This is a genomic window from Psychrobacillus sp. INOP01 (genome assembly GCF_018140925.1).
GTDB lineage: Bacteria > Bacillota > Bacilli > Bacillales_A > Planococcaceae > Psychrobacillus.
The window spans coordinates 3,286,501-3,344,171 of sequence record NZ_CP073315.1 but is presented as its reverse complement, the minus strand read 5'-3'; the positions used below and the strand labels follow the sequence as shown (position 1 = coordinate 3,344,171).

Annotated in this window: 46 protein-coding genes and 2 pseudogenes (1 of these 48 running past the window's edge); 9 read left to right on the top strand and 39 right to left on the bottom strand. The window is 38.0% G+C overall.

What is annotated here, in order from left to right:
- A protein-coding gene (locus KD050_RS16350; RefSeq protein ID WP_211893393.1) for a DUF2929 family protein crosses the window boundary here: on the top strand, positions 1 to 37 show its end. The gene continues 152 nt to the left of window position 1, outside the view; only the last 37 of its 189 coding nucleotides appear in the window; the start codon falls outside the window, past its left edge; the stop codon is at positions 35 to 37.
- A 403-nt stretch (positions 38 to 440) separates the two neighbouring features.
- Here the strand turns inward: KD050_RS16350 and KD050_RS16345 are convergent, their stop codons facing one another.
- Complete coding sequence (locus tag KD050_RS16345; RefSeq protein ID WP_211893392.1) at positions 441 to 2,576, bottom strand: ATP-dependent Clp protease ATP-binding subunit; 2,136 nt, start codon at positions 2,574 to 2,576, stop codon at positions 441 to 443.
- A gap of 185 nt (positions 2,577 to 2,761) precedes the next feature.
- On the opposite strand from KD050_RS16345, the gene KD050_RS16340 reads away from it, so the two are divergent.
- Positions 2,762 to 3,457 (top strand): Crp/Fnr family transcriptional regulator, encoded by a 696-nt coding sequence (locus tag KD050_RS16340; RefSeq protein WP_211893391.1) that lies wholly within the window; start codon positions 2,762 to 2,764, stop codon positions 3,455 to 3,457.
- An 87-nt stretch (positions 3,458 to 3,544) separates the two neighbouring features.
- On the opposite strand, the gene KD050_RS16335 is transcribed toward KD050_RS16340, so the two are convergent.
- Both KD050_RS16335 and KD050_RS16330 read right to left on the bottom strand, forming a co-directional pair.
- Positions 3,545 to 3,865, bottom strand: a complete 321-nt coding sequence (locus tag KD050_RS16335) for a metal-sulfur cluster assembly factor (RefSeq protein ID WP_211893390.1) — start codon at positions 3,863 to 3,865, stop codon at positions 3,545 to 3,547.
- A gap of 202 nt (positions 3,866 to 4,067) precedes the next feature.
- The gene (locus KD050_RS16330; protein WP_211893389.1) at positions 4,068 to 4,826 is read right to left on the bottom strand and encodes a prolyl oligopeptidase family serine peptidase; all 759 of its coding nucleotides are present in this window, start codon (positions 4,824 to 4,826) and stop codon (positions 4,068 to 4,070) included.
- Between the two features lie 305 nt (positions 4,827 to 5,131).
- On the opposite strand from KD050_RS16330, the gene KD050_RS16325 reads away from it, so the two are divergent.
- Positions 5,132 to 5,944, top strand: a complete 813-nt coding sequence (locus KD050_RS16325) for a Cof-type HAD-IIB family hydrolase (protein ID WP_211893388.1) — start codon at positions 5,132 to 5,134, stop codon at positions 5,942 to 5,944.
- Positions 5,945 to 5,966: 22 nt separating this feature from the next.
- A complete protein-coding gene (locus KD050_RS16320; RefSeq protein WP_211893387.1) occupies positions 5,967 to 6,818 on the top strand; it encodes a DegV family protein in 852 nt (283 codons plus the stop codon).
- A 680-nt stretch (positions 6,819 to 7,498) separates the two neighbouring features.
- Here KD050_RS16320 and KD050_RS16315 read toward each other — a convergent pair.
- The gene (locus KD050_RS16315; RefSeq protein ID WP_211893386.1) at positions 7,499 to 8,233 is read right to left on the bottom strand and encodes a YqcI/YcgG family protein; all 735 of its coding nucleotides are present in this window, start codon (positions 8,231 to 8,233) and stop codon (positions 7,499 to 7,501) included.
- A 170-nt stretch (positions 8,234 to 8,403) separates the two neighbouring features.
- Here KD050_RS16315 and KD050_RS16310 point away from each other — a divergent pair, with 170 nt between their 5' ends.
- Positions 8,404 to 9,258, top strand: coding sequence for a dimethylarginine dimethylaminohydrolase family protein (locus tag KD050_RS16310; protein WP_211893385.1), 855 nt, complete (start codon positions 8,404 to 8,406; stop codon positions 9,256 to 9,258).
- Positions 9,259 to 9,296: 38 nt separating this feature from the next.
- Here KD050_RS16310 and KD050_RS16305 read toward each other — a convergent pair whose 3' ends face one another.
- The 9 genes from KD050_RS16305 to KD050_RS16265 all read right to left on the bottom strand — a co-directional run bounded on the left by KD050_RS16305 (position 9,297) and on the right by KD050_RS16265 (position 23,232).
- Positions 9,297 to 10,748: an alpha-amylase family glycosyl hydrolase gene (locus tag KD050_RS16305; RefSeq protein ID WP_211893384.1), complete on the bottom strand. Its 1,452-nt coding sequence runs from the start codon at positions 10,746 to 10,748 to the stop codon at positions 9,297 to 9,299.
- Positions 10,749 to 11,042: 294 nt separating this feature from the next.
- A complete protein-coding gene (locus KD050_RS16300) occupies positions 11,043 to 11,204 on the bottom strand; it encodes a hypothetical protein (RefSeq protein ID WP_211893383.1) in 162 nt (53 codons plus the stop codon).
- A 90-nt stretch (positions 11,205 to 11,294) separates the two neighbouring features.
- Entirely contained in the window at positions 11,295 to 11,657 is a 363-nt protein-coding gene (locus tag KD050_RS16295; protein ID WP_211893382.1) for a YisL family protein, read from the bottom strand.
- 54 nt (positions 11,658 to 11,711) lie between these two features.
- Positions 11,712 to 12,608, bottom strand: a complete 897-nt coding sequence (locus tag KD050_RS16290) for a fumarylacetoacetate hydrolase family protein (protein ID WP_211893381.1) — start codon at positions 12,606 to 12,608, stop codon at positions 11,712 to 11,714.
- A gap of 44 nt (positions 12,609 to 12,652) precedes the next feature.
- The gene (locus KD050_RS16285; RefSeq protein ID WP_211893380.1) at positions 12,653 to 13,849 is read right to left on the bottom strand and encodes a DUF418 domain-containing protein; all 1,197 of its coding nucleotides are present in this window, start codon (positions 13,847 to 13,849) and stop codon (positions 12,653 to 12,655) included.
- Positions 13,850 to 13,860: 11 nt separating this feature from the next.
- Complete coding sequence (gene addA, locus KD050_RS16280) at positions 13,861 to 17,574, bottom strand: helicase-exonuclease AddAB subunit AddA (RefSeq protein ID WP_211893379.1); 3,714 nt, start codon at positions 17,572 to 17,574, stop codon at positions 13,861 to 13,863.
- Positions 17,561 to 21,055 carry a helicase-exonuclease AddAB subunit AddB gene (addB, locus tag KD050_RS16275; protein ID WP_211893378.1) on the bottom strand — a complete coding sequence of 1,165 codons (3,495 nt, stop codon included), beginning with the start codon at positions 21,053 to 21,055 and terminating at the stop codon, positions 17,561 to 17,563. Before addB ends, addA begins: the two co-directional genes overlap by 14 nt.
- Positions 21,056 to 22,046: 991 nt before the next feature.
- On the bottom strand, positions 22,047 to 22,562 hold the full coding sequence (gene lepB, locus KD050_RS16270; protein WP_211896329.1) for a signal peptidase I: 516 nt from the start codon (positions 22,560 to 22,562) through the stop codon (positions 22,047 to 22,049).
- A gap of 28 nt (positions 22,563 to 22,590) precedes the next feature.
- Entirely contained in the window at positions 22,591 to 23,232 is a 642-nt protein-coding gene (locus KD050_RS16265) for a TVP38/TMEM64 family protein (RefSeq protein WP_211893377.1), read from the bottom strand.
- A 110-nt stretch (positions 23,233 to 23,342) separates the two neighbouring features.
- Here KD050_RS16265 and KD050_RS16260 point away from each other — a divergent pair, with 110 nt between their 5' ends.
- The gene (locus KD050_RS16260) at positions 23,343 to 24,050 is read left to right on the top strand and encodes an AzlC family ABC transporter permease (RefSeq protein WP_235753836.1); all 708 of its coding nucleotides are present in this window, start codon (positions 23,343 to 23,345) and stop codon (positions 24,048 to 24,050) included.
- A gap of 4 nt (positions 24,051 to 24,054) precedes the next feature.
- Positions 24,055 to 24,363 carry an AzlD domain-containing protein gene (locus KD050_RS16255; protein WP_211893376.1) on the top strand — a complete coding sequence of 103 codons (309 nt, stop codon included), beginning with the start codon at positions 24,055 to 24,057 and terminating at the stop codon, positions 24,361 to 24,363.
- A 45-nt stretch (positions 24,364 to 24,408) separates the two neighbouring features.
- On the opposite strand, the gene KD050_RS16250 is transcribed toward KD050_RS16255, so the two are convergent.
- From KD050_RS16250 to KD050_RS16175, 16 genes are all read right to left on the bottom strand, one after another.
- Positions 24,409 to 24,666 carry a CsbA family protein gene (locus KD050_RS16250; protein WP_211893375.1) on the bottom strand — a complete coding sequence of 86 codons (258 nt, stop codon included), beginning with the start codon at positions 24,664 to 24,666 and terminating at the stop codon, positions 24,409 to 24,411.
- Between the two features lie 8 nt (positions 24,667 to 24,674).
- A complete protein-coding gene (locus KD050_RS16245; RefSeq protein WP_211893374.1) occupies positions 24,675 to 25,844 on the bottom strand; it encodes a PDZ domain-containing protein in 1,170 nt (389 codons plus the stop codon).
- A gap of 86 nt (positions 25,845 to 25,930) precedes the next feature.
- Positions 25,931 to 27,346 (bottom strand): S41 family peptidase, encoded by a 1,416-nt coding sequence (locus tag KD050_RS16240; RefSeq protein ID WP_211893373.1) that lies wholly within the window; start codon positions 27,344 to 27,346, stop codon positions 25,931 to 25,933.
- A gap of 71 nt (positions 27,347 to 27,417) precedes the next feature.
- The gene (locus tag KD050_RS16235; protein WP_211893372.1) at positions 27,418 to 27,996 is read right to left on the bottom strand and encodes a redoxin domain-containing protein; all 579 of its coding nucleotides are present in this window, start codon (positions 27,994 to 27,996) and stop codon (positions 27,418 to 27,420) included.
- A gap of 1,838 nt (positions 27,997 to 29,834) precedes the next feature.
- On the bottom strand, positions 29,835 to 31,145 hold the full coding sequence (locus KD050_RS16230) for a murein hydrolase activator EnvC family protein (protein ID WP_370627113.1): 1,311 nt from the start codon (positions 31,143 to 31,145) through the stop codon (positions 29,835 to 29,837).
- A gap of 27 nt (positions 31,146 to 31,172) precedes the next feature.
- The gene (gene ftsX, locus KD050_RS16225; protein ID WP_211893371.1) at positions 31,173 to 32,060 is read right to left on the bottom strand and encodes a permease-like cell division protein FtsX; all 888 of its coding nucleotides are present in this window, start codon (positions 32,058 to 32,060) and stop codon (positions 31,173 to 31,175) included.
- Complete coding sequence (gene ftsE / locus KD050_RS16220; RefSeq protein ID WP_211893370.1) at positions 32,050 to 32,736, bottom strand: cell division ATP-binding protein FtsE; 687 nt, start codon at positions 32,734 to 32,736, stop codon at positions 32,050 to 32,052. Before ftsE ends, ftsX begins: the two co-directional genes overlap by 11 nt.
- Positions 32,737 to 33,016: 280 nt before the next feature.
- Positions 33,017 to 33,367, bottom strand: a complete 351-nt coding sequence (cccB, locus tag KD050_RS16215) for a cytochrome c551 (RefSeq protein WP_211893369.1) — start codon at positions 33,365 to 33,367, stop codon at positions 33,017 to 33,019.
- 50 nt (positions 33,368 to 33,417) lie between these two features.
- Positions 33,418 to 34,293, bottom strand: a complete 876-nt coding sequence (locus tag KD050_RS16210) for a YitT family protein (RefSeq protein WP_211893368.1) — start codon at positions 34,291 to 34,293, stop codon at positions 33,418 to 33,420.
- A 581-nt stretch (positions 34,294 to 34,874) separates the two neighbouring features.
- Positions 34,875 to 36,341, bottom strand: a complete 1,467-nt coding sequence (locus KD050_RS16205; protein WP_211893367.1) for a methyl-accepting chemotaxis protein — start codon at positions 36,339 to 36,341, stop codon at positions 34,875 to 34,877.
- 81 nt (positions 36,342 to 36,422) lie between these two features.
- A protein-coding gene (gene prfB / locus KD050_RS16200) for a peptide chain release factor 2 (protein ID WP_370627109.1) occupies positions 36,423 to 37,527 on the bottom strand; the annotation gives its coding sequence in 2 pieces (ribosomal slippage) (positions 36,423 to 37,460 and positions 37,462 to 37,527; 1,104 coding nt in all).
- A 122-nt stretch (positions 37,528 to 37,649) separates the two neighbouring features.
- A complete protein-coding gene (gene secA / locus KD050_RS16195) occupies positions 37,650 to 40,160 on the bottom strand; it encodes a preprotein translocase subunit SecA (protein ID WP_211893366.1) in 2,511 nt (836 codons plus the stop codon).
- 135 nt (positions 40,161 to 40,295) lie between these two features.
- The gene (gene hpf / locus KD050_RS16190) at positions 40,296 to 40,859 is read right to left on the bottom strand and encodes a ribosome hibernation-promoting factor, HPF/YfiA family (protein ID WP_211893365.1); all 564 of its coding nucleotides are present in this window, start codon (positions 40,857 to 40,859) and stop codon (positions 40,296 to 40,298) included.
- Between the two features lie 110 nt (positions 40,860 to 40,969).
- Complete coding sequence (locus KD050_RS16185) at positions 40,970 to 41,350, bottom strand: PilZ domain-containing protein (protein WP_211893364.1); 381 nt, start codon at positions 41,348 to 41,350, stop codon at positions 40,970 to 40,972.
- Positions 41,351 to 41,504: 154 nt separating this feature from the next.
- The gene (locus KD050_RS16180; RefSeq protein ID WP_211893363.1) at positions 41,505 to 41,999 is read right to left on the bottom strand and encodes a C40 family peptidase; all 495 of its coding nucleotides are present in this window, start codon (positions 41,997 to 41,999) and stop codon (positions 41,505 to 41,507) included.
- A 180-nt stretch (positions 42,000 to 42,179) separates the two neighbouring features.
- Positions 42,180 to 43,868 carry a methyl-accepting chemotaxis protein gene (locus KD050_RS16175; protein ID WP_211893362.1) on the bottom strand — a complete coding sequence of 563 codons (1,689 nt, stop codon included), beginning with the start codon at positions 43,866 to 43,868 and terminating at the stop codon, positions 42,180 to 42,182.
- 145 nt (positions 43,869 to 44,013) lie between these two features.
- Here KD050_RS16175 and KD050_RS16170 point away from each other — a divergent pair, with 145 nt between their 5' ends.
- The gene (locus KD050_RS16170; protein WP_211893361.1) at positions 44,014 to 44,805 is read left to right on the top strand and encodes an SDR family oxidoreductase; all 792 of its coding nucleotides are present in this window, start codon (positions 44,014 to 44,016) and stop codon (positions 44,803 to 44,805) included.
- 44 nt (positions 44,806 to 44,849) lie between these two features.
- On the opposite strand, the gene KD050_RS16165 is transcribed toward KD050_RS16170, so the two are convergent.
- The gene (locus tag KD050_RS16165; RefSeq protein WP_211893360.1) at positions 44,850 to 45,698 is read right to left on the bottom strand and encodes a VOC family protein; all 849 of its coding nucleotides are present in this window, start codon (positions 45,696 to 45,698) and stop codon (positions 44,850 to 44,852) included.
- A gap of 422 nt (positions 45,699 to 46,120) precedes the next feature.
- On the opposite strand from KD050_RS16165, the pseudogene KD050_RS21565 reads away from it, so the two are divergent.
- Positions 46,121 to 46,225, top strand: a pseudogene (locus tag KD050_RS21565) (hypothetical protein); the annotation flags it as partial.
- Here the strand turns inward: KD050_RS21565 and KD050_RS16160 are convergent.
- The 9 genes and pseudogenes from KD050_RS16160 to ilvD form a co-directional block, all read right to left on the bottom strand.
- A pseudogene (locus tag KD050_RS16160) lies at positions 46,189 to 47,037 on the bottom strand (threonine/serine dehydratase); the annotation flags it as partial. The pseudogenes KD050_RS21565 and KD050_RS16160 sit on opposite strands and share 37 nt — an antisense overlap.
- Positions 47,038 to 47,146: 109 nt before the next feature.
- Positions 47,147 to 47,728, bottom strand: a complete 582-nt coding sequence (leuD, locus tag KD050_RS16155) for a 3-isopropylmalate dehydratase small subunit (protein WP_211893358.1) — start codon at positions 47,726 to 47,728, stop codon at positions 47,147 to 47,149.
- 12 nt (positions 47,729 to 47,740) lie between these two features.
- On the bottom strand, positions 47,741 to 49,150 hold the full coding sequence (leuC, locus tag KD050_RS16150; protein WP_211893357.1) for a 3-isopropylmalate dehydratase large subunit: 1,410 nt from the start codon (positions 49,148 to 49,150) through the stop codon (positions 47,741 to 47,743).
- A 19-nt stretch (positions 49,151 to 49,169) separates the two neighbouring features.
- The gene (gene leuB / locus KD050_RS16145; RefSeq protein WP_211893356.1) at positions 49,170 to 50,270 is read right to left on the bottom strand and encodes a 3-isopropylmalate dehydrogenase; all 1,101 of its coding nucleotides are present in this window, start codon (positions 50,268 to 50,270) and stop codon (positions 49,170 to 49,172) included.
- Between the two features lie 33 nt (positions 50,271 to 50,303).
- Complete coding sequence (locus tag KD050_RS16140; protein ID WP_211893355.1) at positions 50,304 to 51,845, bottom strand: 2-isopropylmalate synthase; 1,542 nt, start codon at positions 51,843 to 51,845, stop codon at positions 50,304 to 50,306.
- Positions 51,832 to 52,863 (bottom strand): ketol-acid reductoisomerase, encoded by a 1,032-nt coding sequence (gene ilvC, locus KD050_RS16135; RefSeq protein ID WP_211893354.1) that lies wholly within the window; start codon positions 52,861 to 52,863, stop codon positions 51,832 to 51,834. Before ilvC ends, KD050_RS16140 begins: the two co-directional genes overlap by 14 nt.
- A gap of 96 nt (positions 52,864 to 52,959) precedes the next feature.
- Positions 52,960 to 53,475: an acetolactate synthase small subunit gene (ilvN, locus tag KD050_RS16130; protein WP_211893353.1), complete on the bottom strand. Its 516-nt coding sequence runs from the start codon at positions 53,473 to 53,475 to the stop codon at positions 52,960 to 52,962.
- Positions 53,472 to 55,226 carry an acetolactate synthase large subunit gene (gene ilvB, locus KD050_RS16125; protein ID WP_370627105.1) on the bottom strand — a complete coding sequence of 585 codons (1,755 nt, stop codon included), beginning with the start codon at positions 55,224 to 55,226 and terminating at the stop codon, positions 53,472 to 53,474. The genes ilvN and ilvB overlap by 4 nt, the downstream gene beginning before the upstream one ends.
- 526 nt (positions 55,227 to 55,752) lie before the next feature.
- On the bottom strand, positions 55,753 to 57,420 hold the full coding sequence (gene ilvD, locus KD050_RS16120; RefSeq protein ID WP_211893351.1) for a dihydroxy-acid dehydratase: 1,668 nt from the start codon (positions 57,418 to 57,420) through the stop codon (positions 55,753 to 55,755).
- Positions 57,421 to 57,671 lie beyond the last annotated feature (251 nt).

Below are 57,671 nucleotides of genomic sequence, written 5' to 3'. Positions count from 1 at the left end.
CATTCCTGATGAACCAGTAGCTAAAGCACATCACTAAAAAACAGCCTTCCAACTGGGAGGCTGTTTTTATGTCCCTGATATTCTTCGGGATTTTGCTAGGCTAGTCTCTTGCGCGAGAGCGATTACAGGCTATCCGAGAGAAAATCGCACATATACAAGAGACATCGACTGCTATACGAGAGAGCTTGCCTTGTACGAGAGTGATTACTGGCTATCCGAGAGAGAATCGCACATATACAAGAGGCATCCACGGCTATACGAGATAGCTCGCCTTGTACGAGAGTGATTACTGGCTATCCGAGAGAGAATCGCACATATACGAGAGGCATCCACCGCTATACGAGAGAGCTTGCTGTTCTGATTGAACTCTTTAAAAAAAGCCATAGATAAACCACGGATTCTATGTGGTTTATCTATGGTTAAATTTTCACTAAACTTTATTAACTTTCACTTAAGATTTTTAGTTCATTCTCTTCCATTTTAGCCACTACCTTGCTGCCTGGTAGAACGGTGCCGCCGATTAGAAGTTTCGCCACTGCTGTTTCTAAATAGCGTTGGATATAACGTTTCAATGGTCTTGCACCAAATGCAGCATCTGTACCTTCCTCAACAATCCACTGGACTACCGACTCATCCACTTGTAAATCAATTTCTTGTTCAGTTAATCGTTTTTGAAGCTGTTTCACGTATTTTTCTGTAATCTTAACAAAGTGTTCCGTTGTCAATGAGTGGAACATAATGATGTCATCTAAGCGATTCAACAATTCCGGTTTAAAATGTTCATGTAATGCACTCAGGACAAGGCTTTCTTCTTGTTCAGTTACTTCCCCCGTTGTATTCGCTAAATATCCCGAGCCAATATTTGAAGTCAAAATAACAATCGTATTTGTGAAGTTCACGATTCTACCTTGACTGTCTGTAATACGCCCATCATCCATCAATTGCAATAAAATATTTGCTACATCTGGGTGTGCCTTTTCTATTTCATCTAACAACACAACTGAATATGGATTTCTTCGAACTGCCTCCGTTAACTGACCACCTTCTTCATACCCAATATATCCCGGAGGTGCACCGACTAAACGAGACACACTATGCTTTTCCATATATTCAGACATATCGATACGAATAAAATGCTCCTCAGAATCAAATAAATTTGCCGCTAAAGATTTAGCTAGCTCTGTTTTCCCTACACCGGTTGGTCCTAAAAATAAGAAAGAACCAATTGGTTTATTTGGATCTTTAATACCTGCTCTTGCACGCCAAACAGCTTCTGTAACTAACTGGACAGCTTGATCTTGTCCAACTACACGCTCTCCTAATGTTTCTTTTAAGCGTAAAAGTTTTTCTCTTTCACCTTCGACCAGTTTAGTTACAGGAATGCCAGTCCATCTTGATACGATGGAGGCAATTTCTTCTGCTGTTACTTCTTCACGTAATAGACGAGTTTCTGGATCTTCAATTACTTGGTTTTCATACACTTGGAGTTCCTTTTCTAATGTTGGAATTTTCCCGTGTCGAAGTTCAGCTGCTTTGTTTAAGTCATATTGATTTTCAGCTTCTTCTAATTCTCGACGATAGCGATCCAATACTTCCCGTTTTTGCTGTATTACTTGAATGGCCTCTTTTTCTTGTTGCCATTTATTTCGCATTTCACTAGTTGAAGCCTCTAATTCTTTCAAATCTTTACGCAGCTGCTCTAGTCTTTTTTGACTTGCAGCATCTTTTTCTTTCATTAATGCTTGTTCTTCAATTTGAAGCTGCATCATTTTTCTTGTAACTTCATCGAGTTCTTGTGGCATTGAATCGATCTCTGTTCGAATCATCGCACATGCCTCATCAACTAAATCGATTGCTTTGTCTGGCAAAAATCGTTCTGTGATATATCGATTAGAAAGCTCAGCAGCTGCAACGATTGCTCGGTCATGAATTCTCACACCGTGATGTAGCTCAAAGCGTTCTTTGAGGCCACGTAAAATAGATACAGTATCTTCAATAGAAGGTTCTCTCACCATTACTTGTTGAAAGCGTCTTTCAAGAGCTGGATCTTTCTCGATATACATACGATATTCATCAAGTGTTGTTGCTCCAATACAATGCAGCTCACCCCGTGCTAGCATTGGTTTAAGCATATTTCCAGCATCCATTGCACCGTCAGATTTTCCAGCTCCAACTATCGTGTGAATTTCATCGATAAACAAAATAATTTGTCCTTCACTATCTTTCACTTGCTTTAAAACCGCTTGAAGACGTTCTTCAAATTCCCCACGATATTTTGCACCAGCGATTAAGGAGCTCATATCCAGTTCAAAAATTTCCTTCTCCTTTAATCCTTCTGGTACATCCTTACGTACAATACGCTGCGCCAGCCCTTCAACTATGGCAGTCTTCCCTACCCCTGGCTCTCCTATCAGTACTGGATTATTTTTCGTTTTTCTTGAAAGAATACGTATAACATCCCTAATTTCCTGATCACGTCCAATAACAGGATCCATTTTCCCTTCTTTCACTGCAGTTACTAAGTTTCTACCGTACGTTTCTAAAGGACTTTTTTCATCTTGTTGCTTCATTTGCATATGCAAACCTCTCCTTATGAAATAGTTTGACCTTTTTTGACTAATATAAGTATACGACCTTCCTAATAACTTTGTAAAGAAATATGACTATTGATTTTCACTAAACAAATCATTTAAATATGCTATTATAAAAGAAAGTGCGCACATGAAAAACGAATGTGAATGACGGAAAGGAAGTAATAATTATGAATGAACAAAGTTCCAATTCACAAGGTATACATGCACTGTTTGAACAATTTGGAGCTAGCTTAAAAGTAGATAAGGATCGCCCTGTTTTCTTAGAAGGTGAAAGTGCAGAAGACGTCTACCTCATCAAGACAGGTACCGTTCGTATTAGTAAGGATACAGAAAGCGGCAAAATATTGACTTTACGAATTACGGGAAATGATTCATTTATAGGAGAAACATCTATTTTTTGCGAAACTGTTTATCATTCTGTCTCAGCTAATGCAATAGAACCTACTCAATTATTAGTATTACCACGTGCAACGTTGGAAAAGTATTTATCAGATTGTTCGTCTCTCATGATGGAATGGATTCAAGTTATGCAAATGCATAATTTGAAAAACGAGACTCGCTTTAGAGATTTACTGCTTCACGGTAAAAAAGGAGCGTTATTGTCCACATTGATACGATTAACTAATACTTACGGGGTAAAACAGGAGGATGGCAGTATTCTCATTGATTATGCTATGACCAATCAGGAACTGGCCAACTTCTGTGCAACCAGTAGAGAGGTCGTAAACCGAATTCTAAATGATCTAAAGAAAAAAGATGTACTTTCGTTAGATAAAGGAATGATTACGATTCATGATTTACATTTTTTACGCACTGAAGTAGAGTGTGATGATTGTCCACTGCATATTTGTCGGATTGACTAGTATGAATGGAACTCAATTTTAAATTTCACCATAATAAAAAGTCGAACCTTTTACGGATTCGACTTTTTATTCTTTCGTATATTGCTATTATCTTACTCCCAGTGCTATTTTAGCGTAGCGAGACATATTATCTTTTGACCATGGTGGATTGAAGACAATATTTACATCTGTATCTTTTACTTCAGGTAGTTCACCAAGTGCTGTTTTTACTTGATCAACAATCTGTGGACCCATTGGACAACCCATAGATGTTAATGTCATCGTAACTTTTGCGATATCTTCATCTGCTAATTGTACATCATATACTAAACCTAAATTGACAATATCAATACCTAATTCAGGGTCGATAACGTTCTCAAGAGCGGCCATCATACTATCCTTCATATCTTGTTCTGCATCTTGACTCATTTTGAAAACCTCCTCTATTTTATCCCGGTTAAACAGGCTGTAATACCCCCACCTCAACTTTTTAAGAGAAAATCAAGAAGAATAGGTGGGGATAAACAGCCTGTAAATCCCCGATTGGTTCAACTAACCATCATCGGGGATGAAGAAAATCCCCACTGATGGAAGTTTCACTTTATATCTCAATCATATCAAACTCGTCAGTTTATGCCAAACTGTTTGCAAGCCACTGCATAGAAGCCAGCAATCCTTTTCTTGATACTGCATGTCCTGCTGATTTTTCATTCATCAGGACTATATTCTGTTTATCATATTGTTTTCTTAGAGAAGCTATGAATTGCGCAGTTGGTTCATATGGTACTACAGGATCCTTTTCTCCATGCCAGAAAAATAATGGTGTTTCAATAAGATTATCTGGATGATTTGATGCGTCAAATTTGGATAGGGTGTCGAACATATTTTTTCTCTCATCTGCGTTCAATGGTACTTTGAATCCTTTTTGCTCTACGGAAGCAATTTGTGCTTTTGCAAGCTCTACATAACCAGGCGTTCCCATCATAATAGCAGCAGCATCAATCCAAGGATATGCCGTTAAACAACCTAAAGTAGTTATCCCACCCATAGAAGTTCCGGCTATACCAACTTTTTGACCGTTGAAATAGCCACGTTTGTCTAATTCATGTTTAATCTGTCCAACTTCTTCAATTGAAGTTAAAACAATTTCCCAAAAGCGTAAACTTATTTCCACTTCATCTAATTTTTCATCTCGTTCTCCATGTAAATGTGCATCTGGTAAAATGACGCGGCATCCTTGTTGAACAAGCTGATATGCGTAATGTAAGTTATGCTCTTTCGCACTTTCAAATCCGTGTAAAAAGATGACAATTGGAGAATCCTTTTTTATTTCTTCTTTATAGATATGTAGTAACGGAATGTTTCCCCATGCCTCATTAGTGACTATCATTGATATCCCGCCTTTCTTCTTTTATTATTCTACCAAAGTAATTTCATGAGTACAAAGAGACTGACCTACCATGCATTAACGAGCAGGCCGATTAAAATCGAAATGTCCTGTGGCTACATCGATACTAGTATGTCCTGTACGTCGTAAGACTACGGCATTGCCGCAGAACGAGGAGTTTTTTGCCAAAGTTTTATTTTCAATCAGTGAGTGCAAGATAACCCATTGATTGAAGTTTCACTTTTTACATTTTGACGTTATTCATTGAAAACGATACACTTTAAAGTAAGATAGAAGGGAGTTTTTTTATGAAACCACATTTAATCGTGTTAGATTTAGATGGGACTTTATTGACCGATGAAAAAGTAATTTCAACAAAAACTAAACATATACTTCAACAAGCAAAAAATGATGGACATCAAGTTATGATTGCGACTGGTAGACCTTATAGATCTAGTGAAATGTATTATAAAGAGCTTGGTTTGAGTACACCAATTGTTAACTTCAACGGGGCATTTGTTCATCATCCTGGAAGTTCTTCTTGGAAAACTGTACATACACCGATAGATTTAAAGGTTGTTAAACAAGTAGTAGAGGCTGTAGAAAGTTATTCCATCAAAAATATGCTCGCTGAGGTACTAGATGATGTGTATTTACATTATCACGATGAAAAAATACTTTCTGCGTTTTCACTAGGGAACCCGCAAGTAACAACTGGAGATTTACGAACTCTTTTGAAAACTGATCCAACTAGTTTACTTATCCATGCAGAAGATGATTCAGTTGACTTAGTTCGTCAGCACTTAAGAGATGTACACGCGGAAGTAATCGATCATCGCCGTTGGGGTGCACCATGGGATGTTATTGAGATTGTACGCCATGGTTTAAATAAGGCAGTTGGATTATCACAAGTATCGGAGTTTTTAAATATTCCACAGGAACGAATCATTGCATTTGGTGATGAAGATAATGATTTAGAAATGATAGAGTATGCTGGTATTGGGGTAGCAATGGGAAATGCGATAATTCCTCTTCAAACTATTGCTAATGAAGTAACTTTAACAAATAACGAAGATGGTATTGCAGAATTCTTAATAGAAAGATTAAACTTAACTAAATAATAGAGATGCAGGAGGATGGGAAATGAGAATATTTGCTGATAGTGCTACAGATTTACCAAAAGCTTTTTTTGAAGATAACAACGTTCTTTTAGCGCCACTTAGAGTTCATATTGATGAGGATGAATATGAGGACATTATTGGTATTGATTCTTCTGAAGTTTACGCGGCAATCCGTGCAGGAAAGCATCCAAAAACTTCACAAGTTTCACCAGAATTATTTTTACGCTTATTTGAGGATCTTGCAAAATCTGGAGAAGAAGGATTATATATCGCATTTTCGTCAGCTCTTTCTGGAACCTATAGTACAGCTATGATGATGCGTGAGCAATTATTAGAAACATATCCTGATTTAAAGCTAACGATCATCGATTCACAATGTGCATCGCTAGGATATGGTTTAGTACTAAAAGAAGCAGTTAAATTACGTGATGAAGGAATGGACAATGCTCAAATTATTGAAAAAGTACGATTTCATGCAGAGCATATGGAGCATTTATTCACCGTGGAGGATTTGGATTACTTAGCACGCGGTGGGAGAGTTTCGAAGGCAAGTGCTTTTGTTGGTGGATTACTTAATATTAAACCACTTCTTCATGTGGAGGATGGCAAGCTAGTTCCCCTTGAAAAAATTCGTGGACGCAAAAAAGTATTGAAGCGAATGATTGATATGATGGGCGAACGTGGTGATACTATTGGTGAACAGTCCATCGCACTTTGTCACAGTGATGATGAACCTACAGCATTAGAATTAAAACAAATGATCGAGGAAAGATTTCATCCGAAGAGTATTGAGATACACTCCATTGGTTCTACTGTTGGCGCACATGTTGGTCCCGGGACAATGGGATTATTCTTTTTAAATAAATTGTCTTAAGAAAAGTGCAAGCGCCCAGAGGCTGGTCGTGACTGACGTCACGACCAGCCCTCTTTTTTCGTTCATCTTGTGGCATATACCTGTCCATCGCTCCCCTACAACTGTAAGAAAAAGATTAAGTTCTTTGTGGATATATAGAGAAAAAATGCTTTCTTATTCATAAAGGAAGCGCCCGAAGATACAATTTCGGTCGCATTCCTCCTTCTCGTTGAGTAAACACTTACTATTTCTCTGTATTTCCACTATTACTAAATTTAATCTACTTCCTGAATTGCTATTTAAACTTTAGTTAAATGACACTAGACATAATAATCTTAAATGTTAAAGATGCTGCCCGAAATATCACTTTTGAGTACTACACCCTTCATTGTTGAAGTGGAAGGTGGCGACTCCAGCGGGATGAGTGAAACAGATAAGCCATCACAACGAACGCGAAGCGGTGGTGATGGCTTATCGCTCCCCCCCGCGGAAGGCGTCCACCTGAAACGGAAATCAGTAGTATTTTTCATTCTTTAAAGTACCATGAACCCCGTGTTCACGGTACTTTTTTAGATACTTTCTTATAAGAAAAGTGTAAACGCCCCTTTAAAAAAAGATCTGTCTTTGGTAAAACTTAGGCTACACCATTAACGAGAAACTTAAATGGGGGTTTAGTCTCCTATGAAAATAGGGACTTGATTTTATGCTTGTGATTTATGGTGGAATGGACATTTGCCTTGAATTGGCTCAATATCATCACCAATAAAGGATTGCTTCCATTCATTATGCGTAGGATCGCCAAAGTGGCCGATATCTGGATGCTTAGGAAGCTGATCCCAAGCTTCTACACGTTTACGAACTTTTTCACGTGACATAATACCACCTTTTTCAGTTCCTTCTAAACCTTCAAATATTTTGCGAGGCTGGAATCCAAGAACCATCGAATTTCCTAGATGACGTGTCTTTCGTTTCTTATAAGCAGGAGCATTTCCGAACACAAAGATTGGCTCTCCATTGAACCGGAAATCCCATAAATAGTGTTCAGGATCTCGAGGACTGTCTTTTGGCCATTCAACTTCATCAACTTCATGTAAGTATTGGAGAATATCCCAAAATTGCTTTCGGTAGTCTTCAATAGAACCCTCTTGCTCAAAAGGCTCTACAAATACAAAAAGACCGTGTCTCTTGTATTTTGGTAATTTAAATAAATCTAGAAAGCCTACAACTGCAGACGGTAGATTACTCCAGTCATCTTGATTGATATAAGCATAGCGGAGCTCGCCTTTCAGTTCGCCACTCATTCCAAAAAAACATGGAAACGTTTTATCCGTTACAGTTTTATGAAAAGTTTCGTATTCTTTATAGAGCCAACTCGGCAAGTCTGTTCTAGTATGAAAATCTTCTTTTGTTAATAAAGCTTGTTCCTTCGTAATCATACAATCGCCTCCACTATCTTTATTCAAGCATCTCTATATATCTATTCTCTACCCCATCCTAAATTTCCTGAAACGGCGATATTCAAATGAAAATAATTTTCACAAATAGGTTATGAAATGAAAAATCAAGGGAATATAAAGGGAATGAATAAGAAATTGGAGGGTGACTTATGGTGAAAATAATTCAAGATCAATCTCAAATACAATGTCAAAGTGAATATGGAACACTTCAAAAAGTCTTTTTATGTGAACCTCAATACATGGAAATTAAAGAAGTGATTAATGATGTTCAAAAAAAGTATGTAAATAATAATATTGACCGTTCACTTGCGATTTCACAGCATCAGATATTTGAACAAACTTTACGGAATGCGGGTGTGGAAGTGATTAAACTACGACCAAGTAAAGAACACCCTGAACAAGTTTTCACTAGAGATATTGGTTTTACTTTGGGCAATTGCTTATTTATTTCCAAAATGGCGAATCCGATTCGTCAAGGCGAAGAAAAAATATTAGCTCAGTGGATGAATGAACATGACATTTCGTATAAGAAGCTCTCAACACATTCCATTGAAGGTGGCGATGTAATCATTGATGGCAATCGTGTTTTTGTTGGAGTTAGCGACCGTACATGTAAGAACGCTGTTCAAGCTTTGCAAAGAGAATTACCGGATTTTGAGATTCTACCTATTCCTTTTAACCCAAAATATTTGCATCTAGATTGTGTGTTCAATATTCTTTCCTCTAATGATGCGTTGATTTATCCTGATGCGCTCGATCCAAAAATCGTGGATCGTTTGTCGAGCATGTATCATTTAATAGAAGTGAGCGAAAGTGAGCAGTTCTCAATGGGTACGAATGTATTGTCTATTGGTCATAATCGAGTGCTTAGTTTGCCAATAAATCATGAAGTTAATCATCAGATGAGAGAGCATGGATATCAAGTGTTGGAGGTCGATTTCTCAGAAATCATTAAATCAGGTGGATCATTCCGATGTTGTTCATTGCCAATTATGCGCCATTAAAAAAGATTGGCCACCTTATATCAGTGGCCAATCTTTTCTTACTTCTTCACTTTTTTCTCTTCATCCAATCTGCGTTGCTTCCCTTTTTTCCAAACAATGATCAGGAATAACATAAACAATAAATATGCGATGGCCATTGCCGCAATGTAGGCGCTATTTAACCCATTGTCTTCTTTAACTTGATATACTTCGACTATCTCTCTGTCCAACACTAAACGGTATGAACCGTCATCGGAAGCACGGACTGTATCGGATTCAAATAAACCACGTAATTCTTTATCTTCTCCTATTTCCTCGCTAGAAATGTCTATTCTCTTTGTCTCACTTGTATTATTAATGACTACAATAAATGTTTCTTCATCAGAATATCGTTTGTACACGGCATATCCATCTTTATTTTCTAGCAATTCCATTTTACCGGTTCGCATCGTTTCTGATTTTGTACGAATGGAGGCCATGTCTTTTAAATATTCAATTAGCTCTTCATCTACACGGAAATTCATGATTTGGTGGCTATCTTTAGCATTTTGACCATTCATCGCTATTTCTGTACCATATGTCATATAAGGCACACCTGGTAATGTAAGCAAAGTACCAATCGCCATTTTAATACGAGTAGGTGGGAACATATTCTCTAAGGCACTATGATAGGTAATTCTCTCCGTCAACAAATGATCCACCATTAAAAGATTATTTTCATTTGCTGAAGAAATAGACTCCGAAGGTAAATCTGTATTTTTGAAAGTGTCCCGGAAATCTAGCATTAGCTGTTCTGAATAGTCCAGATCAAAATCAGCCTCTGACTCTTCGAGGGCAATAACATACATAGGATTACGTACTTCTTTTACTGCTTCAATTAACTCATTTATAAATGGAGTTGGTGCGCCCTCCAACTCTGACAATTTAACTCCATCAATTTTGTAGGTTTCTGCAAATTTAACAATTGTATCAATAAGGGCTTGTTGTACATCAGGATTAGTCAAATCCAAATGCAATTGACCATTTTCTTTTGAAAGTATCCAATCACTCTTTTCGTTATTTTTAGCCCAAATATGGTTCTCACTATAATTATTTAGAGGAAATTCAACCATGATCTTTAAATCTTTTTCGTGAGATTTGTCTAACAACTCGTTAAATTCTTCCGTTGTCCCAAAGTGTCTTTCCAATTCATCGAAATCTAAAATTCGCTTTCCATCATAGGATTCTGTTGCAAAAACAGGTCCTATCGAGATAGTAGTGAAGCCCATATCACTAATATGTGTCATTTTTTCCATAACACCGAGAAAATCTCCACCTGCGAATGCATTAGGATCTTTTGGATTGACATCATAATCGTTCGTTCCTATTTTATTGAAGTAACGATCTACATATAGATCGTAAATACTTTCGTTATGTATAGAGTTATTCGTTTCTGCATTGCTCACTAGAGTTGTCGATAGGCAAAGACTACTCATAAGCAATCCAGTTACAATCCATTTTGTTAACTTCAAGGTAAATCCTCCTTTGACGCATATACATTTCATTTTATCAAAGCTAAGTTTTAATCGCTATCGTTTCGCAATTAAAGCAATAAATATCTATAATATTTCGTCCAAACTGTGACAGGTCGCAAAGTAGTTATTCATGTGTTATTCATGTGTTAACTTTCTTTGTCATTCCTGAAATTGTTGGGGCGAGTTTGTTTCTAGTTCTTTAAATGTTTATCGAGAACCACTTCCTAGTAGGCTTAAACTTGCTCTCGTATGTTGATGACTTGCTTTTTCTTCCAAAACAAAAACCACCAATCATTCAGGTGGCTTTTGGGTTTTATGGAATTCTTGAAGGATATGCGATTGGAGTTCACCTGGAGAATCGGTGTTATTTTTTTGTAGGTTGGCAATGATAAATGATGTGCCTACAAATGCAATCATTAGGACAATTACTAATATTAGCAATGATATTCCCATAAGCTGCTGCTCCTCTCTTCTTACCTCTCAAAATAGCATAATATCAATGGATTGAAAAGAAGCTTCCACTAAGTGAAAGCTTCCCCGTACTTATGCTAAGAAATTTTCACCCATTGGTAATTTGAACCCAAGGAAAAGTGCGATGAAGAAGAAAACAAATACTAATACTAAAAACGTTGTGTATGGTTTTCCTTTTGCCTTTTTCACTAAAGTCATTTCCATCATACCAATTACTAATATGCCTGCTAGGAATTTTAATCCGTAAAGCATTCCTTCACCGAAGTCCATACCTTTGATGAACAAAGCAACTCCAGTAATAATGATTAGGATGTAGAACAAACGTAAAATCATATGAACTACTTTCGGCTTTGCAATCGCTAATGCTACAAAAAATAGGATTAGTGCGACTACCCAAGTGGTAATGTGTAAATGTGTTGATGCTAAGAAATCCATTTTTCCACCTCAATTATACTTGTAGTTTACTACTATCCTATTTAGTGTACCATGTTACTCGAATTTGTTCACTAATGTACCTATTCCTTCAATCGAAATTTTGACTATATCTCCTGATTTTAGGAAGCGTGGTGGATTAAATCCTTTCCCCACACCTGCAGGGGTTCCTGTTAATATAACATCACCTGGTTCTAGCGTAACCGATTTTGAAATTTCAGCAATAATTTGTTCAACTGAAAATACCATATCGGAAGTTTTCCCGTTTTGACGAATTTCATCATTCACTTTAGTCACGACTGCTAGTTCCTGTGGATTTGGCAACTCATCTTTAGTCACTAAATATGGTCCCATTGGACAAGATCCATCTAGACTTTTCCCTAAAAAATATTGCTGATGTTTCGTTTGTAAATCACGCGCAGTTAAATCGTTAGCAATTGTGTACCCAAATATATAATCATAAGCTAATTTTTCAGGAATATTTTTTCCTTGTTTACCAATAACGATTGCTAGCTCGCCTTCGTAATCGTAGGAGTTTGTTATATCTGCATGTAGTGAAAGAATTTGTTCATCAGCTGCAATTGAAGTTGGAGACTTTGTAAATACAACAAAATCACTTGCTATACCGCCCATTTCTTTCGCATGATCAGCATAGTTTTTACCGACTGCCATAATATTTTTTGGAGTACGTGGAATTGGTGAAAGCCACTCGATTTCCGTAAAAGAACGTTTAAAACTATTTGGATTTTCAGCCTTTAAAGCAGCTTCTACTAATTTACGGATTTGTTCGACAAAATCCATACCTAAACGCACACCTTCTACAATGGTAGTGGGAAATTCGGGTAATATTTGGAGCGTCTCCTGAATGTGAAAAACATCCCATACTGCCTCTTCTTTTTTGACTTTTGGCCCGAAGCAAATTTTGTCGTTTAAACGGTATGATAATAGTTTCATCTAATGGACACTCCCTTAATAGTTTTAATCTATCTCTTAGTCTATTACAAATTGAGTTCCTTTTCATCCTTTTTCGATAAACTATTCGAATAAGTCAGTTTTCTCCACAATATTTCTACAGGACCTTGCTTTAATTTCATAAACCAAATCTCTGCAAAAACTATTTGTAAAACATAAATACCGACAGCCATCAAAGTACCTGTGCTTATATCAATCTTTCCGTACAACCCGAATCCGTAGGAATAAAAAATAGTGGTTGCAATAATCGATTGCATTAAATATATTGTCATGGACATTCTACCGACCTTGGAGATTGGAGATAGTATTTTTGCTGCAATCGGAATCGAACAAACCATAGCTATTACACCTGCGTAAGCAATTGCTTGTAGTGGTCCTCCAAAAGTATCTTGAATATTCATGGTGAACATATCTGCTCCCCTTTGATACGGAATCCACTTAATCGCTGTTCCTATAGCGAATGCAATAACTATTGTAACAATCCAAAAAACTTTTAGTTCTCTCGCTCTTTCGATAAGCCTCCATTTTGCTGCTGCTGCACCTAATAGTAGGAATGGAATAATAGTAATGAACATCACTATAAGTATTGCACCATTTCCACTCATATAAAGCCAATCATTTAATCGTTGCCCGAATATATCGCCCCATGATCCTTGACCGTAGGCAAGAACAGATGATTCGATTTCCTGTATTCCAGTATAAATAGTCATGGCATCTGGCTCTATTAAGGACCCCAAGTAAATTAAGCCATTAAGTAAACCATTTGGTATTAAGAATAAGAAAATACTAATTAGAAGTAACCAAATTGGCTTCAATCTAATCATGAGTATTAAAACAAATCCTGCTAATGCATACGTTATTAAAATGTCTCCTGCCCAAATAAGAAAAGCATGAATACATCCGATTAAAAGTAAAACAGTTAATCGTCGAACAGCAAATTTGGAAAAAGCACCGCCATTTGCCTCAGACTTCATAAATTGCATAGCCAAACCATATCCAAATAACATGGAAAATAATGGATACACACTTCCTTGTACAAAAATGTCAATCATTTTAAACGTCTCGTAATCACTTGGATTTTGATACCAAGTATATGGATTAATATAAATATATGGAGTATGGAAAAACAACATATTCACGACAAATATCCCTAAAAGGGCGAACCCTCTCATGACATCTATTGAAATGATGCGTTCATTTACTCCTGTTGGTTTGATTAGCAAGCTTTCTCCCCCTAAAATGACACTGTTCTATTAATGTCAAATAAGTATAGTACTTTTTCTTTTATCTCTACTTGTAAAATTGCTTCGATTGCCTGTGTATAAAGTGACAATTGAAGTTGGTAGCGTTTTTGCATTTCTTGCTGTAGTAACGATTCGTTGTTAACTAGGTGTTTTACTTTGTCCGTTTTATAGTCCAATAAAACCCAACGTCCATCATCCTCTAAAAATAAGCAATCGACGACCCCTTGGATAATTTGTTTGTCGCCATCATCATCCTCTAGTGCATACGTAAAAGGAAACTCTCGCATCACATCCTTAGCGTTCCGCAGACGTACAGCAATATCTGAATGGAAGAAGGGAACCATTTTGTTAGGATCTATGGCAGCCTGTTCAGCTTTCGTTAAAATTTCACGTTCCGCAAGTCTTTCTGCAAAAAGCAGAACCTGCTCCTCACTTTTTTCCTCCTGGAGATCGACGTTTTGCATAAAAGCATGGACTGCAGTACCTGCTTCTGCACCTGTCAATATAGTTTCTTGCTGAAGGAAAAAAGGACGCTTCGCAATCTTTTTCAGGCTAGTAGCACTCGACAATTGAAAATAGTCATCGTCCGACCGTTCCATAAGCTGCTGAATTTTCTTCATCTCGCTGACTGTTTGCTTTGAACGTTTATGAGTTGATATTTCATGAGCGTATGGTGTATCAAAACGATCCTGAATTTCCTTAAAACAAGTACTCTTTATAGGATCTATCAGTTCTTCTAATACAATAGCCTCTTTTTCTTCCTCTTGAGCTATGTGTTTTAAATCATCCACACATGTAGCAACGATTTTCCATCGAGATTCACTATCCACTATATTAGCTTCATTCACTGCCGATAACTGGCGGAAATTTGTATGCCTTGCTAAAGCTGGTCCAACCCAGTCTAAATAACCTTTTGCTTTCGCACGCATATAGCCTGGCAGCATTTCATCACTCAATACGTTCTGAGCATCTTCCCATTTTTCTAATGTTTTTGCTAAATCCTTTATAGATCCAATGAGATATAGATGCTCTTTGGCACGTGTCATTGCTACATATAAAACACGCATTTCCTCCGCCTTCAATTCCATTTGTTTTTTTTCCTTCATAGACAAAAATGGCAATGAAATAAATGAAATTCGTTTTTCAGGATCAATAGCTTTTACTGCAAGCCCAAACGATTGGTCAAAAAGGTACGACTCATTAAAATCCATTTGGTTAAAAGGTCTACCCATTCCAGCTAAGAATACAACTGGAAATTCCAGCCCTTTAGATGAATGAATAGTCATTAAACGAACGACATTTTCTTTTTCTCCTATAGCGCGTGCAGCTCCTAAATCATCGCCTCTTTTACGCATCCGATCGATAAATCGTAAGAAGCGGAACAAACCTCGGAATGAAGTTTTTTCATAATCAATTGCTCGGTCATGAAGAATACGAAGGTTTGCTTGTCTTTGCTTACCATTTGGCATGGCACCTACTATTTCGTAGTAATGGGTATCTAAGTAAATTTGCCATATTAAATCCGCGAGCGAGCCTCTTCTACTTAAATCACGCCAATCTTCATATTGAAGTAAGAACCTTTGTAGTTTCTCAGCGGTATCTGACGATAGTCCAGCTCCTCCACTAGATACAAATGTTTTCAATGCATCGTAGAAAGGTTCTTTTGGAGCAGATAAACGAATAAGTGCGAGCTCTGACTCTGTTAGCCCTACAAATGGTGATCGAAGAACAGATGCAAGTGATATATCTTGATAAGGATTATCTATTGTACGAAGCGTATGTAGCATTATTAATACTTCAATTGCTTCAAAATATCCCTTCGAAAGCTCTGCATACAATGGGATACCGGCTTCTTTAAATTGTTCTGTAACTTCTCCAGACCAAGTCATTGAACGCATCAATATTACAATGTCACTGTACCCGACAGGACGATGAGCTTTTTTCCAGGGATCATAGACAGTCGCTTCGGAATGAATCATCTCGTTTATTTTCGAAATAATATAACGTGCTTCTGCCTGCGATTTTTTCAACTCATCTTCTGCCATAGCTTCTACAGTTTCTTCCTCTTCCTCTGTCGGTTCCGCACTGCCATCTTCTACTTCATATAACAGCGCAAGCTCTACAGGTGTTTCGGTTTCTTCGTAGGGTGCACCGGGCTTTAACGAAGCAGCTTCATCATATTCAATTTCTCCTACCTGCTCGCCCATAATTTGACTAAAAATATAGTTCGTCGCATGCAGTACTTCTTTTCTACTGCGAAAGTTGGCATTTAAATCTATTTTGATGCCTGAATCGATTGGAATGTCATTGAATGCCAGGTATTTCCCTAAAAATAGCATTGGTTCTGCTAAACGAAATCGATAGATGGACTGTTTGACGTCTCCTACCATGAACATATTCCCTGTGTTTTCATCACCACTTTTCACAAACTGTAAAATGGTCTCTTGCAGTAGATTAGTATCTTGATATTCATCAACTAACACTTCTTTAAAACGAGCCTTATATTCCTTCGCTATATCAGAGGGGATAAGTGAACCATTTTCATCCTGCTCAGATAGAATCTCCAATGCATAATGCTCTAAATCAGAAAAGTCGACAAGCCCCTTTTCATTTTTAGCCGTGGTATAACGTTCTCCATACGCTATAGTCAGCTCCACTAGCTTCTGCAACTGCGGAGCCATTAGGCGCATTTCCCCTAGCAATCGTTCTGGTGTTCGAGTAAAATAATTATCCTTTAAGTCATTAACGATTTTCTTCACTTTCGACCGTTTGTTGGTCGCTTGATTTTTCAATCCTTCATCACAGGAGTCTTTTTTTATAGCTGCCGCTCTTCCCCATTTAATACCTTGGAAGTAATGATAAACACTTTGCCACGAGCTATTCTTCATCAAATCCACTGCCTCTTGAATCATTTGCTGATCGATTATAGCAGTTTCTGCAAGAGGTGCTGGCCCATTTGGTTCATTTGCAAGTCTACGAATCTCCTCGGTTACTGCAATTGCCTCTTCTAAATGATGAATAATCGCAAGCTTCAATGGACCAATAAATGATAGCTCGTCTATGGTCATATCTTCCGGCAGGTTATACGCTTCTGGAATTGCCAGCAACCATTTTTGGGGTTCTGGATGTACGCGCGAGTAGGAATATAGTTTTTCAATCATCACTTCAATCGATTGATCGTCACGATCGGATGTGAAACTGTCCGATAATCGGTACATCGCCTCTGGATTGTCGACATGGTAAGCTTCTTCTAGCACTTCTGCTAACATATCATCACGCATGATTGCTGCTTCTGTTTCATTTGCAATACGGAAACCTGGATCTATCGTTAGCATATACGCATATTGCCGAACAATATTTAAACAAAACGAATGTAGTGTAGAAATTTGTGCCTTGTTTAACAGACTTAGTTGTTTTCGTAAATGATTTGATGTTGGATCTTTTGCAATAGCCTTCTCTAGCGCCTCTCCCATACGATGTCGCATTTCTGCAGCAGATGCATTGGTAAAGGTAACGACTAATAGCTCATCTACATTGATAGGTTGTTCTTTGGCAATGACTTTTTGAATGAGTCGGTCAATGAGGACAGCCGTTTTCCCAGAGCCTGCAGCAGCGGAAACGAGCACATCTGAACCCGTTGCCCAGATTGCCTTCCATTGTGCAGGTGTCCACGTTAGCTCTGCTGGCATATTAGGAATGTTCATTTGAACTCATCTCCTCTCGAATTTTTTTTGCTACTATTTCTGGCTGCTCCACTTTTAATGTACGCACTTGTTGTGCAGGATCTTGCGGATCGAATTGGCAAACACTACGATATGAGCAATAATTACATGGCATTTTATCTTTTATTCGATAAGGTAGAACTCGCGTATCTCCAGCACTCATCCCGTTACCTGCTTGCTCATGCTTTTTACGTACAAATGATTGCAATAATCTCATTTGTTCCGGCTCTACTACCTTGGAGGATGATTTAGACAAGTTTCCATCTTTATTCATACGTACCGGAATTACTTTAGAAAATCCTGAAATCTGATCGTCCATCTCCATAATAACCTCTGGATCATCAAGCAGTAGACCATTCATTTTATATGATTTATAAATGGCATCCTGCAATTCTTCATCCCCCATCTCTTTTTGAGATTGAATAAAAGGATTATGCATATGCACATATAAAACTCCTGCTGGATCAGCTTCCTCGTGCAGCCATATATCAGCATTTTCAACAGCGACGTCTAAATAAGTTAACATTTGAAGAGAAATACCATGGTAAACCTCATTCAAATCAATCCCTTTTTTTGAAGATTTATAATCGACAATACGGACAAACATATTGCCGTTAATATTAGCTGCATCCACTCTATCTATTCTGCCGCGTAATTGCATTTTCCGATTACGCTTCAGGGGAATATCTAGTGCTGGCAATGCTTCTCCAGGACCGAATCCAGCTTCTATAGCAATTGGAACAAACCCCGAACCTTTAGAATGCCTGCTTAATGCTATTAAAGTATTAGCAACGATTTGCTCCAATTTCCGTTGGATATAACGATAGCGATTTGTACTTAATAATAATTGGTGAACAAAAACTGGCACAATATAATCGACCGCTTGTCTAGCAAGCTGGTAGCATTGCGGACGAGTTAACTGAGACCAAAGTAAATCTAAACGCTTCGTCTCATCAGCAATCCATTTTAACGCCGCATGGAACAAGTCTCCCATTTGCGGAGCTTCCAATTTATACTCCTCACGTTCTTCTAGCTTTAGACCATAAGACGCGTAATGTGCAAATGGACAGCTATAATATTTCTCTACACGAGACACACTCGATAGTATCGTTTCTCCGTATAAGGCTGCAGTCATCTCTTCATTTAATCTTTCGGTTTTGTTGCCATGAGTTAGTGGTTTCGTAATTCTCTTCAATAATTTTGACCAATATGGATCCTCTAAATAATATTGGTAAACCGATTGCCAAACTTGCGATAATTCTCCAGTTTCCAGTGCTCCTCTTAGCTGCATGATAACATATGGCAATGTAGGACGCGGGTGGCTGATGGAAGTCAAATCAAATTCTTCTGTTAACATATCGCTTGGATCCACTACAGCTACTTCAACAGGTAAATCACTCACCATTTGATGTAGCTTTTTAATATACATAGATGGTAACAGTGCTTTTCCCTCATTATCTGCCATTGGATAGGATACATATAAGAAATGAGATGCCGTTACGAGAGCTTTATATATTAAATAATTTTCATCCATCAAGCGCATTTTGGACGTTGGGGCTAGTTCAAATCCAATTTGTGTGAACCATTCCCGCTCTGTATCAGTTAGCAGCCCCTCATGATCCATCCGTTTTGGATAAGCTCCATCATTTACGCCAAGCACAAATGCTGCTTTTATATTCGTTAAACGAATGATATCAACGTTCCCAACAATCACTTGGTCAATCGTTGGCGGAATGCTTGAAAAAGCAAGTTGATCGTATCCTTCGTCTAAAATTTTTGCCACTTCTTCTAAGGACATTTCCTTTTCGCCAAACATCAATACAAACTGGTCGATTACATTTACCCACTCGTTCCATACTTGTTCATGCTCAGAAGCTAGAAGTAATTGACCGTTTTCCTCTTCAGCTTGCTTCAAGCTTTGTAGTTTTTCATAGACGTTTAGCGCTTCTATAAAGGTATAGATAGCTATTGCATAATCCTTTCCCGTTTTACTTTGTTTCAACTGTTCCGAAAGGATTTTAATGGGTTCGACGATCAAATCTCTTACTGTATGAATGTCTGCTTGAATACTCAATTCTTCATCTGTTTGCACTTTGGAGTAAAATTCTAAGCCTCGATATTTTTTATAAACCCAGCGTCTTTCATCCAACCATCTATCTCCATAAATTCCGAATGCCAGTACAAAATTCTCTAATCGATCCGCACGCTCTCTCCATGTTTTTTTCGGTGCATCTAATGGAAAAAATAGATCAGTCTTCACCGCACGAAAAACCGGTTCGTATTTCCAGTCTGTTCGAATTATCTCTAAAATAGTCCGACTAAGTTCGATTAATGGATGGTGTAACATCGGTTTCTTTTTACTAATGAAAACGGGAATATCATATTGCGGGAAAATAGTCTCGATTAACCCTTCGTATGTATCTGCATCTCTATGCAAAATAGCCATTTCGTTATAACGAATACTTTTCTGTTGCATCAATTCACGTATTTGTCTTGCTACAGCATGCATTTCCGCACGACGATTGGCAGCTTCCGTTATGCGAATATTCCCCTCTGACTTTGTTTGCAGGGGAGGAAGCTGATCCAAATTAGCCTCAATATGAGCAATTTCTTGAGACATAAATCGTTTCTGTTCATGCTGATGAACAGTCTCTTCTATTTCCAGTTTTTCTATTTGAGCTATTTCTATCAATCTTGCACATGTATTTGCTGGCTGATAAAACAGAGATTGTTCATCTATAGCATCCTGCAATGATTCCATTGGTAGAGCAATTGTAATGCGCTTCACTTGTTTCATTAATTCCTCGATAATTTCTAATTCTCTCGGCGTAAATGAAGTGAATCCATCGATGTATAAATTTGTTTTTGCAAGTAGTGTTGAGTCTTTTATTTTCGTTGCTAATAATGTTAAGTAACCTTCCCCGTCAATATAGCTGACCCCTAGTTTTTGCTCTATCTTTTCTAGCATTAGCATTATGTCGGAGGATTTATCTAAAAGTGTTTTGGGTGCATTCACATTTTCTAAATTGCTTAGGGCATTTGCCATTGTAGAGTAATCCATACAGTATCTACTAAACTCTTTGAGTAATACTTCGATTTGATCTGTAAATCCTCTTTTGGTAGCTGCTCGTTTGAACAGAGTAAATTCGTCTTTATGGTTTTCAAGTAGGCTACGAATGAGCATACGGTAACCGAAGCCACTTATTTCTTCTTTAGCGATTCCACCTGTTTCCTGAAGGACACGCCATGCTAATCGTTTAAATGTCGTTACTTGTGCCCGAATTAGTCCAGGAAGTCCCGATTCTGCTGCAAGGTCATATTCACTGGAAAATGACATTTGGTCGGGTACTATGTAGAATATTGGGTCTCCTATAGGAGCTTTTTGTAGTTCTGTGATTATTTCTTGGTGGATAAAGGTTGTTTTTCCAGAGCCTGATCGACCACTAATTATACGTAACGACAATGGTTTCAATCTCCTTTCTATTGAGCTTTTTCTTTTAATATCTTAGTGAATGTGAATTAACTCTGTGATTTCCGTTGCAGGCGGACGCTTTCCGCGGGTGGTCCGTGAGCCTCCTAAGGAGTCTCACCTGGACACGCTGTTCCCGCTGGAGTCGCCGCCTTTCACTTCAATCAATTGAGTGAGTAGATATTAACTTTTATATTGACTAGATTTTGTATTATAAAAACGATGATTATGAAAAGTTTAAATCGTAATAATAAATCTAAAATTATTATAGAGAATTAACTCTGTGATTTCCGTTACAGCCGGACGCTTTCCGCGGGCGGTCCGTGAGCCTCCTAAGGATTCTCACCTGGACTCGTTGTTCCCGCTGGAGTCGCCGCCTTTCACTTCAATCAATTGAGTGAGTAGATATTAACTTTTATATTGACTAGATTTTGTATTATAAAAACGATGATTATGAAAAGTTTAAATCGTAATAATAAATCTAAAATTATTATAGAGAATTAACTCTGTGATTTCCGTTACAGCCGGACGCTTTCCGCGGGCGGTCCGTGAGCCTCCTAAGGATTCTCACCTGGACTCGTTGTTCCCGCTGGAGTCGCCGCCTTTCACTTCAATCATAATGTGTGTAGGTATAAACTAGAAGGATGAGCATAATCAGTATGATAAAAACGATGAATAAAAAAAGCAAATAAGAAGTTCATCGTCATATTCTAGGGTTCATGATCATCCAAGTTGGCACAACCCTGTAGTTTAGTCACACATCACTGATTTTTAGAAAGTAAATTATTTCTCCAAAGTGTCTATAGGATATACGCATTCCAACCGCAGGAGCGGGCCGCTTTTGCTACGACGAGCCTATCACCGTATAGATATCCACTATTGATAATTGCTCTATTGAACGCTAACTAGTAATAAGTCTAATAGTATCAAAAAAACCGAATAATCTCCTATCTCTATTGTACAAAACATACTACGTAGAGGGAAATTATTCGGAATAGAATTCGGTTGTTGCCTGCCTGATGGGCCAGTAGCGCACCTGCACCTCACCAACAATTTCTTTCGTATCTACAAAGTGAAAATATCTACTATCCATACTGGAAATACGATTATCTCCTAAAACAAACAACTTATCTGGTGGAACCTGTTTACTTCCGGTCAGTTCTTCCAATTCAAAATCTCCAGTGAAGTTATCATTTGGATTTTCGTATGCACTAAAAGATTGTAGATAAGGCTCTTCTACTTTCTTATTATTAATAAATAACTCATCGTTCTCATAGCTAATCTTATCACCTGGTAGACCAATTACACGTTTCACATAATCTTCACGCTGATCTCCATGGAAAATCACTATGTCCATCCGATCAATTTTAGAAAGCTTATTAACAATCACCTTATCTTTGTTATGCAATGTTGGCATCATTGACTGTCCCACTACTTCATAATTTGTCACAAGGAACATTCTGACGAACATCACGATTAAAATACCAATTACTAATGCCATTAACCATTCCAACAATTCTTTTTTTAAACTATTCAAGTCTTTCTCCTCTTTTGTTTTTTCTATCGCTGCTGATCAATCTAAAATCTGCTTCTACTTTTTCATTTATCCTTCTTTCAATTGCTTTACCTACAAACCATAGAATAGCAATTAGTAAAACGACAATAGCAGTTCTAATCGGTTGAGTGATTAATGCTTTAATGTCAGATCCGATGAAGCTAACAACGAAAATCATAATGAGCTTTCCTAATGCTAGCGTCCAGAAATAAGTGTTTTTCTTCATATCCGAAAGACCTGCAACAATATTGACTAAAGCAGAAGGTGTAAATGGGAAACAAACGAGTAAAAAAAGAGGTCCAAACCCATTTCTCTCTACCCATTTTATAAGTTTTTGAATTTTCACATGCCTTGTAATAAAACCTAATGCACGAGCTCGTCCATATTTTCGAATCACTAAGAATACAGCATAGGAACCGGCAACCGAACCTATCCAGGATATAAGAAAACCAATCAGCAAGCCATATGCATTGACGTTGGCTACGATAAAAACAACTAATGGCAAAAATGGGAGAAATGCCTCCAAAAAGGGCAATAGGATTCCAATTAGTGGTCCAAGTGCTCGATAATCATGTGTTAAATTTGTTAATGTTTCTATTGAAAACCATTCAGGCATTTGGCTCTCCTCCAAATATGTATATTTATACTATTCCCAATATTACTGTACATAAAACTCACTTCTTATAGTATAATTTGTTGATTATGTATATAGGTGGTGAACATTTTGTGAATAATAATTCATTTTTTTCAGGATTGAAAGCTGGAATCAGTATTGCTATCGGTTACTTTCCAGTTGCCCTGACATTTGGCTTGCTTGCTAAAACGACTGGTCTTTCGATTTGGGAGGCCACAGCTATGAGTATTTTCGTTTATGCAGGAGCAGCTCAATATATGTCCCTCACACTCATTTCAAAAGGTGTTGACCCTATTTTAATCGTTTTAAATACGTTTGTCGTTAATATTCGTCACTTCTTAATGACGGCTGCACTTAACGAAAAGATGCAAAGTGAAAAAAGATGGATCAAAGGGATTTATGCTTTTGGGATCACAGATGAGAGTTTTTCTGTACTAGCTACCCAAAAAGAAAAAAAAATAGCTACACCTTTTGCTTTTGGCGTAGCCTTAATAGCTTATAGCAGCTGGGTTGTTTTTACTGCAGTTGGTCATGTCATTGGCGCAAATCTTCCGGCATTTTTACAAGCAGCGATGTCCATTGCTTTGTATGCAATGTTTGTTGGACTGTTAGTACCTTCTATGCGTGGAAATAGAAAGGTAGTGATGCTAGCACTTGTGGCAGCTATGATTAATGGGTTCTTTTATTGGACTCAGCTGTTGTCCACGGGCTGGTCCATTTTAGTCGCAACCGTGGCTTCTTCTATTTTTATCGAAATAATTTATGCAAAACGCGGGAAAAATTTACCGAAAGGGGCATAACTTAATGGGTATGTGGTATTGGTGGACACTACTTGGAATGGCTCTTGTTACTTATATTCCAAGGGCATTTCCTCTCACCTTTTTAGAGGGAAAAGAATTGCCTCCAGTCGTGTCAGGTGTATTACGCAATATTCCTTTTGCAGTCTTGGGCGCTTTAATCTTCCCAGCTATTTTATATGTACAACAGGATAATCTTCTATTTGGTTTAATAGGAACGGTTGTTGCATTTAGCTTAGCTTTCCTATTTTCAAATGTGATGGTTGTAGTTCTTGGTACAATTGGAGTTTTAGCTGTATATAGTTTGATATTTTAATAGTTTATTTACATAATTTTTAAAACAAAAAATCCGCAACTCTCATTAAAGAGGCGGATTTTTTTTATTATTACTAGTTTTCATATGGGTACTATACCAAAAACCGAGTGTAAGTGATGCAGCGTCGATCATATAAATCCACCATCGATGTGTGTAACCTGCGTAGACCGATGCGGCAAATAATGCGACTGTCAATATTAACGCAACATAATGATTGAATGTGATACGTGTAAATAATACGACGAGTGATGCAGGAGCAAAGATAGCCAATATTATTTGAGTTGTGAGTGATAGTGATTCCATAGCTTCTCCTATCTAACTAAGATTAGACCAAGTCGATAATGATCATGTCTAAATAATATGTGCTGACGAAGACGTAATTCTCCATTTGAATCCAACACTTCTAGCCGACAATGAGCAGCATTTATTTGGACCGCTTCATATAATTCCTGTTCGTTTTCAACTTTCTGGCCGTTCACTTTTACAATACGCTCTCCTATTAAAAGACCCATTTTCTCTGCTGGAGAACCGGACAGAACACCAGCAATCATGACACCATTCGATTGTGGTGAGACAGCATAATTTCCTGTTTTTTCTTGTTGGTATTTTATAATCGTAATAAGCAATCTTGCAATTACACCAATTAGTAGAGCAATTGCACTAACTAGTGGCTCAAAATAGCCGATCGCCGCAATTAGTGTAATAACAATCCCTAATTGCCAAACAATTTTTCCGTATCCAGTAAAAAAATGAATAGGTAGAGAATGTTGAGATTTTTGTTGAAAGCCAATTACAAATGGAAATAAAACCAAAGAAAAGGTAGTTTCTCCAAGCGAAAACTGTGGCCAATACGGTAAATACGTCGGAATTATATCCCCTGGAATTATAAGTAATATAGGTAATAACCATAGCCTTTTTACATGATAAACAATCGCTTCCATACCTCTAGCAGTTGTCACTAGTTTTGGAGAGGCTTGTGTAGCACCATGTTTTTGAATAAGTACGCCTTCTACGATAAGCAAAAGTCCGGCTATTATAGCTATTGGAACAATTCCATTCTGCATAATATCCAGTCCAGACACAGTCCACGAAAATACGTCAAATGACCAGCTAAATGTAGACATGGCATAGATTGTTATCGTAGCTAATGCAATTGTATAAACTGCAGAACCAAACTGGTACGTAAATAATAGTACAAATAATATCATCCACATGCTATATATCCATAGCCAAGAATTAGGAATAACTAATCCGATAGCTACACTGATAACAGATAAAATAAGTGCCCAAACTATACCATCTAGCAAGAATCTCTTGGTTTCGGTCCATCCCCACAATAATCTTGTGCGAAATTGCCTTCTTTCTCTTTTCACTCGAACATATCCGATCAATATCGAGAAGAGAAGCGTAATATATACTGCTGGATGAAGGAAAAAACGTCCAATTCCTTTAACCAATTCGATTAATATTTCTTGCACCATACGCATCCCCCTCACTTGCAACTATACTTCCTATTATTGTAACAAACGGAGAGGGCTTTGCGTATAGGATTTTCGTATTTACTTTGTTATTTCATATCATGAAGTAAATAACTTATTCCCATTTGGAACTGTTTATCGTTTTCTCTACTAGTTTTATAGTCGAGAATAGTTTTAGTTAATGACTGAAAGAGTGCATCATCTATCTCATTAAATTCGTCTAAGCTTCTCTCTTGTCGATATTTTTCAACAGCATCTTCCGTATCTTCATCAAAGTATCCATCTTGACGACTTATATTATAACCAAGTGCTCCTAAAACTTGTTGAACATACTTTATCTCTTCCCCAAAGTCACCAACACGAAAATTACCTTGATAATATTTTATGTCCATTGTATATAATTCATCAGGTTCAACCTGTAAATCTGCTTGGATTCCTTTATGATGTATCCACTCTTGTTTTGGAGTGAGCCATTTATGAGTAGAGATTTTAAGCTTTCCTCCATTCTGCAGTGGATGTGTTTCCTGAACAGTCCCCTTACCAAAACTCGTTTCTCCGACAATCATCGCACGCTTGTTATCCTTTAGAGCTCCAGCTAGTACTTCACTCGCAGAAGCACTACCACCATTTTGTAACAGCACAACAGGAAGCTTGTTTAAATACTGGTTGTCTTGCTTTTCGGTATTGAGCATTTCCAACACACCTTTTGCATCTTGCATATAAGCGAAAGTGGAGCCATTTGGCAATAAAGTCCCAATAATAGTAGAAACACTATATAAGTACCCGCCTGGATTTCCTCTTACATCAATTAAAAGTCCATCTATTCCTCGTTCCACCAGGGCTTTCGTTTGTTTCTCCCACTCTTCCCCAGTCTTCTCACCAAATAATGTGATATTCACAATACCGATAGAATAGTCTTCTACTTCATAAACATCACTAGAAACCGTATGCATCGCAATCGTGTCACGTTTCATATGTAATTCGACATGGCGATTTTCACTAGATCGATACACAGTCATTTTTAGACTAGATCCTTTTTTACCACTTAACAGCTGTATTAACTCCGTCATAGACTTGCCTTCTACTCTTTCTTCGTTCACTCGAACAATTTCATCCTGAGATTTTAAGCCTGCTTTAAAGGCGGGTGAATCCTTTAAAGGTGCCACCACGACGAATTTCCCCGCGGACAGCATAATCTCCGCCCCAATTCCAACCCTTTCTTCCGCAAGTGATGCCTCTTGGTTCGCTGCTTCTTCCTTTGTTAAATACGTACTATGTGGATCCTCTAATGCATCTGCCATCCCACGAATTGCACCTTCAACGAGCAGATTTTCATTTTTAGAGAACACTGCCTCTTTTTTTATCAATTGAAACGCTTCATCAATTACTTGACTATTGCTTACATTTTTTTGTTCTGTCGCTGAAGGCTTCATCAACCACAGATACCCGATACCTAAAATAACAACAACCAACAATCCATAAAGAAAAAACCGACTTTTGCGCAAGTTCAACCTCCTACTTTTCCACTAATATATGTGTGGTAAGAGGAGTTTAATACTTGCCCAAAAATCGATTCTTATTTTAAATTACTAATATAGTCTGTTAACATTTGCTCATCCATCGGTCCAACAATCTTATTTTGAATAGTTCCTGTCGTATCTATCATATAAGTAGTAGGTATCGTAATCGCCTGATAGGTCTCCCCAACAATCCCTTCCTCATCTAAAGGAATAGGAAAACTAAGGGCATAATCTTCTTGAAACGCTTTCACTTTGTCCAGTCCAACATCAGTACTTGTCAAATTGACAGCTAGAATTTCTACATTTTCTTTTTCTGCCATATCTTCGTAATAGTTTTGCATGTGTGGCATCTCTGCCTTACAAGGAGGACACCAGGTTGCCCAGAAATTTAACACTACTTTCTTTCCTTTATAATCAGCGAGTGTGACTTCCTCACCTTCTAAAGTAGTTAGTGTAAAGTTAGGTGCGGTATTTCCTTGACCTAAACCTTCATTCGCAGGATTGTTCGCAAGATCTGTACCCATTTGCTCACCTGCAAATGCTTCTTGCTCATCAATATTATCTCTTACAAAGGATATTGTTGCGATTGCTACTAATGCAGCTATAACTAACAGCCCAATAATTTTTTTCTTCATATTATACCTCCTACTGGTACTATAATATTTCACTGCCCTTATTATATGTTATCTATTGCATTAAATACGAATTAAATGAGCTAAAAATGTGGCTATGTAGTGACTTAAGGAAACTTTGAAATTGAAATCGATACTAGTTAATGAAAAATGGTGAAATATTCCTTTAGACACATACATTATTAACTTGAGCAAGTAAATGAAGAATAAGCGGAAATAATTAATATAGTATGGCAAGTAAAATCGGCATGAACGCATATATCCATTCTACCAAAGCAAGTAACTGATTATAAGGTAGAGATTTATTCATTGAGGTACTTTCTAATCGGATGTGCGCTTGCCGCACGCTACGCATGAGCCTTCAAGGATGTGTCGCTTGTGCTCCTTCATCCCTTTTGAAGTCTCATTCTTCGCGATCTAGCGGCATGGAAGGCACACATCCTATTTACAGTAGATAACACAGAATTGAATTTCTAAAATTATGTGTCCTTACATTGTTAGTAGATAAGATGCCAACAATTAATAGACAAATTTTCCGTTCCGCAAGTAATTCTGCATAAACGCAAATATCCAACGTACCAAAGTAAGTAACTAATCATAAGGCAAAGATTTCTCCATATTAAAACTTTCAAATCGGATGTGCGCTTGCCTCACGCTACGCATGAGCCTTCAAGGATGTGTCGCAATCGCTCCTTCATCCCTTTTGAAGTCTCCTTCTTCGCGCTCATGCGGCTTGGAAGGCGCACATCCTATTTACCGCCGATGACACAGAATTGAATTTCTAAAATTATGTGTCCTTACATTGGTAGTAGATAAGATGCCAAAAATAAATAGGTAAATTTTCCTTTCCGCAAGTAATTCTGCATTGAGAGCAAGTAAACGACTAGTAAGCGCAAGTATCGGTCGTACCACAGCAAGAAACCGATCATAAGGCAAAGATTTCTCCATATAGAAACTTTCTAATCGGATGTGCGCTTGCCGCACGCTACGCACGAGCCTTCAAGGATGATCGCTTGTGCTCCTTCATCCCTTTTGAAGTCTCATTCTTCGCGCTCATGCGGCTTGGAAGGCGCGCATCCTATTTACCGCCGATGACACAGAATTGAATTTCTAAAGTTATGTGTCCTTAATTTGGTAGTAGATAAGTTGCCAACAATTAATGAGCAAATTTTCCGTTCCGCAAGCAAACGACCAGTAAGCGCAAGTATTGGTCGTGACAAAGCAAGAAACTAGTAATTAAGGTATAGATTTCTCCATTGAGGTACTATCTATACGAATATGTGCTTGCCTCACCCTACAGATTAGTTTATCGAATGTGTTACTTCAATCTTTATTAGCTCTTTTTAATCATCGTTTTTAAAATACTAAACCAGTTCAATTATAAAATTAAGATCTACTCACTCATTGATTGGAGTGTAACGCGGCGACTCCTGCGGGAGCAGCGAGAAAGTCGAGATCCCGCAGCAAAGCGAGGAGGCTCGGCCTCGTCCGCGTGAAACGGAAATCATAGTATTACTGCCACTCTTTAATTACCTTCCACTTTGATTAACTCTTTTTAATCATCGTTTATTAAATACTAAACCAGTTCAATTATAAAGTTAAGATCTGCTCACCCATTGATTGAAGTGTAACGCGGTGACTCCTGCGGGAACAGCGAGAAAGTCGAGACCCCGCAGCAAAGCGAGGAGGCTCGGCCTTGTCCACGGAAAGCGTCCGCGTAAAACGGAAATCATAGTATTACCCTCTACTATTATCTAGGTTTTTATTATGCATTATAATCGAAACTCTTACTAATGAAAAAAACAACGCTTCTCCACGAATGGAAAAGCGTTGTATAAAAGTTATAGGGAAATATATCTCAATGGGTTAACAGAGTTTTTGGCCATACCTTCCCAGTTTCCAACATGTATCTCAAAATGTAAATGAGGTCCAGTCGAATTACCAGTAGTACCAATGGCACCGATAATCTGCCCTTTCGATACAACTTGTCCAACACTTACTTTAATACTGCTTAGATGCGCATATAAAGAAGTGAAGATTTGACCATCAATGGAATGTGTCACCATGATAACATTTCCGTATGTGCTAAGCGGAGCAGCATAAGAAATTACACCATCGGCAGCAGATAATACTGGTGTACCAGTACTATTAGCTATATCAATACCATAATGGGTTTTTACTACCCCATGAATCGGATGAGTTCTACTACCGTATCCAGAAGTGAATCGTCCAGAGGCGGGTTTTGTCCAAGAACCAGCAGAAACATTTGGAATGGATGAAGAAGAACCACCACTCGCTGCTTGCTGACGTTTTCTTTCTTCCTCTTCTTTACGTTTCTTTTCTTCTGCTGCTTTTCTAGCAACTTCGGCTAATCTTTTTTGTTCAGCAACAATTTTATTTTGCGTTTCTTGACTTAAGTTTAGAATTTCGTCATATTCCGTTTCTAATACTTCTTTTTGATTGATCAATTTTGCTTGTTCTACTTCTAACTGATCCACTAAATTACCTTTTGATGCCTTTTGAGTATCTAAAGATGCTTTTAAACTAACAAGCTCATCTTTACTATCTTCCTGCTGTTGTAGTTTTTTCTCTAGGCTAGCCTGTTGCTCTTCTAATTTTTCTTTATCATCTGCTTGTTCTTTTAAGATGGTACGGTCTGCCTCCATCAATGTATTAACAGCAGAAAAGCGGTCGATGAAATCGATGAAGCTATTTGCCCCTAATAATACATCTAAGTAACTAACAGAACCTCCACTTACTTGAACCGCACGAATACGTTCTTTTAATAGTTCATCACGTTCTTCAATTTTTCTCTCAAGCTCGTTTATAGAAGCACGTAACTTTTCAATTTCAGTTGTTGTTAATTTTATTTGATTTAACACTTCAGAAATCTGTGCTTCAGTGTTAATAATTTTAGTATCTAACTCTTTAATTTGCGCCATAATTTGATCAATTTTTGATACATTTTGATCAATCTTACCTTTTGTTTCTTTAATAGTTGAGTCAATAGTGTTTTTCTTTTGCTCTAATTGTTTTTGTTCGTTTTTTAAATCATCTAAGGTATTCGCAAAAGCACTTGGAGTCGTTATTAAAAGTGCTCCTGTAGTAGCTATCGCCATAATTCGTAGCATCCATTTAGACTGTTTTCTCAAAATTTCTTGCTCCCTTCAATTTACCAACTACACACGTAGAAATTTGCGAACTGACATGAAACTTCCCCAAACGCCTATAAGTATCCCCATTAATAAGATCAAGCCGTTTACTTGATATATAAATGGTGAGAACTCAAGTAGTTCAAATAATTTTCCTTGTTCTAGCTTTGGAGCTAGCAAATTATAGATATTATAGTAGAGTACTGTTACTAACGTTATAGGAACGATGGCACCTAAAATTCCAAGCCACATACCTTCTAAGATGAATGGAATACGAATAAACCAATTCGTTGCTCCGACTAGCTTCATAATTTCAATATCTCTTCTTCTTGCAACAATTGTAATACGAATCGTGTTAGAGATAAGGAACATTGCCGTAAATAACAACGCCAAAATCAATACTAGTCCAACATTTCTACCGGTATTCAAGAACGAGAATAGCTTTTCTATTTTACCTTCTCCATACTTTACTTCAAACGTATTATCGAGACGATCTAATTTCTCAGCTACTGCTTCAGTTTCTTGAGGATTGGTAGCTTTAGCATAAAATACATTATGTAATGGATTCTGTTGTTCAAATAATCGTAAATCTTCTCCAAAATCAACTACTAATTTATTTAACTCGTCTCCTTTTGGAGAATATTTAACTTCTTCTACTCCTTTTGTTTCTTTAATCTCTTGTTCTAGTTTTGTTATAGAAGCTTCATCTGATGTTAACTCGACATAGACTTTAATCTCTACGTCTTTTTCCAAGTCATCTGCTACCTTATTCAAGTTCATCATGATCATAACGAACACTCCGACAAGTAACAATGTAACTGTTACTGCACTTACCGAAGCAAATGTCATCCATCCATTACGACTGATGCTCTTTATACTTTCTCTGAAGTGTCTACCTAATGTTCTACCCTTCATAACCGTATTCTCCTCCGTATTCGTCTCGAGTGATTAATCCACCCTCAACTGCTATAACACGGTGTCTAATAGTATTAACAATTTCTCTATTATGAGTTGCCATTATAATAGTTGTTCCTCGAGCATTGATTTCTTCGAATATATTCATAATTTCCCATGAAGTTTCTGGATCCAAGTTTCCCGTAGGTTCATCCGCAATAACAAGCTTTGGTGTATTCACGATGGACCTAGCAATAGACACACGTTGCTGTTCTCCCCCTGAAAGTTCGGTTGGGAACATTCTTGCTTTGTGTTTCAGTCCAACTAGCTCTAATACATCCATTACTTTTTTTCGTATTACTTTAGGTGTTTCTTCTATAACTTCTAATGCAAACGCCACATTTTCATATACATTCAAACGTGGTAACAATTTAAAGTCTTGGAATACTACACCGATTTGGCGTCTTAAATATGGTACTTTATTGTTTTTGAGAGTTGCTAAATTGACACCATTTATCAAAATATCTCCAGTGGTTGGACGTTCTTCTCGATACATCATTTTGATGAACGTTGACTTCCCTGCTCCACTTGGTCCTACTACATAGACAAAATCACCTTGTTCAATCTTTACATCAATACCGTTTGCGGCAACAATACCGTTTGGATATTTTTTGTAGACATTTATCATTTCTATCATTTATAAACCACCTAATTAGATTCGTCATAAAATGCAACACGCCTATTATAACATTAGAAGCGGGTTTTTTTGTTACAATTAGATTTCAATTTATAGGTAAAAAAGGATAGATATTTTAAAAACGAATCTATGTTTTATCCTAACTAGTCAATTACACTTAACTGCCTTATACCTACTCACCAAACATTCTACACTATTCGAGGAGAATCCTTCTTTTATCAATAAAAAATCAGCTACTCAAAAAGAGCAGCTGATTTCATCTGAATGTTTAGTTCTAAAATTATTTCTTAGCTGCTAACCACTCAGCTACCGCTTGAGCGTCATCACCAGAAATAATTCCTGGAGGCATTGCGCCTTTACCGTTTTCAATAACATTTAAAATTTCATCTTGTGATAAGCGTGAGCCTACGTTGTTTAGAGCTGGGAAGTTACCTTGCCCCTCTAAATTTTGACCATGACAGCTAATACATTTTGCACTAACGATTTTTTCTGCATCCACTGAGGTTGTTTCAGTGGTAGTACCAGAGTCAGTTGATGTATCCGTATCTTTATCGGCATTATCATCACCGCCACCACATGCAGCTAGTACTAGCCCTGCTCCAAATATTAAAGCTAATAGTTTTTTGTTCATGTTACTACCTCCCTAAATAGAATTTAGTTTGCATAATTATTATACCTAACTTATGATCTTTTGAAACCTTCTCCCAGTACCTCATAGGCATCCGAAACTATGACAAAAGCAGCAGGGTCAATAGTTTTAATGATATGTTTCAACTTTGTGAACTCTGTCTGATATGCCACAACCATTAAAATTGGTCGTTCTACATTCGTGTACCCACCATAAGCTGGAAGTTTTGTTACACCGCGATCTATCTCGGTATATATAGCATCTCTAATTTCATCTTGTTTATTCGTGATAATATAAATCATTTTGGATTGGCTAAATCCTAATTGAACAAGATCAATCGTTTTTGTCGTAACAAATAAACCGATTAGCGCATATAGAGCCTTCTCAATGTCGAAAACGACCGCGGCGCTAAGTACTATCAATCCATCTAACAAGAGTACGCTTGTCCCAAGTGAAAATCCTGTATACTTCGTAATAATTTGTGCAGCTAAATCGGTTCCACCTGTGGACGCGCCACCTCTAAAAACGAGACCTAAGCCTAAACCAACAGAAATTCCGCCAAATAAAGCTCCAAGCAATGGATTCATCGTCCAAGGTTCCCAGTTAGCAGATACTAGTACTACTGCTGGTAGAACTAATGTACCTACTAAGGATTTAATACCAAATTTCGCCCCTAAAAAGATAAGTCCTGCTATAAACAATGGAATATTAAAAGCATATTGCACGAGTCCTGGCTCCCAACCAAAAACTCCTTTTAAAATTGTACTAATTCCGCTAACTCCACCAGAAGCTACTTGGTTTGGTAATAAAAAGACGTTAAATGCAATAGCAATAATGGCTGCACCGATAATTACATAAATATAATCTTTCGAGTTTTTTACTATGGGATGCGGTTCTTTATATTGTCTACGATTAATATTAGTTTCCATTTCATTCCTCTTTCATACAAATACTTGTGTTTGCCTGCACTAGTATAACAAGTGAAAAGTAATTTGTGAACTTCATCAAGATAGCGTGTTGACGAGGTAAAGTGAATGGAATTGGAGAGTTGTGGATTGTTATATATAAATGTTATCCCTCAACATTAGATAGTTATACATAACAGCTGATAAGAATAGATCAGTAGCAGATAAAAAAAGAGAATTGTTATCCCTAAGTCAGCAACGATAAAAGAATGTTATTATCACTGCATTAAATTAAACTAATACTGTCATCTAAGCGATAGGCTGTCTAAATCATATTGTTGGGTACTACACACTTAATTGATTGAAGTGGAAGGCGACGGACTCCAGCAGGAATAGAGCGAGCTGAAAGCCACGCAGGAACGTAGGACGAGGAGTTTGAAGCCGTGCTGGGCGGAAAGCGTCCGCCTGTTTCTGCATCGCTGCGCTAGCTTCGTACATGAAAGTGCGTTGAAACGGAAATCAGCAGTATTATTGGATAGATTTTATTTCGTGGTTGTTGTTTTTGAAAAAGAGCATGCCTCTCGGACACGCTCTTTAAGTGATAGTTATTTTTTGTTGATGGTTTGTGCTTCCATGTATGTTTCATCGATATATTTGGCAATTGCCTGTTGATCTTCGGTTATTTGAATAAGCGTTGCGTTGAATTCTTCTACAGTCGCCGTGCTTTCTTCAATAATTGCGGCGAACTCGTTTGTACTAATATTAATGGATTCTGTATTATTTGAAATGATATCTACATCTTTTAAGAATTTAGCTAACTCGTTTTGCAAATTCCTCATTGTTTCATGAAGTTTATTAAATGATTTATTGGATTTATCAGCTGTTGCTACTTGAGCGTAAATTTGATTTACACCATTTTCTATTTTGTTAAGAGCTTCTTGATTGAATTTATTTAATTGATTTAGATTATCGTCTATTTTTTCCAGTGACTGATCAGTTACACCTGCTAGTTTTCGGATTTCTTCTGCAACAACAGCAAATCCTTTCCCTAATTCTCCCGCTCTTGCAGCTTCTATTGAGGCGTTCAAGGCTAGGAGATTAGTTTGTGCTGTAATTTGTCGAATATCACTTGCAAAATTATTTGTTTCATTAATTTTTTCAGAAAGTCCATTGAACGTTTTATTTAGTTCTACAAAAAAGACTGTAAATTGATCAATTTCATTTTTCATCTTCTCCATTACCGTGGAACCATCCGAAGCATTCTGTTCTGCTAATTCTGCTTGTTTAACAATCTCATGCAAATGTCCTGCCATTTCTTTAACTGAATCAGAAGTTGCCTCTGTATTTTTTACAATATCCACTACGTGGTCTGCTTGTTTTTGAGAACCAATACTAACTTCACTTACAGCAACAAGCATTTCCTGTTGCGCATTGTTCGTATTAAATGTATTTGTGCGAATTTGCTCCAAGTTAGTCGTAATGACAGATACAGCAGTTTCTAATTTTTGATGTAGAAAAGCATCTTCATCTGATTTAACTTTTGCATCTTCTATAAGTTTCTCAACATTGGAGAATAACTTTTTACTTTGTCTCACCTGTAAGAAAATTCCGAGTGCCATGATGAATTGGATAAAGAAAATATTCACAGTTCGTCCTTCAAATATACCTGAATTATCCATCAACACATTTAAAATCATAGCGGCTACGCATAGCAGGTAACCGAACACAAAAATACTCTGTTTAGAATGTAAGCTACTTAAAATTAGGATGAATAGTGCTAATACAATTGTGGCAATACTTACTTCATTAAAATAACTCATGCTTACTGCTGTTATCGCTCCTGCAAGCACAACAAAATAAGGAAAAATACGAGCGATATGTATTGATTTTCTAGCAACAAAATACATAATAATCGATACAACAAAAGGAATTCCAATAGAAATAATGACAACCACTGCCTGTTGAATAATAATTTGTACTAGTAATCCAAGACCCGCAGCTAAACCATAAGCTAAAAATAAAATGAAGTTTTTTCTCTTTAAATCTTCGTTTTTCAACTCATTGATATTCATTGCTCTTTCCCCTATCTATATATTCTGAAAAATTAAAAAACCGATGTTATATAATTATAACATCGGTGTGTAAAACGTCTATTAATTTATTTTTGAACGTAAGTAAGCGTGAATAAACGGATCAATTTCACCATCTACAACTGCATGAACATTACCGCTTTCTTCATTTGTACGATGGTCTTTTACCATGGAATATGGATGGAATACATATGAACGTATTTGACTTCCCCATCCGATTTCTTTTTGTTCTCCACGGATTTCCAATAATTGTGCTTCTTGTTCTTCAATTTTCAGCTGATAAAGTTTTGATTTTAATAATTTCATCGCATGTTCCCGGTTTTTAATCTGTGAACGCTCTGATTGACAAGTAACAACTGTATTTGTAGGTAAATGTGTAATACGAACTGCTGAGTCAGTCGTATTAATATGCTGACCACCAGCACCAGTTGCACGGTACGTATCAATTTTCAAATCTTCTGTGCGAATATCGATTTCAATTTCATCCGTAAATTCAGGCATTACTTCACATGAAACAAATGAAGTATGACGGCGTCCTGATGAGTCGAAAGGAGAAATACGAACAAGACGATGAACGCCTTTTTCCGCTTTTAAATAGCCGTATGCATTATGACCTTTGATCAGTAGAGTTACTGACTTGATACCAGCTTCATCTCCAGGTAAATAATCAATCGTTTCTACTTTAAAGCCTCGTTTATCTGCCCATCGCTGGTACATACGTAACAAAATAGAACCCCAGTCTTGGGACTCTGTACCGCCAGCACCAGGGTGCAACTCTAAAATTGCATTATGTTTATCGTATTCCTCGCTGAGTAGCATTTGCAATTCAAAATCACTAAGCTTATTTGTAAACTCTTTTAATTCATTACCGAGATCTTCCTGTAACTCTTCATCGGGCATTTCTTTGATCAATTCCAAAGTCATCTCTAAGTCTTCTTGTGTAGACTCAAGATTACGATACTCTTCTACTATTGCTTTTAATGCATTGGTTTCATTAATCACTTTTTGAGCTCCCTGTGCATCATCCCAAAAATCAGGAAATGTCATCAGCTCTTCTAATTCTTGAATACGAACCTCTTTGTTTTCTAAGTCAAAGAGACCCCCTAAAGTCTTTTAACTTTCCAGAAGTTCTATCTAATTCATTACGTACTGTTGCTATTTCTATCATTTGTTGTTCCTCCGACTTTCTTTTGTCTATACTCCGGGTGTCTTGCGCTTTTCTTTATGTCCAGCTCCAGCACCTTGCTCCTGCGCTAAGCTCGGGGCAGACATAGGTGCTTTCGCTTTTCTTTATTGCACAGCACCATGGCAGTTTTTATATTTTTCGCCGCTTCCGCATGGACATGGATCGTTACGTCCTATGGAAACTTCTTTGCGCACTGGTTTTTTCTTCACTGGGCCGCTTTCTTCTTTAGGATTTACAGCTTGCCCTTTTGCTACTTCTTCGCGTTCTAGGTTATTTCGAATTTCTGCTTTCATCGCATATTTCGCAACGTCTTCCTGGACTGAGTCGACCATTGCTTCGAACATTGCAAATCCTTCACTTTGGTATTCGCGAAGTGGATCGGTTTGTCCGTATGCACGCAAATGGATTCCTTGGCGAAGTTGATCCATTGCATCGATATGGTCGATCCACTTGGAGTCAATAGAACGAAGTAATACCACTTTTTCAAACTCACGCATACGTTCAGCAGTCATTTCTTCTTCCTTCGCATTATAGAAGCGAAGTACTTCTTCTTTGATTTTTTCTATCATTTCTTCAGAAGATAAATTTTCTAGTTCCGACTGTGTAATTACCCCTTCAGGCAATAAATTCGCTTGAATGTAATCTTCAATTCCTTTCAAACTCCAGTCAGCCTTATTCTCAGAGCTTGTATGGGAAGCAACTAAACGTTCAATTGCGCTGAATAGCATAGACTCTACAAGTACACGCATGTTCTCTGTTTCTAATACTTCGTTACGCTCTTTATAAATGATTTCACGTTGCTGACGTAGTACATCATCATATTGTAATAGACGCTTACGTGAATCGAAGTTATTTCCTTCTACACGTTTTTGCGCTGATTCCACTGCACGCGACACCATCTTCGATTGAATTGGTTGTGAGTCATCCATACCAAGTTTCGACATCATCGCACGCATGTTATCAGAGCCAAATCGACGCATCAATTCATCTTCCATTGATAGATAGAACTGAGTTACCCCAGGGTCTCCTTGACGACCGGAACGTCCACGTAATTGGTTGTCTATACGACGAGATTCATGTCGCTCTGTACCGATAACTGCTAAACCACCGACTTCAATGACACCATCGCCTAATTTAATATCTGTTCCACGACCAGCCATATTTGTTGCAATCGTAACAGAACCTAAATGTCCAGCAGTTGCAATAATTTCTGCCTCATGTTCATGGTTTTTGGCATTTAATACATTATGCTTAATGCCATGTTTAGTTAACAATTTAGAAATAATTTCAGAGGTTTCGATAGCAACTGTACCAATTAGAACTGGTTGACCATTTTTATTGCGTTCAGCAATATCAGCCGCCGCCGCTTCGTATTTACCATTCATGGAAGCATAGATTAAATCTGCACGGTCATCCCTCGCAATTGGTCGGTTTGTTGGAATCGCAATTACATTCATGTTGTAGATATTACGGAATTCCTCTTCTTCCGTTTTTGCTGTACCAGTCATACCTGATAGCTTATCGTACATACGGAAAAAGTTTTGGAAAGTAATCGTTGCCATCGTCATTGATTCATTTTGGACTTCTAATCCTTCTTTTGCTTCGATTGCTTGATGAAGACCATCACTATAACGACGACCTTTCATTAGTCGACCAGTAAACGAATCGACTATAACAACATCGCCCTCTTGAACGACATAGTCGATATCTAGATGCATGGAAGCATGAGCTTTTAGTGATTGATTGACTGCATGATTTAAACGAACATGAGTCAAATCAAATAAATTATCTATGTTGAAAGCTTTTTCTACTTTTTCTACACCAGTATCCGTTAGAGTTACACCTTTTGTAGATTCCTCGTAAGAATAATCTACGTCTTTTGTTAATGTACGGACGAATGCATTTGCTTGTTTATAAAGAAGTGCTGCTTTGTTCGCTTGTCCTGAAATGATTAAAGGCGTTCTTGCTTCATCGATTAAGATGGAGTCAACTTCATCTATTACCGCATAGTGAAGCGGACGTTGAACTTTATCTTCCTTGTACAAAACCATATTATCTCGTAAATAATCGAACCCAAGCTCGTTGTTCGTCGAATATGTAACATCCGCCGCATAAGCTTCACGTTTTTCTTCTTTTGACAATGAATTTAAGTTCAATCCAACACTTAAACCTAGGAAATTATATAATTGTCCCATCTCTGCAGCATCACGGCTAGACAAGTATTCATTAACCGTCACGACATGCGCCCCAAGGCCAGTAATTGCATTTAAATAAATGGACAAGGTAGAAGTTAGCGTTTTACCTTCCCCTGTTTTCATCTCTGCAATATTACCTTCGTGAAGAGCTGCTGCCCCCATAATTTGAACACGGAAAGGGAACATTCCAAGTACACGTCTAGATCCTTCACGTGCTACTGCAAATGCCTCTGGCAATAAACTATCTAAGCTCTCTCCTTTAGTATAACGTCCACGGAAATCATCTGTTTTCGAGCGGAGCTCATCATCAGACAATGCTTCCATTGTACTTTCTAATGCTTCTACTTTATCCGCAATTTTTTCTAAGCGTTTTAGATCACGTTTATTTAAATCGAACACTTTATTTAATACACCTAGCATCTATTTTCACTTCCCATTTAGTCTTACTCTCCATTTTACCATTCGTTCTAAAGGCACGCAAATAAGGTCCACTATTAAATCATAAAAAACTCTCCTCGTAATTACGAGGAGAGTTGGATATTTGCATTTAGTTACTTAGTTTGTTTCAGTTTCGATTAAGCCGTATTTTCCGTCTCTACGTTTGTACACAATATTTGTACCATTAGATTCTGCATCTGTGAAGATGAAGAAATTATGACCAAGCATGTTCATTTGTAGTACTGCTTCTTCTTGGTCCATTGGTTTTAGGTCAAACTGTTTTGTACGAACGATATTATATTCATCTTCTTCCGTATGATCTGGCCCAGCATCTGGTGGATCGATTGTTGCAAAAAATGTTGCTACACCTTCACGCTCACGGAACTTACGATTTACTTTTGTTTTATACTTTCTAATTTGACGTTCTAGTTTATCAACGATTAAGTCGACTGCAGCATACATATCTGCATTACGCTCTTCTGCTCTCAGTGTTAAATTTTTCATAGGAATTGTTACTTCTACTTTTGTTTGCTTGTCGTTATACACTTTTAAATTAACGTTTGCAGTTGCTTGAATTTCTTCGTTGAAGTAACGGTCTACTTTCTCAATCTTCCCTTCAACGTATTCACGTATTGCAGGAGTCACCTCAATGTTTTCTCCACGAATGTTAAAGTTTAGCATGTAAACTCCTCCTTTAATTTAACTCTATATATATATTTCAACACCACCTTTAAAATATCCTTCTTATTTTAAAGTTTTTATTTATTTTTTGTCGAAACTTGTAATAATCTTTACTTTTTGAGCTCCATCTCTTTACGACTACGTTTTTTTAGCTCTTCAATAATCATGCTTTCACTTTCACTGTCCCCAACTAACTTTACGCCATATTCATGACCGAACGCTTTTCGGTGGGACCATACAAATTCGCCAACCATCGAAATAGGATTTGTATCTAATGTGAAATTCAATTCCACATGGTTTAATTGATCTATGGATATAAATAATTCGCTAAACATCTTCAAACCATTTGGGCTAATATCTATAATTTTGCATACACCCTTTTTAGACAATTCCACTTCCGCATTACCATCACGTTGTTTGATCAGCCGAAATGTTGCATCACAAGGTTCTCCAAATGTATAACGAAAATACTCATTACGATTGTATTTCAAATCCCTCCTCCTTTCGATGTTTACTTTTATTATCTTTTTTTTCATTATGCAGAATTTACTAAGAATTATCAAACGATATGAGAACTATTGAAAATACTTTGAATACAAAAAAGTTCTACCGTAAATTATACGATAGAACCGACATGTATATGTTTTATTTGTTTACTGCTACTGTTACATCAGCAATCCGTTTAGCTCCAACATAGCGATCTCCCCAATAATATGGGTCACTTAATTTATCGATTTTCACACCTTTTGAAGTGGATGAATGGATAAATTTCCCGTCACCTAAGTATATTCCAACATGTGAAACACCTTTACCAGATGTATTGAAGAATACTAAGTCTCCAGAAGCTAAATCACTTTTGTCAACTTTAGATCCTGAAGCATACAATCCTGAAGAGGTTCTTGGAAGACTTACTCCTACATCATTGTACACATAATTTACAAATCCTGAACAATCAAATCCTGCTTTTGTTGTCCCACCACCACGATATTTTGTTCCTATCAAATCTTTAGCAGTTGCTACTAATTCAGATGAATTTACAGAGCTTGCTGCTTCCGTATTTCCTGCGAATGGAGCTGTTACTAAGAGAACGGATAATAGTAATATAGCCATGACTTTTTGCGACATAGATTTTAAATTCATCGTGTTCCCCCAAGGTCTAAAGTTTTCTGATAATTTCTCTAAAATCATCTTACCACTCTTTAAACCTTTTTAATTTTACAGTTATGTAACAATTTTGTTACAAAGAAAACTGAGTGTTTTCAAGGGTTTACACATAAAAAAACCTAACAAGTATCTAAAAAATTACTTGTTAGGCATAGTTTATATGACAAATCTCGTGCTTGATTTTTCCAAAATAATTGCCTCTTCACTTACATCATTTATCAATTTAGACAGCATTTCGATTGTTTGAACATTAGATAAAAGCATGTCTTCTGTGTACTCCATTTGCGCCGTGTTAGATTCAATTGATTCTATTAATGCAAAAATGAGTCTCTCAGAAGTATTCTTTTCTTCTTCAATAGTTAAAATGGAATCTTTCATATGATCATTTTGATTTTTGGAATCTCGTATATACGATACTATTTTATCCATTTTATGTTGCAACATCTCAAACGTCGATGCATTATTTTTGGATGTAGCAAGGCCGTCAGCAAATACACTCGCCATCTGAGTACCTTGTTGAGTAATGGAATTTGATATTTGGTGAATTGTATTAGCTGTTCCAGACACTTCATCTGCAAGTTTTTTTACCTCTTCTGCTACAACTGCGAATCCTTTGCCATGTTCACCTGAACGTGCGGCCTCAATACCAGCATTCAGTGCCAATAGGTTTGTTTGCTTTGAGATCGTTTGAACGATTGTTGTCATTCGCGCAATTTCCTCAGTCCGGTCTTGGAGTAATTTTCTTTCTTGATCCGCTTCTTTAAATAATGTCCGTAATTTTGCTGATTCACCAGCGGCATTTTTCAATGCCAATGTACTTTCATCAGCCATTTGTACAGCAATAGTTGAATACTCGTTCAGTTCAATTACCTTTACTGTCACTTCACCAAAAGTACGAGAGAATTCATCTAAAAAGGAGCGGATACCGATAGATGCTTCTTTTTGCTTCAGCATGCTTCCACTCGTTTCATGAATAGCTAACTTGACGTTATTTGTGCTTTCTACCGTATTTGTGGAATATTCTTTTAGCTCCGCGCTATTTCCACTTAGATTCTCCGCAGTATGTTTAATCGTTTTTACGATGTCTATTAGATTTCCTCGCATCTCATTCATCGCACGTGATACTTCCCCAATTTCATCATTCGTTAAAATTTGTAATGGTTGACTATTCAAATTCCCTTGAGATATATCTTTTGCAGATAAAACTACTTGCGCTAACTGAGTCTTAATTTGTCGATTTGTCATTAACACTAAAGCAAGTGATAGTAAACCCGCTATTAGAAAAGCAGCAACTACCATTCCAATTGTATTTTTCTGGCTCTTAGACATTTCTTCTATTAAAAGCTGTCTTTTATCAGATTCAAGTTGTCTAGTTTCTTCTAGCATTTGAGTCAAGCTAGTATATTTTTCATTGATCGACTGAAGTTGTCTTCGTTTTGCGACATTTTCTTTATTGATAACTGATTCTTTTAAATTATTCTCGTATGTAATTTGAATTGACTGTAAGGTTCCTGAGAAGGTTTCCCAATCTACATAGGGCATTTGCGCACTTGCAGAGTTTAGTAGATTTGCAAGACTATCCCTTGTCAATTCATAATCTTTGTCGAATTCTTCTAACGGGTCTCCTGCGAAATGAGAAATGGCAATGTATAAACTCGCTACCTGCGATCGCATAATATCTGCACTTTCGACATTTTGTGATGAAATTTCCATATCATCAGCTATTTCTTGGTTGTGAACTACTTGGATGATCAATAAAACAGTCATCATTCCAAATAAGATAAAGGAACTAAAAATTGCTATTAAATACTTCATTCGCAGCGGAATTGCAGACCATTTTTTCATAGGTATTCCGACCTCCCACTTTGAAATATAGCATAATCTCCCAAAGAAATGAGGTTGTTTTCTGAAACTTTACATGAATTTTACAAAGACAAATCTGAAAATTCGATGTACGATAAGAGTAATACATAAAGGAAGGAAGCGGAACATGGACTTAGGCTTAAAAAATAAACGAGTAATTGTGACAGCATCTAGTAAAGGATTAGGGAAAGCAACCGCCCTTCAATTTGCAAAAGAAGGCGCAAAAGTAATGATATCTAGTAGAAATGAAGAAGAACTTCAAGTAACTCTTGAGGAAATAAAATCAAATAGCGGAAACCAGGAAGTGTATTACACAATTTGTGATATGACAAAAAATAGCGATATTGAACAGCTATTTAACGAGGCAAAAGAAAAGCTTGGTGGCATTGATATTTTAGTGAATAATGTTGGCGGCCCAGTAGCTGGTGGATTTGCACAGGTGACTGATGAAGACTGGGGAGTAGCATTTGAAAAAAATCTGCTTAGCTATATTCGCACAATTCGACTGGCTCTTCCACATATGAAACAACAAAATTTCGGAAGAATCGTCAATATTTCTTCGTCATCCACTAAAGAGGTGCTTGACGGTCTAATCCTGTCGAATACATTCAGATCAGGGATGGTTGGATTGTCGAAAAGTATTGCTAGAGAATACGCAGGAAACAACATATTAATCAATACAGTAGGTCCAGGTCGAATCCAAACAGATCGTGTCACAGAGTTAGACCAAATAGCTGCTGATAAAAAAGAAGTATCCATAGAGGAAGTTAGGGAAGGATTCAAGCAATTAATTCCGATTGGAAGATACGGAGAACCAGCAGAATTTGCGAATATCATCGCATTTCTATGTTCCGAAGCAAATACGTATATGACTGGCCAAAGTTTAGTAGTCGATGGCGGTATGCTGAAGGCATTATAATAGAGGAAGAAAAAAATGACTCCGATTTGGTCGGAGTCATTGCTTTAATTTAAAGTTAATTTAATTTTATTTTGAGATGGATCTTGTACAATAAATACTCTATTTTCTTCCGTGACATCAGATCCGATTTCTTTGACATTAGTAATTGCAGTTTGTAGCTCTTCGTTTGTTGGATAAACTACTGTGAATGCTTTTAGTCCAACTACATTTTCTGGTGTAGGAGGAGCGCCCACTCCAGCCCATGTATTTAAACCAATATGGTGATGATATTTACCTGACCCCATAAATAATGCTCCAGGATAATTAGGGGTCATAACATCAAAACCTAAAGCATGATAAAATTCCTTCGTTGTATCCAGTTCAGAAACATGTAAATGAATATGTCCCATTACTGTCCCGTTTGGTAGTCCATTCCACGGGGTGCTTGCACCTTCTTCTAAAATACTTTGCGCATCGATTTGTAGTGTAGCCATCTCAACGTAGTCATTTTCCCATTTCCACTCAGAATCTGGACGATCACTATAAATCTCAATTCCATTTCCATCTGGATCATTTAAGTATAGTGCTTCACTAACTAAGTGATCTCCCGCTCCAATGCGAATATTAATATCTGCGAAGTGTCTTAAAACAGCACCTAAATCGGCACGTGTCGGTAACAATAAAGCGAAGTGATATAACCCAGTTGTTTTTTGTTGTGTCAGCATAATATCTGCTGGTTGTTCAATAGAAAGTAGTGCTGTCTCTCCATCAGCAGTAAGATAAATTTTGCCAGCTTGCTGCTCCAGTACTTTGAAGCCTATGATGTTTTCATAAAAGTCTAATGAACGTTGAAGATCCACCACTTTTAACTCTACTAATTCAATAAATGTGTACGGTTTATTATGATATTTCATTTGAATTCCTCCATTTGATTCTTTGGTTACTTTTCGTAAGTAATTATATTTTAGTTACCTAATAAAGTCAAGGGATGAGTTTAAGTTATATATGGAGAAGTTCGAATCGCAAATTCAGCGTATGGACTCATGAATAGATGGTATAGAATCGCCACATTTAAACACATTGGCGCAGCATTATCATTTTGTGCAACATAAAGTCGCATATGCACAACGTTTTTGGTTTGCGCAACTTACTATGCCATATACACAACAATGTCCCCTGTTTTCGCAACATCAGGAGACGTATGCGCAACATCGTAGCTCTTTTACGCAACTTTCGTAAACATTCTCGCACCATTACAGTTTTTCCATTTCTGTACATCAAAACACCACTATCCTCAATCGGCTAGTGGTGTTTTAAGAGGCATTATTTAGCTAATGGCATATTTGTACATAATTGTTGGCATTCGACTAGTTTACTAACATCGAAGTTGCCTCCGCTTACGATTATGCCGATATTTTGGGAGGAACCTGGAATGCGGTGATTCAATACTGCCGATACAGCTGCGGCTGCGGCACCTTCGATAAGCGTTTTTTCGCGTTCTAGCATGAAGAGAATGGCAGATGCGATTTCTTGTTCGCTCACGGTGACCACATCGTCCACGAGTGCTTGAATAATGTTCATGGTCAGATTTCCTGGCGTTTTCACGTTGATGCCTTCTGCGATTGTTTTGCCTTGGAAAGGTAACAGACCGTCTCCTTTTCCTTTATATGCTAAGGCAATTGCCGAGGCATTGCTGGATTGGACGCCGATAACGCGGGTATTAGGACGGATTGATTTGACTGCAATGAGTGTTCCAGCGAGTAAGCCTCCTCCGCCTGCTGGCACAACAATCGTGTCTAGCTCTGGACGCTGCTGAAGCATTTCCATTGCAACGGTTGCTTGCCCTTCGATAACCGCTATATCGTCAAAAGGATGGATGAATGTTGCTCCTGTTCGGAGTTGCTCCTCACGAGCAGCAATATACGCTTCATCAAAATTTTGACCGATTAATTTGACAGTTGCTCCATACCCTTTCGTAGCATTTACTTTCGAAACGGGTGTTCCAAGTGGCATGAAAATCGTGACTGGCACATTTCGTGCTTTTCCAGCAAATGCAACACCTTGTGCATGATTACCGGCAGAGGCAGCGATTAATCCTTTGGTACACTCTGCCTCACTTAGCTGTGATACTTTATTCATAGCACCTCTAATTTTAAATGACCCAGTTTTTTGCAGGTTTTCTAATTTCAAAAACACATTTTTCTCGGTGATTTTATTGAATGTGGCCGATTTTTTACACGGTGTGCGATGCACGAACTCCGCTACTTTTTCAGATGCACGATATAAACCTACAGTGTCGTATGAATTCCCAACAAAACCATCTCCTAATTAGCTAATTTTTTGTAGCTCTATAGTGCATTGTTTATGCTAGAGCTACTTTGTCTTCATAAGCTTTTATTTTATCCTCGTATTGGAAGGTTAACGAAATTTCGTCCCATCCATTTAGAAGCATTTTCTTTTGGTACGGATCAATGTCAAATGAATATACAATACCATCAGCACCTGTTACCGTTTGTGCTTCTAGATTAACTGCCACATTATATACTTCTTTGCCTAGCATCGATTCCACTTCATCCACCGCTAGCTTAATCGGTAAAATACCATTTTTCATGCAGTTATTATAGAAGATATCTGCAAAGCTCGGTGCAATGACTACTCGAAAGCCGTAATCCAAAATGGACCAAGGTGCATGCTCTCGAGAGGAGCCACAGCCAAAATTGTCATGTGCTACTAAAATAGTAGAATCTTTATAGCGTTCATCATTTAATACAAAGTCTTTAATTGGCTCATCATTTGCATCAAAGCGCCAGTGGTAAAATAGGTATTTACCGAATCCAGTGCGTTCAATACGTTTTAGAAATTCTTTTGAAATAATTTGATCGGTGTCGACATTTTTTTGATTCAAAGGGGTTAAGACACTTTTGATTTCATTGATAGGCTCCATTGGTTTACCTCCTTATGCATTTACTAGTCCAAATTTTCTAATGTCAACAATATGACCTTCGATTGCGGCAGCTGCTGCCATTGCTGGGCTCATCAGATGCGTTCTTGAACCAGCCCCTTGACGACCTTCAAAGTTTCGGTTGGAAGTAGATGCGCAGTGCTCTCCTGCTGGAACGATATCATCATTCATCGCTAGGCACATACTACAGCCTGATTCACGCCATTCAAATCCTGCTTCAAGGAATACTTGGTCGATGCCTTCTTGCTCTGCTTGTTTTTTAACCGTTTGTGATCCCGGAACGACAATTGCGGTTACGTTAGGGTGTACCTTGCGACCAGCAATTACGTTTGCTGCTGTACGAAGATCACTTAAACGAGCATTTGTACAAGAACCGATAAATACATTTGATATAGCAATATCCTCTAACGGCATACCTTGTTCTAGACCCATGTAAGCAAGTGCTTTTTCATGTGCTTGCTGGTCACTTGTTTCCACGAAATCGGATGTGAACGGAATATTTTGTGATACACCTGAACCCATAGATGGATTTGTACCCCATGTTACAAAAGGTTCGATTTCATCTGTAGATATTTCTACAGTTTTATCGTAGGTAGCACCTTCGTCAGTTGCTAAAGCTAACCAACGCGCTGCTTCTTTTTCAAAAACTTCTCCTGAAGGTACATGCTCACGACCTCGAAGGAATTCAACAGTCGTTTCATCCGGACTGATCAAACCTGCACGAGCACCTGCTTCAATCGACATATTACAAATGGTCATACGCTCTTCCATTGATAGCTTACGAATTGCTTCTCCAGTATATTCCACGATGTAACCTGTACCCATATCGATACCAAACTTCGAAATGATAGCTAAAATAATATCTTTTGCAGCTACACCATATCCAAGCTCACCTGTCACTTTAATTTGCATTGTTTTCGGTTTAGCCTGCCAAAGTGTTTGTGTAGAAAGAACATGCTCTACTTCACTAGTTCCGATACCAAAAGCAATTGCACCAAACGCACCATGTGTAGAAGTGTGACTGTCTCCACAAACAATCGTTTTACCAGGCTGAGTTAGACCAAGCTCTGGTCCGATAATGTGTACAATCCCTTGATCAGGATGGTCCATATTGGCAAGCGGCACGCCAAACTCTTCACAGTTTTGTTGAAGTGTAGAGATTTGCTTACGGGCGATAACGTCTTTAATCTGTTCTCTATTTCGAGTCGGTACGTTATGATCCATCGTTGCATAACATAGATCCGGCCGGCGAACCTTGCGATTATTTAGTCGTAACCCTTCAAAAGCTTGCGGAGATGTCACCTCATGGAGTAAGTGTAAATCGATATAGAGAAGGTCTGGTTTACCTTCTTCCTCGTACACAATATGTTCATCCCAAATTTTCTCAATAATCGTTTTTGCCATTTAGTCCCTCTCCTTTTGGTTAGACATAAGAAAACATAATACTATCTGATACAAATTCTGAGTCTAATTCTTCTATTACTTTTGCAGTCCATTCCGTTGTAGAAAGCACTCGTTTCCCTTTTATTTGAAGGTCACTTGTGAAGTTACCGTCATTCAATACATTAATTACTGCTTCTTCAATAGCTGCCGCCTCTGTTTCCATTTGGAACGCTTCACGTAGCATCATGGCTGTTGAAAGAATAGTTGCAGCTGGGTTTGCTTTGTTTTGACCAGCAATATCCGGTGCAGAGCCATGGACTGGTTCGTATAGACCAAAGCCATCCTCACGTGTACTTGCCGAAGGAAGCATTCCTAGGGAACCAGTGATAACGGAAGCCTCATCACTTAAAATGTCACCAAACATATTTTCCGTTACAATTACGTCAAATGAATCTGGTTTAGTGATCAGCTTCATCGCAGTTGAATCCACAAGCATATGCTCTACTTCTACATCCGGATAGCCTTGTTTTTTCTCTTCGACGATTTGACGCCACAATTTACTAGAATCTAGTACGTTCGCTTTATCCACAGAAGCAAGCTTGCCACGACGACTTCTTGCTAATTGGAAAGCAGTATCCACGATTCGTTCAATTTCACCCCGTGTATAAACTAAAGTATCCACTGCATAATCATTTGTTTTCTTACGAGGCTCAGCAAAATATAAGCCACCAGTTAATTCACGAACAATAACTAAATCTACTGATTCTGCTATTTCCTTTTTAAGAGGAGAAGCTTCTAGTAAGGCAGGAATTGCTTTTACTGGTCGTATATTCGCATACAATCCAAAATGCTTACGAATAGCTAGCAACCCTTTTTCCGGACGTAAATGAGATGGATTTTGATCCCATTTTGGCCCACCTACTGCACCTAAAAGGATGGCATCACTTTGACTACATGCATTTATAGTTTCTTCAGGAAGTGGGTTCTCACGAGCATCGATTGCTGCTCCACCGATCAATCCGTATTGCAAGTTAAACTTATGGTTATAACGCTTTGCAATAGCTTGAAGCACCTTTACCGCTGCCTCTGTTACTTCCTGACCGATTCCATCTCCCGGTAATACCGTTATCGTTTTTTCCATCTCATTCACTCCCATTTTTTTATTTACATTCGTTTATTGTCCTACTGCGGCTTGTTCTTTTATTTGTACGTTTACTAATTGACGATTGATAGCGTTGATGTATGCTCTTGCAGATGCTTTCAATACATCCTGAGAAGCATTACGACCAGATGATGTTTTGCCATTGAAGGTTAAGTTGATAACTGCCTCGCCAAGTGCATCGCGACCTTTGGATACCGATGAAACACGATAGTCTAAAATACGAACTTCGCCTTTTACGATTTTTTCCAATGTATTGAAAATGGCTTCTACAGCACCTGAGCCTGCGCAAGTTTCCACTACACTTTCACCGGATGGTACTTTTACAGTAATCGTAGAGGTTGGAACATTATTTTCATAATGAATGATCAATTCCTCTAATTCATACACTTCCACTTCTCCACTTTTCACTTGTTGGTCGGTTAATAAAACAAATAAATCCTCTTCACTTATTTCTTTCTTACGATCTGCTAATTTTTTAAATGCTACAAATGCTGCATTTAGTTTCTCATCAGTTAATTGGAAGCCCATTTCTGCTGCTCTTGAGAAGAATGCATGACGGCCAGAGTGTTTTCCAAGAACTAGCTCGGTTGCTACGTCACCGATTAAATCAGGTGTAATAATTTCATATGTTTCCGGATTTTTTAGCATGCCATCCTGGTGAATACCAGATTCATGAGCAAACGCATTTTTTCCAACAACCGCTTTATTCGGTTGAATAACAACGCCTGTCAACTGACTTACTAACTGGCTAGTACGTTTCGTTTCTTTCAATATAATCCCAGAATCGGCTTGGTAATAATCATTGCGAATATGTAGTGCAACAGCTACTTCCTCCAGTGCTGCATTACCCGCACGTTCACCGATACCATTGATCGTACCCTCTACTTGCGACGCTCCATTTTCAATTGCTGCTAAGGTATTGGCAACAGCCATCCCTAAGTCATCATGACAATGAGCAGATAATTTCACTTTTTCGATACCTGTTACGTTTTCACTTAAGTATTTGAATAAAGCACCGTATTCTATAGGAGTTGCATAGCCTACTGTATCTGGAATATTGATCGTTGTTGCGCCTGCTTTAATCACTTCATTCATAATGCGCACAAGGAAATCCTTGTCTGAGCGAGTTGCATCCTCTGCTGACCACTGTACAAGTGGAAAATATTTTTTCGCTAGTTTTACAGATTCAACAGCAATTTCAATTACTTGCTCTGGTGTTTTATTTAGCTTATATTGCATATGGATCGGGGACGTTGCAATAAATGTATGCAGATGTGGTTGCACTCCACCCTTTAACGCTTCCCATGAAGTTTCAATATCACTTTTGATAGAACGAGCTAGACCCGTAACGACTGAATTTTTCACTGTATCTGCAATTAGCTTAACTGCTTCGAAGTCCCCAGGGGATGAAGCAGGAAACCCTGCTTCAATAATGGAAACACCGTACTTTTCAAGCTGACGTGCAATTTCTAGCTTTTCTTTCGTATTTAGATTAATACCAGCTGATTGTTCGCCATCACGTAGCGTTGTGTCAAAAATTTCAATTTTGCGCACTAGTCACCACTTCTTTCTTGACTTTTTTCCCTTCATTAATGAAAGGCATCATTTCACGCAATTTAGCTCCAACTACTTCGATTTGATGCTCAGATTCTGCTTGTTTGATAGCATTATATTTTGGACGATCTGTTTCGTTTTCTTTAATCCATTCTCTTGCAAATGTACCGTCTTGAATGTCAGTTAATACGTCCTTCATACGATCTTTTACGGATGAGTCAATGATGCGTGGACCTGAAACGAAATCTCCCCACTCAGCTGTATCTGAGATAGAAGAACGCATTGTAGCCATTCCCCCTTCGTACATAAGGTCAACAATTAGTTTTAATTCGTGTAATGTTTCAAAATATGCAAGCTCTGGTTGGTAACCAGCTTCTACTAATGTTTCGAAACCAGCTTTTACGATAGCAGTCGTACTACCACAAAGTACTGCTTGCTCACCGAATAGATCTGTTTCTGTTTCTTCCTTGAATGTAGTTTCTAAAACACCTGCACGAGCAGCTCCGATACCTTTAGCATAAGCAAGGGCTAGGTCTTTTGCCTCGCCAGTTGCATCTTGATAAACTGCGAATAATCCAGGAACTCCTGCTCCTGCCTCGAATGTTCTACGTACTAAATGACCAGGACCTTTTGGTGCTACTAAGAATACGTCCACATCTGCTGGAGGAACGATTTGACCAAAATGTACGTTGAAGCCATGTGCGAACACTAGTGTTTTGCCAGCTTTCAATGCAGGTTGGATTTCAGCTTCATATACTGCTTTTTGTCTTTCGTCAGGTAAAAGAATCATGATAAGATCAGCTTTTTCAGCAGCTTCTTTTACAGAATATACTTCTAAGCCGTCTTCTTTTGCTTGGTCGAATGATTTACCTGCACGAATACCTACTACTACATCAAATCCTGAATCCTTTAGGTTTTGTGCATGTGCGTGACCTTGAGATCCGTACCCGATGATTGCGATTTTTTTGTCCTGTAAAAGTCCTTCGTTGATATCTCCGTTATAATACATTTTAGCCATTGTTGTTTCCTCCTCGAATTTGGGTTTTTTTATATTATTTTGACTCAGTAATCACTTCTGCTGATTTCCGTTTCATACGGACGCTTTCCTAAGTCATTATTTCAAAATGGATAACTGTGGTGTATTTACTTTTTGAGTCTCACGGACAAAAGCAGTTACGCCTGTTCTAGTAAGCTCTTTAATGCCATAAGGCTTAATCAAATCAATAAATGCATCAATTTTTTCTGGGCTACCTGTTACTTGGAATGTGACAACATTTTTCCCTGTATCGATTATGGAAGCTCGGAAAGGTTCAACGATGCTATTAATCTCTGCTCTTACAGCTGGTGGCGACACGACTTTCACGAGCGCCAGCTCTCTTACGACAATTTGTTTTTCCGTAATATCATTTACTTTCAGTACATCTACTTGTTTTTGTAGCTGTTTTAATAGCTGCTCCAGTTTCTGTTCATCTTCAACATTTACGACAAATGTCATTTTGGATATATCCGGTTGAATTGTATGCCCAACCGTGATGCTTTCTATGTTGAACTGACGCTTCATGAGTAGGCCAGTAACACGATTGAGAACGCCACTTTGATTTAACACGGTTACTGTTATGATTCGTTTCATTCTGGCTTCACTCCAATCATTTCATGTAGCCCTTTACCTGGAGCAACCATTGGATAGACACATTCCTTTTGCACTACTCGGCAATCGATCAATACTGGCTCATCGGATTCTAGCGCTTCTTTTAATTGAAGCTTCGCATCCTCGAACGTTTCAATCTTGTAGCCTTTAATATCGTAGGCAGCCGCTAGTTTCACGAAATCTGGTTGAACCGGAATAAGTGATTGTGAGAATCTTTCCCCATGGAATGTCTCCTGCCATTGGCGAACCATTCCAAGTGCTTGGTTGTTTAAGATAATCACTTTTACTGGAATTCTCAGCTCTTGTAATAGTGATAACTCCTGTAACGTCATTTGGAAACCGGCATCTCCAACAATAGAAACTACCTTCGCGGTCGGTTTTGCTAGTTGAGCTCCGATTGCTGCTGGGAAACCAAACCCCATCGTTCCTAGTCCACCAGATGTTACCCAGTTATGTGGAGACCTAAATTTATAATACTGTGCTGTCCACATTTGATGCTGTCCAACGTCCGTTGTTACAATGGCATCTCCATTTGTATACTCATGTACTAGCTCTAATACTTGCTGTGGGAGCAACCCACGTTCCTCGCTCGCTTGATAATGGAACGGGTATTGCTCTTTTGAAACATTCAAGCTTTCCAACCATGCTGCCGTGTTGCCATTTGGTGAATCTTGAGCAAGTAGTGCTTCTAAAGCTTCTTTTGCGTCTGCTACGATTGGAATTTCTGTTGGAACATTTTTACCAATCTCTGCTGGATCTATATCGATATGAACGACTTTAGCGTTTGGCGCAAAGTAGTTTAAATTTCCTGTTAGTCGGTCATCGAACCTTGCACCGACATTTATGAGTAAATCACATGTTTGAATTGCCATATTGGCTGTATACGTTCCATGCATGCCCGCCATTCCTAGGAAAAGTGGATGATTTCCTTCGATACTCCCTAACCCTAGAAGCGTGTTCGTAATCGGAATTTGATATTTTTCAGCAAATGCAGCTAGTTCGTCTGATGCTTTTGCGAATAATACACCTGCTCCTGCTAGGATTAACGGCTGTTTTGCAGTAGAAATTGCTTGCGCTGCTTTTTGAATTTGTAAAAAGTTTGGCGTTGTCGTTGGCTGATACCCTGGAAGATTTACTTCCTGCGATTCTTCCTTCGATGTTACGAACATACTCGTAGCCATATTTTTAGGTATATCTACGACAACTGGTCCTGGACGACCTGTAGAAGCAATATGAAAAGCTTCGTTAATGATTCTTGGAAAATCGGCTACATCCTTTACTTGGTAATTATGTTTTGTAATAGGCTGGGTAATACCGATAATATCTGCTTCTTGAAATGCATCTGTACCAATCACGGTTGTAGCAACCTGCCCTGTAAACACGACAAGTGGAATTGAATCCATCATCGCATCGGCAATTCCAGTAACTAAATTTGTTGCACCTGGTCCAGAAGTGGCAATTACTACCCCAACCTTCCCAGAAACACGTGCATACCCTTCAGCTGCGTGAATAGCACCTTGCTCATGTCTCGCAAGAATATGCTTAATCGGATTTTTGTACAATGCGTCATAAATAGGTAAAACCGCACCACCTGGATAACCAAATATTACTTCTACCTGATGTTTATGGAGCGTTTCAATAAACACATCCGCACCATTCAATTGCATAGGAGCCTCCGCGGTTATTGGCTCTTCATAAACTTGCTCAGTTTCCTCAACCGTCAACTTCATCATTAATTCCTCCTTTTATTCAAATCGTCCAGTTTTCCTGAAAAGCTTTGTTGAATTGGCGCTTTAAATTACTGAAGTATAATTTATAAAAAAGAAAAGAATTTCACCCCACACAAAGAAACCTTCGTTCTTTTGTATAGGGATGAAATTCTTTTCATGGTACCACCCTAGTTCGTAGCGCAACCGCTACCTCGCAGATAACAGGCAATCGCCCACTATCTATTTATAACGAGAGTAGCTAAACTACACCCGGAAGTATCTAAAAGGTTTCCCGTTCAACACTTCACTCCGAGGGGATGTCGCTAAAGGTTGTATTGCCGGTTCCCACCACACTGGCTCTCTGTAAATACAAGATTCCTTTAACTTTTGCCTCATCAATGATTTATATATTTGGTTTTTAAATCAAATTCGCCTTGGCGTATTTGCGTTCAGATTTTTATCGAACTTATTCGATAAATTCCTTTAAGAAATCTGTAACATCCGCCGGTGGCCTAACTTAATTCAGCAAATCTTTTATTGCTGAATTCAGTTAGATTTTCATTACTCCACCAGTACTTGCTGATGTTACTAGCTTCGAATATCTTGCTAAATAGCCTTTTTTAATCTTAGGTTCAAACGGTTTTAAGTTTGCTTGTCTGGAAGCTAATTCCTCATCATTAACTTGTAAATCTATCGTTCTATTTGTTAAATCAATAGCGATAACATCATCATTTTGTACTAAAGCAATCGGACCACCATCTGCAGCTTCCGGAGAAATATGTCCTATAGAAATTCCTCGAGATGCTCCTGAGAAACGACCATCCGTTATAAGAGCCACTTTTGTTCCTAATCCACGACCTTGAATTGCAGAAGTTGGTGCAAGCATTTCTGGCATCCCTGGTCCACCTTTTGGACCTTCATAGCGGATAACCACTACATGACCTGCTTGAACAGTACCTTCATCAATTGCCTCTTGCGCAGCTTCCTGTGAATCAAACACAATCGCTTTTCCAGTGAATTCTTTAATAGAAGGATCCACCGCACCTACTTTGATAACTCCACCCTCTGGAGCAATATTTCCGAATAATACGGATAATCCTCCTACAGGACTATATGGGTTTTCTTTTCGGCGTATGACTTTATCATTAGTAATCTCTGCTTCTTTTACATTCTCATAGAGTGATTTACCAGTAATCGTTAGACGATCTGGATGAACAGCTCCAGGAATCTCACAAAGTTCTTTTATAATGGCACTAACTCCTCCTGCTAGATGTACATCATGCATGGAGTAATCAGATGCTGGCATAATTTTTGATAAGTAAGGAATACGCTTAGCGACTTCATTGATCTCTCTCACGTCGTATTCAATTTCAGCTTCGTGTGCAATTGCTAATGTGTGGAGAACAGTGTTTGTTGAACCACCCATTGCCATATCAAGCGCAAATGCATCATCGATTGTTTCTTTTGTTATTAAATCTCTAGGCTTCACATCTTCTTTAATCATACGTACTAGATGATGTGCCGCTTCTTTAATAAGGCGATGACGTTCGTCAGATGTTGCAATAATCGTTCCATTACCTGGAGGCGTCATTCCCAGCATTTCCATTAATGAGTTCATGGAGTTAGCTGTGAACATTCCTGAACATGAACCACATGTTGGACATGCATTTTGTTCAATATCAAGTAGTTGCTCCGCTGTCATGCCACCAGACTTATAAGACCCTACCCCTTCAAACACTGATGTGAGTGAAAGTTGTTTCCCATCGGCTGAAGTACCAGCTTCCATCGGACCACCTGAAACAAACACAGATGGGACATTCGTTCTTACTGCTGCCATTAGCATTCCTGGTGTAATTTTGTCACAGTTTGGAATATAGAACACTCCATCGAACCAGTGGGCATTAATCACTGTTTCAGCTGAATCCGCTATAAGCTCACGGCTCGGAAGTGAATATCTCATCCCGATGTGACCCATCGCTATTCCATCGTCTACACCAATTGTGTTGAACTCAAATGGAATTCCTCCAGCTTCACGAATTGCTTCTTTCACGACCTCCGCGAATTTGTTTAAATGCATATGGCCAGGAATAATATCTATATAGGAGTTACAGACACCGATAAACGGTTTATCTAAATCTTTCGTCTTGACCCCAGTTGCGTAAAGCAAGCTTCTGTGTGGGGCGCGATCGACGCCTTTTTTAATCATGTCACTTCTCAATTCAATCGCTCCTATACTTACCGCTTATGTAGCGTTTAGCTATTGTGAATTTTCTCACAATATTTAATATATTGTTGATATCATATCGCCTTTGAAATGCCGCGTCAACACCCTTTTTGTTAATTGTCAGTTATTTTTGAATATTCTTTTTGTTTGTAATCGCTTACATCTGCGATATATCGCATTTTGCAGGAATGAAAAATAAATTTGAACTTTTTGTTAAAATGACGTGAGTATGGAAGATATGTGAG

Coding starts and splice junctions, on each gene's coding strand:
- KD050_RS16345 (WP_211893392.1), bottom strand. CDS start 2,576: ATGCAAATGAAGCAACAAGATGAAAAAAGTCCTTTAGAAACGTACGGT.
- KD050_RS16340 (WP_211893391.1), top strand. CDS start 2,762: ATGAATGAACAAAGTTCCAATTCACAAGGTATACATGCACTGTTTGAA.
- KD050_RS16335 (WP_211893390.1), bottom strand. CDS start 3,865: ATGAGTCAAGATGCAGAACAAGATATGAAGGATAGTATGATGGCCGCT.
- KD050_RS16330 (WP_211893389.1), bottom strand. CDS start 4,826: ATGATAGTCACTAATGAGGCATGGGGAAACATTCCGTTACTACATATC.
- KD050_RS16325 (WP_211893388.1), top strand. CDS start 5,132: ATGAAACCACATTTAATCGTGTTAGATTTAGATGGGACTTTATTGACC.
- KD050_RS16320 (WP_211893387.1), top strand. CDS start 5,967: ATGAGAATATTTGCTGATAGTGCTACAGATTTACCAAAAGCTTTTTTT.
- KD050_RS16315 (WP_211893386.1), bottom strand. CDS start 8,233: ATGATTACGAAGGAACAAGCTTTATTAACAAAAGAAGATTTTCATACT.
- KD050_RS16310 (WP_211893385.1), top strand. CDS start 8,404: ATGGTGAAAATAATTCAAGATCAATCTCAAATACAATGTCAAAGTGAA.
- KD050_RS16300 (WP_211893383.1), bottom strand. CDS start 11,204: ATGGGAATATCATTGCTAATATTAGTAATTGTCCTAATGATTGCATTT.
- KD050_RS16295 (WP_211893382.1), bottom strand. CDS start 11,657: ATGGATTTCTTAGCATCAACACATTTACACATTACCACTTGGGTAGTC.
- KD050_RS16290 (WP_211893381.1), bottom strand. CDS start 12,608: ATGAAACTATTATCATACCGTTTAAACGACAAAATTTGCTTCGGGCCA.
- addA (WP_211893379.1), bottom strand. CDS start 17,574: ATGAACATTCCTAATATGCCAGCAGAGCTAACGTGGACACCTGCACAA.
- lepB (WP_211896329.1), bottom strand. CDS start 22,562: ATGGCATTAGTAATTGGTATTTTAATCGTGATGTTCGTCAGAATGTTC.
- KD050_RS16265 (WP_211893377.1), bottom strand. CDS start 23,232: ATGCCTGAATGGTTTTCAATAGAAACATTAACAAATTTAACACATGAT.
- KD050_RS16255 (WP_211893376.1), top strand. CDS start 24,055: ATGGGTATGTGGTATTGGTGGACACTACTTGGAATGGCTCTTGTTACT.
- KD050_RS16250 (WP_211893375.1), bottom strand. CDS start 24,666: ATGGAATCACTATCACTCACAACTCAAATAATATTGGCTATCTTTGCT.
- KD050_RS16245 (WP_211893374.1), bottom strand. CDS start 25,844: ATGGTGCAAGAAATATTAATCGAATTGGTTAAAGGAATTGGACGTTTT.
- KD050_RS16235 (WP_211893372.1), bottom strand. CDS start 27,996: ATGAAGAAAAAAATTATTGGGCTGTTAGTTATAGCTGCATTAGTAGCA.
- ftsX (WP_211893371.1), bottom strand. CDS start 32,060: ATGAAGGGTAGAACATTAGGTAGACACTTCAGAGAAAGTATAAAGAGC.
- ftsE (WP_211893370.1), bottom strand. CDS start 32,736: ATGATAGAAATGATAAATGTCTACAAAAAATATCCAAACGGTATTGTT.
- cccB (WP_211893369.1), bottom strand. CDS start 33,367: ATGAACAAAAAACTATTAGCTTTAATATTTGGAGCAGGGCTAGTACTA.
- KD050_RS16210 (WP_211893368.1), bottom strand. CDS start 34,293: ATGGAAACTAATATTAATCGTAGACAATATAAAGAACCGCATCCCATA.
- KD050_RS16205 (WP_211893367.1), bottom strand. CDS start 36,341: ATGAATATCAATGAGTTGAAAAACGAAGATTTAAAGAGAAAAAACTTC.
- secA (WP_211893366.1), bottom strand. CDS start 40,160: ATGCTAGGTGTATTAAATAAAGTGTTCGATTTAAATAAACGTGATCTA.
- hpf (WP_211893365.1), bottom strand. CDS start 40,859: ATGCTAAACTTTAACATTCGTGGAGAAAACATTGAGGTGACTCCTGCA.
- KD050_RS16180 (WP_211893363.1), bottom strand. CDS start 41,999: ATGAATTTAAAATCTATGTCGCAAAAAGTCATGGCTATATTACTATTA.
- KD050_RS16175 (WP_211893362.1), bottom strand. CDS start 43,868: ATGAAAAAATGGTCTGCAATTCCGCTGCGAATGAAGTATTTAATAGCA.
- KD050_RS16170 (WP_211893361.1), top strand. CDS start 44,014: ATGGACTTAGGCTTAAAAAATAAACGAGTAATTGTGACAGCATCTAGT.
- KD050_RS16165 (WP_211893360.1), bottom strand. CDS start 45,698: ATGAAATATCATAATAAACCGTACACATTTATTGAATTAGTAGAGTTA.
- leuD (WP_211893358.1), bottom strand. CDS start 47,728: ATGGAGCCTATCAATGAAATCAAAAGTGTCTTAACCCCTTTGAATCAA.
- leuC (WP_211893357.1), bottom strand. CDS start 49,150: ATGGCAAAAACGATTATTGAGAAAATTTGGGATGAACATATTGTGTAC.
- leuB (WP_211893356.1), bottom strand. CDS start 50,270: ATGGAAAAAACGATAACGGTATTACCGGGAGATGGAATCGGTCAGGAA.
- ilvC (WP_211893354.1), bottom strand. CDS start 52,863: ATGGCTAAAATGTATTATAACGGAGATATCAACGAAGGACTTTTACAG.
- ilvN (WP_211893353.1), bottom strand. CDS start 53,475: ATGAAACGAATCATAACAGTAACCGTGTTAAATCAAAGTGGCGTTCTC.
- ilvB (WP_370627105.1), bottom strand. CDS start 55,226: ATGATGAAGTTGACGGTTGAGGAAACTGAGCAAGTTTATGAAGAGCCA.